This window comes from Acidimicrobiales bacterium (genome assembly GCA_035533095.1).
Classification (GTDB): domain Bacteria; phylum Actinomycetota; class Acidimicrobiia; order Acidimicrobiales; family Palsa-688; genus DATLUM01.
The window spans coordinates 1-57411 of the sequence record DATLUM010000075.1; the positions used below are offsets into that span (position 1 = coordinate 1).

General features: G+C 67.9%; 55 protein-coding genes, 1 tRNA gene and 2 rRNA genes (1 of these 58 only partly in view). 41 read left to right on the forward strand and 17 right to left on the reverse strand.

Features of this window, described 5'->3' with window-relative positions:
• Positions 1-540 (forward strand): 23S ribosomal RNA (locus tag VNF71_09680); the annotation flags it as partial.
• A gap of 68 nt (positions 541-608) precedes the next feature.
• Positions 609-725: ribosomal RNA gene (rrf, locus tag VNF71_09685) — 5S ribosomal RNA — on the forward strand.
• 67 nt (positions 726-792) lie between these two features.
• On the opposite strand, the gene VNF71_09690 is transcribed toward rrf, so the two are convergent.
• A complete protein-coding gene (locus VNF71_09690) occupies positions 793-1158 on the reverse strand; it encodes a DUF2332 family protein (GenBank protein ID HVA74820.1) in 366 nt (121 codons plus the stop codon).
• A gap of 1365 nt (positions 1159-2523) precedes the next feature.
• On the opposite strand from VNF71_09690, the gene VNF71_09695 reads away from it, so the two are divergent.
• Entirely contained in the window at positions 2524-3360 is an 837-nt protein-coding gene (locus VNF71_09695) for a tetratricopeptide repeat protein (GenBank protein ID HVA74821.1), read from the forward strand.
• Positions 3361-3539: 179 nt separating this feature from the next.
• Positions 3540-3914, forward strand: coding sequence for a hypothetical protein (locus VNF71_09700; GenBank protein HVA74822.1), 375 nt, complete (start codon positions 3540-3542; stop codon positions 3912-3914).
• On the opposite strand, the gene VNF71_09705 is transcribed toward VNF71_09700, so the two are convergent.
• Positions 3892-4764, reverse strand: coding sequence for an HAD family hydrolase (locus VNF71_09705; GenBank protein ID HVA74823.1), 873 nt, complete (start codon positions 4762-4764; stop codon positions 3892-3894). The genes VNF71_09700 and VNF71_09705 overlap by 23 nt on opposite strands.
• 40 nt (positions 4765-4804) lie before the next feature.
• Between VNF71_09705 and VNF71_09710 the strand changes: the two genes are divergently transcribed.
• The 4 genes from VNF71_09710 to egtB all read left to right on the forward strand — a co-directional run bounded on the left by VNF71_09710 (position 4805) and on the right by egtB (position 11339).
• On the forward strand, positions 4805-5854 hold the full coding sequence (locus VNF71_09710) for a class I fructose-bisphosphate aldolase (protein HVA74824.1): 1050 nt from the start codon (positions 4805-4807) through the stop codon (positions 5852-5854).
• Positions 5855-5974: 120 nt separating this feature from the next.
• Positions 5975-7858: a 2-oxoacid:acceptor oxidoreductase subunit alpha gene (locus VNF71_09715; GenBank protein ID HVA74825.1), complete on the forward strand. Its 1884-nt coding sequence runs from the start codon at positions 5975-5977 to the stop codon at positions 7856-7858.
• A 45-nt stretch (positions 7859-7903) separates the two neighbouring features.
• The gene (locus VNF71_09720; protein HVA74826.1) at positions 7904-8923 is read left to right on the forward strand and encodes a 2-oxoacid:ferredoxin oxidoreductase subunit beta; all 1020 of its coding nucleotides are present in this window, start codon (positions 7904-7906) and stop codon (positions 8921-8923) included.
• A gap of 97 nt (positions 8924-9020) precedes the next feature.
• On the forward strand, positions 9021-11339 hold the full coding sequence (gene egtB, locus VNF71_09725) for an ergothioneine biosynthesis protein EgtB (protein ID HVA74827.1): 2319 nt from the start codon (positions 9021-9023) through the stop codon (positions 11337-11339).
• A 192-nt stretch (positions 11340-11531) separates the two neighbouring features.
• On the opposite strand, the gene VNF71_09730 is transcribed toward egtB, so the two are convergent.
• Positions 11532-12770, reverse strand: a complete 1239-nt coding sequence (locus VNF71_09730) for a DUF1015 domain-containing protein (protein ID HVA74828.1) — start codon at positions 12768-12770, stop codon at positions 11532-11534.
• A gap of 26 nt (positions 12771-12796) precedes the next feature.
• On the opposite strand from VNF71_09730, the gene VNF71_09735 reads away from it, so the two are divergent.
• The 9 genes from VNF71_09735 to VNF71_09775 are packed head-to-tail and all read left to right on the forward strand — an operon-like array spanning position 12797 to position 20619.
• Positions 12797-13543: an HAD-IIA family hydrolase gene (locus tag VNF71_09735; GenBank protein ID HVA74829.1), complete on the forward strand. Its 747-nt coding sequence runs from the start codon at positions 12797-12799 to the stop codon at positions 13541-13543.
• A 20-nt stretch (positions 13544-13563) separates the two neighbouring features.
• Positions 13564-14037, forward strand: coding sequence for a hypothetical protein (locus VNF71_09740; protein HVA74830.1), 474 nt, complete (start codon positions 13564-13566; stop codon positions 14035-14037).
• A gap of 14 nt (positions 14038-14051) precedes the next feature.
• Positions 14052-14861: a TlyA family RNA methyltransferase gene (locus VNF71_09745; protein ID HVA74831.1), complete on the forward strand. Its 810-nt coding sequence runs from the start codon at positions 14052-14054 to the stop codon at positions 14859-14861.
• Positions 14861-15745: an NAD(+)/NADH kinase gene (locus VNF71_09750; GenBank protein ID HVA74832.1), complete on the forward strand. Its 885-nt coding sequence runs from the start codon at positions 14861-14863 to the stop codon at positions 15743-15745. Before VNF71_09745 ends, VNF71_09750 begins: the two co-directional genes overlap by 1 nt.
• Before the next feature lies 1 nt (position 15746).
• Positions 15747-17393 carry a DNA repair protein RecN gene (gene recN, locus VNF71_09755; GenBank protein HVA74833.1) on the forward strand — a complete coding sequence of 549 codons (1647 nt, stop codon included), beginning with the start codon at positions 15747-15749 and terminating at the stop codon, positions 17391-17393.
• Positions 17394-17413: 20 nt separating this feature from the next.
• The gene (locus VNF71_09760) at positions 17414-19132 is read left to right on the forward strand and encodes a CTP synthase (GenBank protein ID HVA74834.1); all 1719 of its coding nucleotides are present in this window, start codon (positions 17414-17416) and stop codon (positions 19130-19132) included.
• A complete protein-coding gene (locus VNF71_09765) occupies positions 19116-19676 on the forward strand; it encodes an NUDIX hydrolase (GenBank protein HVA74835.1) in 561 nt (186 codons plus the stop codon). The genes VNF71_09760 and VNF71_09765 overlap by 17 nt, the downstream gene beginning before the upstream one ends.
• A gap of 29 nt (positions 19677-19705) precedes the next feature.
• Positions 19706-20053: a TraR/DksA C4-type zinc finger protein gene (locus tag VNF71_09770; GenBank protein HVA74836.1), complete on the forward strand. Its 348-nt coding sequence runs from the start codon at positions 19706-19708 to the stop codon at positions 20051-20053.
• Positions 20014-20619: a hypothetical protein gene (locus VNF71_09775; GenBank protein HVA74837.1), complete on the forward strand. Its 606-nt coding sequence runs from the start codon at positions 20014-20016 to the stop codon at positions 20617-20619. Before VNF71_09770 ends, VNF71_09775 begins: the two co-directional genes overlap by 40 nt.
• Before the next feature lie 18 nt (positions 20620-20637).
• Here the strand turns inward: VNF71_09775 and trpS are convergent, their stop codons facing one another.
• Positions 20638-21642: a tryptophan--tRNA ligase gene (trpS, locus tag VNF71_09780; protein ID HVA74838.1), complete on the reverse strand. Its 1005-nt coding sequence runs from the start codon at positions 21640-21642 to the stop codon at positions 20638-20640.
• Between the two features lie 51 nt (positions 21643-21693).
• Here trpS and VNF71_09785 point away from each other — a divergent pair, with 51 nt between their 5' ends.
• The 7 genes from VNF71_09785 to VNF71_09815 are packed head-to-tail and all read left to right on the forward strand — an operon-like array spanning position 21694 to position 27675.
• Positions 21694-22476: a ScpA family protein gene (locus VNF71_09785; GenBank protein ID HVA74839.1), complete on the forward strand. Its 783-nt coding sequence runs from the start codon at positions 21694-21696 to the stop codon at positions 22474-22476.
• A gap of 7 nt (positions 22477-22483) precedes the next feature.
• Positions 22484-23134, forward strand: coding sequence for an SMC-Scp complex subunit ScpB (gene scpB, locus VNF71_09790; GenBank protein ID HVA74840.1), 651 nt, complete (start codon positions 22484-22486; stop codon positions 23132-23134).
• On the forward strand, positions 23097-23882 hold the full coding sequence (locus tag VNF71_09795) for a pseudouridine synthase (protein HVA74841.1): 786 nt from the start codon (positions 23097-23099) through the stop codon (positions 23880-23882). The genes scpB and VNF71_09795 overlap by 38 nt, the downstream gene beginning before the upstream one ends.
• Before the next feature lie 33 nt (positions 23883-23915).
• Positions 23916-24992, forward strand: a complete 1077-nt coding sequence (locus VNF71_09800; protein HVA74842.1) for a prephenate dehydrogenase — start codon at positions 23916-23918, stop codon at positions 24990-24992.
• A complete protein-coding gene (gene aroA / locus VNF71_09805) occupies positions 24989-26287 on the forward strand; it encodes a 3-phosphoshikimate 1-carboxyvinyltransferase (GenBank protein ID HVA74843.1) in 1299 nt (432 codons plus the stop codon). The genes VNF71_09800 and aroA overlap by 4 nt, the downstream gene beginning before the upstream one ends.
• A gap of 40 nt (positions 26288-26327) precedes the next feature.
• Positions 26328-26981 carry a (d)CMP kinase gene (cmk, locus tag VNF71_09810; GenBank protein ID HVA74844.1) on the forward strand — a complete coding sequence of 218 codons (654 nt, stop codon included), beginning with the start codon at positions 26328-26330 and terminating at the stop codon, positions 26979-26981.
• Entirely contained in the window at positions 26974-27675 is a 702-nt protein-coding gene (locus VNF71_09815) for a lysophospholipid acyltransferase family protein (GenBank protein HVA74845.1), read from the forward strand. The genes cmk and VNF71_09815 overlap by 8 nt, the downstream gene beginning before the upstream one ends.
• On the opposite strand, the gene ispH is transcribed toward VNF71_09815, so the two are convergent.
• A complete protein-coding gene (gene ispH, locus VNF71_09820) occupies positions 27672-28712 on the reverse strand; it encodes a 4-hydroxy-3-methylbut-2-enyl diphosphate reductase (GenBank protein ID HVA74846.1) in 1041 nt (346 codons plus the stop codon). The genes VNF71_09815 and ispH overlap by 4 nt on opposite strands.
• A 76-nt stretch (positions 28713-28788) precedes the next feature.
• Between ispH and VNF71_09825 the strand changes: the two genes are divergently transcribed.
• The 5 genes from VNF71_09825 (at position 28789) to VNF71_09845 (ending at position 33005) form a co-directional block, all read left to right on the forward strand.
• Positions 28789-30141 (forward strand): DUF512 domain-containing protein, encoded by a 1353-nt coding sequence (locus VNF71_09825; protein HVA74847.1) that lies wholly within the window; start codon positions 28789-28791, stop codon positions 30139-30141.
• Positions 30138-31469, forward strand: coding sequence for a ribosome biogenesis GTPase Der (gene der, locus VNF71_09830; GenBank protein ID HVA74848.1), 1332 nt, complete (start codon positions 30138-30140; stop codon positions 31467-31469). The genes VNF71_09825 and der overlap by 4 nt, the downstream gene beginning before the upstream one ends.
• 67 nt (positions 31470-31536) lie before the next feature.
• Positions 31537-32628 (forward strand): PP2C family protein-serine/threonine phosphatase, encoded by a 1092-nt coding sequence (locus VNF71_09835; GenBank protein ID HVA74849.1) that lies wholly within the window; start codon positions 31537-31539, stop codon positions 32626-32628.
• Between the two features lie 46 nt (positions 32629-32674).
• Positions 32675-32878, forward strand: a complete 204-nt coding sequence (locus tag VNF71_09840) for a hypothetical protein (protein HVA74850.1) — start codon at positions 32675-32677, stop codon at positions 32876-32878.
• A gap of 53 nt (positions 32879-32931) precedes the next feature.
• A tRNA-Pro gene (locus VNF71_09845) sits at positions 32932-33005 on the forward strand.
• A gap of 67 nt (positions 33006-33072) precedes the next feature.
• Here the strand turns inward: VNF71_09845 and VNF71_09850 are convergent.
• A complete protein-coding gene (locus VNF71_09850; GenBank protein HVA74851.1) occupies positions 33073-33390 on the reverse strand; it encodes a NifU family protein in 318 nt (105 codons plus the stop codon).
• Between the two features lie 68 nt (positions 33391-33458).
• On the opposite strand from VNF71_09850, the gene VNF71_09855 reads away from it, so the two are divergent.
• On the forward strand, positions 33459-33818 hold the full coding sequence (locus tag VNF71_09855; GenBank protein ID HVA74852.1) for a hypothetical protein: 360 nt from the start codon (positions 33459-33461) through the stop codon (positions 33816-33818).
• On the opposite strand, the gene VNF71_09860 is transcribed toward VNF71_09855, so the two are convergent.
• Positions 33798-34340: a MerR family transcriptional regulator gene (locus VNF71_09860; protein ID HVA74853.1), complete on the reverse strand. Its 543-nt coding sequence runs from the start codon at positions 34338-34340 to the stop codon at positions 33798-33800. The two genes, VNF71_09855 and VNF71_09860, sit on opposite strands and share 21 nt — an antisense overlap.
• Entirely contained in the window at positions 34337-36115 is a 1779-nt protein-coding gene (locus VNF71_09865) for an MFS transporter (protein ID HVA74854.1), read from the reverse strand. The genes VNF71_09860 and VNF71_09865 overlap by 4 nt, the downstream gene beginning before the upstream one ends.
• A gap of 119 nt (positions 36116-36234) precedes the next feature.
• Here VNF71_09865 and VNF71_09870 point away from each other — a divergent pair, with 119 nt between their 5' ends.
• From VNF71_09870 to gcvPB, 10 genes are all read left to right on the forward strand, one after another.
• Positions 36235-36867, forward strand: a complete 633-nt coding sequence (locus tag VNF71_09870; GenBank protein HVA74855.1) for a CDP-alcohol phosphatidyltransferase family protein — start codon at positions 36235-36237, stop codon at positions 36865-36867.
• Between the two features lie 11 nt (positions 36868-36878).
• Complete coding sequence (locus VNF71_09875; protein HVA74856.1) at positions 36879-39368, forward strand: sugar phosphate nucleotidyltransferase; 2490 nt, start codon at positions 36879-36881, stop codon at positions 39366-39368.
• Between the two features lie 51 nt (positions 39369-39419).
• Positions 39420-39800 carry a glycine cleavage system protein GcvH gene (gene gcvH, locus VNF71_09880; protein ID HVA74857.1) on the forward strand — a complete coding sequence of 127 codons (381 nt, stop codon included), beginning with the start codon at positions 39420-39422 and terminating at the stop codon, positions 39798-39800.
• Between the two features lie 9 nt (positions 39801-39809).
• Positions 39810-40310, forward strand: coding sequence for an FHA domain-containing protein (locus VNF71_09885; GenBank protein HVA74858.1), 501 nt, complete (start codon positions 39810-39812; stop codon positions 40308-40310).
• A gap of 3 nt (positions 40311-40313) precedes the next feature.
• Positions 40314-41228 (forward strand): MerR family transcriptional regulator, encoded by a 915-nt coding sequence (locus VNF71_09890; GenBank protein ID HVA74859.1) that lies wholly within the window; start codon positions 40314-40316, stop codon positions 41226-41228.
• 70 nt (positions 41229-41298) lie between these two features.
• Complete coding sequence (locus VNF71_09895) at positions 41299-41796, forward strand: bifunctional nuclease family protein (GenBank protein HVA74860.1); 498 nt, start codon at positions 41299-41301, stop codon at positions 41794-41796.
• A gap of 100 nt (positions 41797-41896) precedes the next feature.
• Positions 41897-42418 (forward strand): MerR family transcriptional regulator, encoded by a 522-nt coding sequence (locus tag VNF71_09900; GenBank protein ID HVA74861.1) that lies wholly within the window; start codon positions 41897-41899, stop codon positions 42416-42418.
• Positions 42419-42470: 52 nt separating this feature from the next.
• Positions 42471-43544 (forward strand): glycine cleavage system aminomethyltransferase GcvT, encoded by a 1074-nt coding sequence (gene gcvT, locus VNF71_09905; GenBank protein ID HVA74862.1) that lies wholly within the window; start codon positions 42471-42473, stop codon positions 43542-43544.
• Between the two features lie 5 nt (positions 43545-43549).
• Complete coding sequence (gene gcvPA / locus VNF71_09910) at positions 43550-44902, forward strand: aminomethyl-transferring glycine dehydrogenase subunit GcvPA (GenBank protein ID HVA74863.1); 1353 nt, start codon at positions 43550-43552, stop codon at positions 44900-44902.
• Positions 44902-46407, forward strand: a complete 1506-nt coding sequence (gene gcvPB, locus VNF71_09915) for an aminomethyl-transferring glycine dehydrogenase subunit GcvPB (protein ID HVA74864.1) — start codon at positions 44902-44904, stop codon at positions 46405-46407. Before gcvPA ends, gcvPB begins: the two co-directional genes overlap by 1 nt.
• A gap of 1 nt (position 46408) precedes the next feature.
• Here the strand turns inward: gcvPB and VNF71_09920 are convergent, their stop codons facing one another.
• Both VNF71_09920 and VNF71_09925 read right to left on the reverse strand, forming a co-directional pair.
• On the reverse strand, positions 46409-47434 hold the full coding sequence (locus tag VNF71_09920; protein ID HVA74865.1) for a tyrosine-type recombinase/integrase: 1026 nt from the start codon (positions 47432-47434) through the stop codon (positions 46409-46411).
• Between the two features lie 250 nt (positions 47435-47684).
• A complete protein-coding gene (locus VNF71_09925; protein HVA74866.1) occupies positions 47685-48365 on the reverse strand; it encodes an alpha/beta fold hydrolase in 681 nt (226 codons plus the stop codon).
• Between the two features lie 212 nt (positions 48366-48577).
• On the opposite strand from VNF71_09925, the gene VNF71_09930 reads away from it, so the two are divergent.
• On the forward strand, positions 48578-49948 hold the full coding sequence (locus VNF71_09930; GenBank protein HVA74867.1) for a hypothetical protein: 1371 nt from the start codon (positions 48578-48580) through the stop codon (positions 49946-49948).
• A 21-nt stretch (positions 49949-49969) separates the two neighbouring features.
• Here VNF71_09930 and VNF71_09935 read toward each other — a convergent pair whose 3' ends face one another.
• The 7 genes from VNF71_09935 to VNF71_09965 form a co-directional block, all read right to left on the reverse strand.
• A complete protein-coding gene (locus VNF71_09935; GenBank protein HVA74868.1) occupies positions 49970-50389 on the reverse strand; it encodes an NUDIX domain-containing protein in 420 nt (139 codons plus the stop codon).
• Positions 50382-50825, reverse strand: coding sequence for a GNAT family N-acetyltransferase (locus tag VNF71_09940; GenBank protein HVA74869.1), 444 nt, complete (start codon positions 50823-50825; stop codon positions 50382-50384). The genes VNF71_09935 and VNF71_09940 overlap by 8 nt, the downstream gene beginning before the upstream one ends.
• A gap of 51 nt (positions 50826-50876) precedes the next feature.
• Positions 50877-51506, reverse strand: coding sequence for a hypothetical protein (locus tag VNF71_09945; GenBank protein ID HVA74870.1), 630 nt, complete (start codon positions 51504-51506; stop codon positions 50877-50879).
• Positions 51507-51565: 59 nt separating this feature from the next.
• A complete protein-coding gene (locus VNF71_09950) occupies positions 51566-52036 on the reverse strand; it encodes a DUF4193 family protein (protein HVA74871.1) in 471 nt (156 codons plus the stop codon).
• A gap of 517 nt (positions 52037-52553) precedes the next feature.
• On the reverse strand, positions 52554-53351 hold the full coding sequence (locus tag VNF71_09955; GenBank protein HVA74872.1) for a transglycosylase SLT domain-containing protein: 798 nt from the start codon (positions 53349-53351) through the stop codon (positions 52554-52556).
• A 114-nt stretch (positions 53352-53465) separates the two neighbouring features.
• Entirely contained in the window at positions 53466-55178 is a 1713-nt protein-coding gene (locus VNF71_09960) for an FAD-dependent thymidylate synthase (protein HVA74873.1), read from the reverse strand.
• Positions 55179-55222: 44 nt separating this feature from the next.
• Positions 55223-57411: the 3' portion of a DEAD/DEAH box helicase gene (locus VNF71_09965; GenBank protein HVA74874.1), read on the reverse strand. It continues 475 nt past the right edge of the window; the window shows 2189 of its 2664 coding nt (coding positions 476-2664); the start codon falls outside the window, past its right edge; it ends in the stop codon at positions 55223-55225.

Sequence of the window (57411 nt, forward strand, 5' to 3'; positions counted from 1 at the left end):
AGTCGAGCAGGTGCGAAAGCAGGGCATAGTGATCCGGCGGTTGCGTGTGGAAGCGCCGTCGCTCAACGGATAAAAGGTACCCCGGGGATAACAGGCTCATCTTCCCCAAGAGTCCATATCGACGGGAAGGTTTGGCACCTCGATGTCGGCTCGTCGCATCCTGGGGCTGAAGTAGGTCCCAAGGGTTGGGCTGTTCGCCCATTAAAGCGGTACGCGAGCTGGGTTTAGAACGTCGTGAGACAGTTCGGTCCCTATCCGGTGCAGCCGTAGGAAACCTGAGGAAGGCTGTCCCTAGTACGAGAGGACCGGGACGGACGCAGCTCTCGTGTGCCAGTTGTCCTGCCAAGGGCACGGCTGGTTGGCGACCTGCGGAAGGGATAAGCGCTGAAAGCATCTAAGTGCGAAGCTCGTTCCAAGATTAGATTTCCCACTGGGTCAACCAGGTAAGGCCCGTGGTAGACGACCACGTTGATAGGCCGGAGGTGTAAGCACAGCAATGTGTTCAGCCGACCGGTACTAATCGGCCGAGGGCTTGGGAACATTTTTGTTCGTGCTCGCTATGGAACGCTCAAAGGACCGGGCCTATACGGCCCGCCATGAGCACGTTTTCCGGTGGCCATAGCGGCGGAGTCACACCCGTTCCCATCCCGAACACGGCAGTTAAGCCCGCCAGCGCCGATGGTACTTGGGGGGTTTCCCCCTGGGAGAGTAGGACGTCGCCGGAATAATCGTGAGAAGAAGCCCCGCATCGGTATCGGTGCGGGGCTTCTTCGCGTCCGGACCCCAGCCGCTCTAGCTCAACTCGGGGGTCATCGAGTGCGCCAGCCATCTCACCCACAGCCCGTGCGAGTGCATGTAGCCGAGGCAGTACGAGTCGACGTGCTCGCCATCGAAAACGGCCAGTCCCAGGACGCTCGGGATGTCGCCGCCGTCAGGAGGTGGTTCTGACGGTTGGAAGAGGTCGCTCACGCCCGGTGTGTCACAGCAGACCCACGCAACCGGACCGTCGTGGCCGGCCTCGTGCAGAACGCGCTCGAACGCCCGGCGGTCATCGGCCGCCAGATAGCTGAGCGACCAGGACGTCACCACGGCAACCGGACCCTGCCGCACGCTGTCGATGACGCGCGGCAGGTCGACGGCCATGTCGCCCTTCACCATGGGAGGCGGCCGCTCCGAAGCGAGCCGCATAGCAGCGGCTGCACGCTCGTGCCGCCCGGTTCCCGGCCAGATGCAGCGCTGAGAGAGGATGGTCGGCGCCGCCCAGCACCAGGAACTGGACGGCAGCCATGAGCATGTTGGGATCGTGGGAGTGGAGTGGTTGGCGCCGCAGGAATCCCAGCACCTGCGCCGAGCCTGATACCGCCTGTGCGAGCGCGGCATTCAGAGGGGAATACGAGCCGTAAATCTTGAGGGCATATTCACTCCAAACCCTCGCGAGTTCGTCCGGTTCGGGGGGCGCCGGGGCAGAGGTCATGTGGCCCCTTCCACGGTTGGCATGACCACCAAAATGAGGCAACTGCAAGGCCCCGTCAAGCTTGATCTGCGGTCAACGCAGCTCGCCCAGCCGGTATCCTCGAAACTCTTATGCCTGAAAGCGGTCGACCGCGACGCAGTACCGGCGGGCGCCCGACCGGCAAATCCTCCGGTGCACCTCGGGGGCGGCGTACCGGATCTCAGGGAGCACCCCACAGTGACGGGACCAGGGAGGGTCGTTCGCAGGGCGCCGGCTCCCGCAGCGCCGGCTCCCGCAGCGCCGGCTTGCCACGCACCCCTCGAGGAGGCCCGACCTCGTCGCAGGGACGCAGCGGCCAGAGCCGTGGTACCAACCCCTCCCGCGGCACCGGGCAGAGCCGCGACACCAACCCCTCCCGCGGCACCAGCCACGAACGCCGGGCGGGCGCGCCACGAGCGGGTGATTCCCAGCGCGGTGGCCCCCGGCGCACAGGCGAGTCCCGGTACGACGCCGGCCGATCGGGTGGTCGAACCAGGTCCGGCGACGAGGCGCCCCGCCCGCGCCGCCCGGCGAGGGACGGAGCCCCGAGCGACCGCCGGTCCGATTGGGATCGCGGCGACTCACCGAAGAGGACCGGGTCCCCGAGGGGCCGGCGTGAGGAAGACAGCGGCCGAAGAGAACCGGACCGACGAGAACCAGGCCGACGAGAGCAGGGATCGAGCAGCGGCGCCGGCGGATACGGCCAGCGTCGCGGAGCCGGTCGAGACTCCTGGAACGACAGCGGGGAGCGCGGCAGCGGCTCTGGCGGATACGGCCAGCATCGCGGAGCCGGTCGAGAGTCCTGGAACGACAGCGGCGACCGTCGCAGCGGCGCCGGCGCGCGGCGCGGAGCCCCGCGAGACACCGGTGACGACCGGAGGGACCGCCGGCCGGGCGCGGGCGACTCCCGCCGGCGAACCGGTCAGCCCGAACCCGCTCCGCGCTCCTGGGGCAGCGTGGCTCGCCGGGGTGCAAGAGAGCTGGGGGAGAGCGCTGGAGGCCCCAGCGCGTCCGAGGTTTGGCGTCAGGCCGTGGCCCGGGCCGAGGGAAGGGACGGAGGGGGAGACCGCCCGGTATCGACGGGACGCCAAGCAGAACCCTGGGAGCCGGAAGAGGTATGGATCTCCGAGCCCGTCGAGGAGACGCCGCACCATCAGCAGGCGCTGCGAGCGGAGCCGGGACGCCAGCGGGACCTCGCTACCGGACGCGAGGGCGTCGCTGCCCCGGGCGGCCGCCGGCGGACCGTTCCACGCCAGGTGGTCGACGAGCTCTCGTCGTCAGCGGGCCCCCTTCGCGGTGCGAAGCTCGCAACTCGCATCGCGGACGCGTCGTACGCGTTCGAGCGCGAGCGCTACCAGGAGGCTCGGCGGATCCTTAGAGCGCTCATCGAAGAGGCGCCGAACTCGCCGGCGGCGCGCGAGCTGAATGGGCTCGTCCTGTACCGAACAGGGCAGTGGTCCGCTGCGGCGAAGGAGTTCGAGCGGTACAGGGAACTGTCGGGTTCCTACGACCAGCACCCCGTCCTGGCGGACTGTTACCGCGCGATGCGGAGGTACGACGACGCGGAGGCGCTGTGGCAGGACCTCCGCGAGGCCTCACCGAGTGGCGACCTGGTGGCAGAGGGCCGGATCGTCGCCGCGGGTTGCCGCGCGGATCAGGGCGACCTCGGCGGAGGCATCGCGCTGCTGGAGAAGGCACTGCGGCGTGTGAACCACCCGCAGGAGCGCCACCTGAGGCAGTGGTACGCCCTCGCCGACCTCTACGAGCGCGCAGGCGACCTGCCGCGTGCAAGAGATCTCTTCAACAGGGTGGCATCCGCGGATCCGGAGTCGTTCGACGTAAGGGCCCGCGTGCGGGCTCTGCGCTGAGCAAGCAGCCGCCACGGCGCCGCCGGCCGGCACACCCGGATCCCGTCACACCCCACCCGTAAGATTCTCCTCGGCCCTTGTGGCTCCTATCGCGGGCGCATCGACGCCGGCCCCGACACGCGGGCCCTAACCGAGGGTCCGCTCCGAGCCGCTCGGCCCGAGCGGTCTGGAGGGTGACGATGCTGAATCTGGTGGTACTCGAAGGAGTGCTGGCGCGTCCGGCTCAAGACGTGGAGTTGCCGTCCGGCAGCCGGCTGATCTCGCTGGAGGTGACGGTCCGCCGGGACGAGGGCCCGGCTGAGCCCGTCCCGGTCGCCTGGTTCGACGCCCCCGCGTGGGCGACGTCTCTCGACGCCGGTATTCCGGTCGTCGTGGTGGGACGGGTCCGCCGGCGTTTCTTCAGGTCAGGGGGCGCGACCCAGAGCCGAACGGAGGTGGTCGCCGCCCGGGTGGTGCGCTCGACCGCCGCTGCGAAGGTCCGGGCGGCGCTGGAGGAGGCGTCCGCGGCCCTGTCGGTGGCCGGCAGGGCGATCAACCAGGTGAAGGCGGGATAGCGGCCGCCGGGTGCTGGGCGCCCCGGGCCGCCGCCACCTCTTCCAAGAGCGCGGCGACACCGTCCTCGCCGTTGTGCGGGAGCACCCGGTGCGCCACGGCGAGGACCTCCGGGATCGCATTGGCAGGTGCCATGGCGACGCCTGCCCAGGCGAGAAAGGAAAGGTCGTTGTGGTTGTCGCCGACCGCGACCACCTCGCTCAGGTGGACGTCGAGACGTTCGCACAGCCTCTCGAGCGCGTATGCCTTCGACACCCCGGGCGCACCGATGTCAACCCAGTCGAGCCCGGAGGTCGTGACGTGCCCGATCTCACCGACGCGCTCCTCGAGCAATCGGATCAAGCCCAGGGCGTCGGTGTCCGGCGCACGGGCGATGAGTTTGATGCACCCTGCCGTGACGGCCGAGCGAATGTCGGCGGTCTCCTCCATTTTCTCGTCCCAGTCGACCGGCGATGCGAAGAACCCCGGCTCGTAGGAGAAGCATTCGAGGTCGTCGCACGCGAGGACTATCCCCGGTATGCGTCCACGAATCAGGTCCACGAGGCCCATCGCGATCTCACCGGCCAGCGGCTCTACCTCGACGACAGCTCGACGGTCGATGTCCACCAGGGCAGCGCCGTTGGCGCAGATCCCGAAAGGTCCGAGACCCGCCTGCTCGGCCAGATCCCACAGGGCCTGTGGAGGCCGTCCCGTGACGGGGACAACCACGACGCCGGCCTCTCGCGCCGCCCTCACCGCTTCGCGAGCCCTTGGAGTGACCCCGCCCGATGGGCTCAGCAGGGTCCCGTCGAGGTCGGTCGCTACCAGCCGCACCGACGACAGATGGGGCAGCGGCTCCAACTCTGCTCCCACGAGAACCAGCGTACCTGCGAGGCGCGTAGGCTCGGTGTCCATGGACGTGCAGAAGCTCCTGGGTGACGAAGCCGAAAGCCTGCTCAGCTACGAGTGCAAGGGCATACAGCGGGAGGACCTGGTCCTGCCCGGGCCGGATGCCATCGACAACGTGATGAGCTGGTCGGACCGGCCAATACCGGTTCTGCGCAATCTCTCGTCGGTGTACAACCACGGTCGACTCTCCGGGACCGGCTACATCTCGATCCTCCCCGTCGACCAGGGGATCGAACACTCCGGCGCGGCGTCGTTTGCCCGCAACCCCGCCTACTTCGATCCCAAGAACCTCGTGGAGCTCGCTATCGAAGGCGGGTGCAACGCGTTCGCGACCACCCTGGGCGTCCTCGGCATCGTCGGCCGGCGCTACGCCCACAAGATCCCTTTTATCGCCAAGCTCAACCACAACGAGCTGCTGACCTACCCCAGCCAGTACGACCAGATCATGTTCGGCTCTCCAAGGGAGGCGTACGACCTCGGCGCGGTGGGGGTGGGGGCCACCGTCTACTACGGCTCAGAGCACGCCACGCGGCAGATCCAGGAGGTTTCGGAAGCGTTCCAGGAGGCGCACGAGCTAGGGATGTTCACAGTGCTCTGGTGCTACCTGCGCAACAGCGCGTTCAAAAAGGACGGCGTCGACTACTCGCTGGCTGCGGACCTCACCGGCCAGGCCAATCACCTGGGCGTCACGATCGAGGCGGACATCATCAAGCAGAAGCAGGCGGAGAACAACGGCGGCTACAACGCCATCGGGTTCGGCCGCACCGACCCGCTCGTCTACGACCAGTTGACGACGGACAACCCGATCGACCTCACCCGCTGGCAGGTCGTGAACTGCTACATGGGCCGTGTTCCGCTGATCAACAGCGGCGGCGAGTCGAAGGGCGACACCGACCTCGCCCAGGCGGTGCGCACGGCCGTCATCAACAAGAGGGCCGGGGGAGCCGGGCTCATCTCCGGTCGCAAGGCCTTCCAGCGCCCCACTCCCGACGGGGTAGCGCTGTTGCACTCCATCCAGGACGTCTACCTCGACTCCTCGATCACCGTCGCCTGACCCCGGCCGGGCTCCCGAACGCGGCCCAACCCGTTTCCCTACCCAGGGGTAACCTGAGTTCAACCGGAAGTAGGCCGTAGACTCCTTCTTGGTTTTTCACATCTCGGAGAAGGAACTCGAATGGCAGATACCGCTGCGCGTGAACGCCCGGTTGTCGACCTCGACCGGGCGGTCATCCGCTTCGCCGGGGACAGCGGCGACGGCATGCAGCTCACGGGCGACAGGTTCACCGCCTCGTCGGCAATTTTCGGCAACGACCTGTCCACGCTGCCGGACTTCCCCGCGGAGATCAGGGCCCCCGCCGGCACGCTCGCGGGTGTATCCGCGTTCCAGGTCCACATCTCCGACCACGACATCCTCACGCCGGGTGACCACCCGAGTGTTCTGGTGGCGATGAACCCGGCGGCGCTCAAGACGAATCTCGCCGACGTGACCGCCACCGGCACGATCATCGTCAACAGCGACGAGTTCAACGACCGCAACCTCGCCAAAGCGGGGTACGCCGACAATCCGCTCAGGGACGGCAGCCTGGACTCGTACACGGTGTACGAGGTTCCGATGACCGACCTGACCAAGAAGGCTGCGGAACCTTCGGGCGCCAAGCCACGCGACGCCGAGCGGTCGAAGAACTTCTTCGCGCTCGGCCTGATCAGCTGGTTGTACTCGCGACCGGTGGACTCGACGCTCCAGTGGATCCAGGACCGTTTCGGCAAGACGCCGATGGTGGCCGAGGCCAACACCCTCGCGTTCAAAGCGGGCTGGAACTTTGGTGAGACCGCGGAGCTGTTTCCCAACACCTATGAGGTCAAGCCGGCGACCCTGGATCCGGGCACCTACACGAACATCTCCGGCAACACTGCGCTGGCCTGGGGACTCATAGCAGCCGGTCAGCTGGCGAAACTGCCCCTGTTCCTTGGCAGCTACCCGATCACGCCCGCCTCGGATGTCCTTCACGAGCTGTCCAAGCACAAGAACTTCGGGATCCGGACCTTCCAGGCCGAAGACGAGATCGCTGGTGTCGGTGCAGCTCTGGGTGCTTCGTACGCGGGGTCGCTCGGTATCACCACGACGAGCGGTCCGGGCGTCGACTTGAAGGCCGAGACCATCGGGCTGGCTGTGAACCTGGAGCTGCCGCTCCTGGTGATCGACATCCAGCGAGGCGGCCCTTCCACCGGGTTGCCCACCAAGACAGAGCAGGCCGACCTGCTGCAGGCGATGTTCGGGCGTCACGGCGAAGCGCCGGTCCCCATCGTTGCCCCGGCTACGCCCGGCGAGTGCTTCCACATGGCTATCGAGGCCGCCCGCATAGCGATCAAGTACCGCACTCCCGTCTTCCTTCTCTCCGACGGGTACCTCGCCAACGGAGCCGAACCATGGCGCCTACCCGACGTCGATGCGTTGCCGGACATCAGCTCCACGTTCGCCACGCAGCCGAACCATGTAGCGGAGGACGGCACGGAGGAGTTCTGGCCCTACCTGCGCGACGCAGAGACGCTCGCTCGGCCGTGGGCGATCCCGGGAACTCCCGGACTGGTCCATCGCATCGGAGGCCTCGAGAAGGCTGACGGGTCTGGGGCCGTCTCCTACGATCCGTCCAACCATGAGCTCATGACGAAGCTGCGCGCGGCGAAGGTGGCGGGTATCGCCTCAGATATCGCGCCGGCCGAGGTCGACGACCCCGACGGCGCTGCGGAGGTGCTGGTCGTCGGTTGGGGCTCCACCTACGGGGCCATCCAGGCTGGCATCAGACGGGTACGTGCGCAGGGCCGGGGGGTCGCCCACCTGCACATCCGCCACCTGAACCCGTTCCCAGCGAATCTTGGCGAGATTCTCCGCTCGTACCCGAAGATCCTCGTACCCGAGATGAACCTCGGCCAGCTGGTGAAGCTACTGCGAGCCGACTTCCTCGTGGACGCTCGGGGCGTGAACAAGATGATGGGCAAGCCATTCAGGGCCGAAGAGATCGAGAAGGCTGTGCTCGACCTCATCCTCGACCGCAGCTAGAGGTCGGGTAAAGGTCAAGCACAGGTATAGGAGCGATTGACAGAGATGACAGACGTAGCGGTGCCGGTGACGACGAAGAAGGACTGGACCAGTGACCAGGAGGTGCGCTGGTGCCCAGGCTGCGGTGATTACTCGATCCTGACCGCGGTGCAGATGTTGATGCCGGAGCTCGGCGTGAAGCGCGAGGACACGGTTTTCGTGTCGGGGATCGGGTGCAGCTCCCGGTTCCCCTATTACATGAACACGTACGGGATCCACTCGATCCACGGCCGCGCACCTGCGATCGCCACCGGGGTCGCGGTCAGCCGCCCCGATCTCCACGTCTGGGTGATCACCGGCGACGGAGACGCCCTGTCGATCGGAGGCAATCACCTCCTGCACGCCCTGCGGCGCAACGTCAACCTGACGATCATCTTGTTCAACAACCAGATCTACGGCCTGACGAAGGGGCAGTACTCGCCGACGTCGGAGACGGGAAAGGTGACCAAGTCGACGCCTTTCGGGTCGCTCGACCACCCGTACAACCCGATCTCCCTCGCGCTGGGGGCCGAGGCGTCGTTCGTTGCCCGCACGCACGACATGGACCGCAAGCACATGATGGAAACCTTCCGTCGCGCGTACGAGCACCAAGGGGCCTCTCTGGTCGAGGTGTACCAGAACTGCAACGTCTTCAACGACGGTGCCTTCGAGCAGATCACCTCCAAGGACGCGAGGCCGAAGATGCTGATCCCGCTCCAACACGGCGAGCCTGTGCGGTTCGGCCCCGAGGGTGAGCACGGTGTCGTGATGGAGGACGGCGTCGCAAAGATCGTCGAGGTGGCCGAGGTCGGAGTGGACCGGCTCCTGGTTCACGACGAGAGGCGGGAGGACCCGAGCCTGGCGTTCGCTTTGTCGAGGCTGTCCAGCGGACCGACGATGCCCACCCCGATCGGCGTGTTCCGCGCCTTCGATCGGCCTCATTACGGCGCTCTTGTCGGCCAGCAGTTGGTCGCAGCCGCGGAGAGCAAGGGACCCGGTGACCTCACCAAGCTGCTTGCGTCGGGGTCGACCTGGACCGTGGGCTGACCTGACTGAGTATCCCGGAAAAGACCTCGCCTCTCCGGGAAGCCCCGGATGCCCGCACGTGACCAACTAGTGGTCGAGGCGAAGCTATGGTCGTCCGATGGCACCGACTCGATCGACCGGGGCCCGGCGGCTGGGGTCAGGACCACTAGTCATCGACGACGCGGCTGGGTCCGGCGGAACCGCTAGGGCGCTCGCCGATGACGTCGCTGATGGTCTGGGGAGTCGTCCGCGCCGGATACCTCCGCGCTGGTTGTACGACGAGCGGGGTTCCCACCTCTTCGAGGAGATCACGCGCATACCCGAGTACTACCCGACAGCGGCCGAACGGGAGATCCTCCTCGCGTACTCCGCTGACATCGCTGAGCGCTGCGGTGCCGAAGCCCTCGTCGAGTTGGGTCCGGGCGCGTCGGACAAGACAATCGCGCTGATCGATGCGCTGGCCGAAGCGGGAACGCTGCGCTCCTATACCGGTGTGGACGTAGCGGGAGAGGCTCTGCGCGACTCGCTGGGATCGCTTTGCGAGCGGTTTCCCGACCTCGAGGTAACCGGCGTGGTCGGCGACTTCACTTGCGATCTCGACCGGGTGCCGACCGGTGACAACCGGCTCATCGTGTTCCTCGGCGGCACCGTCGGGAATCTCGGGCCTGCGGAACGTGCATCGTTTCTGTCAATGGTGGCGAAGAAGCTCTCTCCCGGCGAAGGTCTCTTGCTGGGCGTCGACCTCGTCAAGGACCCGGCAAGACTGCTCGCCGCGTACGACGACGCGGATGGGATCACGGCCGAGTTCGAGAAGAACGTGCTGGCGGTGGTCAACCGTTCTCTGGACGCAGACTTCGACCTCGACCGTTTCGAATACCAGGCGCGGTGGGACAGCGAGCTGCTCGAAGTGCGAATGTCTTTGCGATCTGTGGGTGCCCAGACCGTTTCGTTGGGCGCATTGGATATGCGCCTCGACTTGGACGACGGCGAGGAGATCCACACCGAGAGCAGCTACAAGTTCACCCGTGACGGGATCGCAGCGGAGCTCGAGCAGGCCGGTTTCGTGACGATGGGTTTGTGGACAGATCCCTGCGCGGACTTCGCCGTGGTCTTGGCGCAACGCGCTTCATCCACCGAACCCCTTGTCGGGATGCCGCAGCACGGCGGGGCAACGAAGCAGGCCGGAACGGTCGCGCCGCCCAGCCCTGACATCCACTCCTACCACGCCGTGCGCACGGCAACCGAGGCTCTTGCAGCGCCGCTGTCGCCCGAAGACCAGACAGTTCAGACCATGCCCGACGTGAGCCCGACCAAATGGCACCGCGCCCACGTCACCTGGTTCTTCGAGCAGTTCGTTCTCATGCCTCACCGTGACGGCTACCGTCCCGTGGACGAGAGGTACCTGTACCTCTGGAACTCGTACTACGAGGGAGCCGGGCCGCGGCACCCCCGCCCGGACAGAGGGCATATAAGTCGCCCGGGGGTCGGAGAAGTGACCGCTTATCGCGACACCGTCGACGAGGCGATGCACGACCTGCTCTGCAGGGAACCTTCGCCCGCCGTACTCCGCCTGATCGAGCTCGGGCTGCACCACGAGCAGCAGCATCAGGAGTTGTTGCTGATGGATATCAAGCACGTCCTCGGCACGAACCCGCTCAAGCCGGCCTACCGCCTCACGCGCCCACCGGCGGCGGCTCCTGCCGGTTCGCTCAGCTGGACTCGGCACGAAGGTGGCGTCGAAGAGATCGGCGTGAATTCCGGTGAGCACTTCGCTTTCGACAACGAGAGCCCGCGCCATCGCGTCTATCTCGATCCGTTCGAGATCGCGGATCGCCTCGTCACCGTCGGCGAATGGCTGGAGTTCGTCGACGACGGCGGGTACCAGCGACCCGAGCTGTGGCTGTCCGACGGCTGGGCTTGGCTGTCGAGCTCGCCCGGGGCGCCCAGGCAGGCACCTCTGTACTGGTGGTGCGAGGATGGCGTTTGGTGGGCTTACACCCTCTACGGGCCCGCGCCGATCGACCCGGCGCTGCCGGTGGTGCACGTCAGCTATTACGAAGCCGACGCGTTCGCCCGCTGGGCGGGAGCTCGCCTGCCGACCGAGGAGGAGTGGGAAGCCGTCGCGTCGCGCCAGGCGGAACCGTCCGCGCCGGCGATCGCCCTGCATCCGGACACCGCCGTCGAGAGCGGCATCACCCAGCTGTACGGCTCGGCGTGGCAGTGGACTTCGAGCGCCTACCTGCCCTATCCCGGATTCGAGCCGGCCGCGGGGGCCGTAGGGGAGTACAACGGGAAGTTCATGGTCGGCCAGCACGTGCTCAGAGGCGGTGCCGCCATCACGCCGCCAGGTCACACCCGGGTCACCTATCGCAACTTCTTCCCGCCGGCCGCTCAGTGGCCGATGACGGGAGTCCGCTTGGCGCGAAACTCCGATTAGCCCCCAACTCCATTAGCCCGTGCGTGGAAGGGCCGCCGCCGCGGGAGGACGGCGGCGGCCCTTGTACCCGGGCGGGATGAGGAGGTACCCACCCGAATCCACCTGCGCGCTCGACATCGTGGACGAGCGACCCAATCTCTAGCTGAGAGATTACTGAGGATCAGCGAAGAAAGACGGTCGGGTCCCCGCGGCTCACCCCAGCAGTTCCCTGATGACCATGCCGGTGCGCGGCTTGGGCCAGAAGAACGTGGTTTTCGGAGGCATGCGCACCCCGCCTGCTGCGATCGAGGCGATCTGCTCGACGGATGCGGGCCGCAGCAGGACCGCCGCGTCCACCTGACCGGCCGCGACGGCTGCAGCACAGTTGTCCCAGCCGTGCTGGAAGGCCAGGTGGTGCCCGGGGATGCCTGCAAGCGCCACGTCGAGACGGCTGCTGTCGAGGTTGTGGGTGGCCGCGCTCGTCACGGATTCACGGGGCCTTGCCAGCCACGCCCCTGCGGGAGTGAGAACCGCCAGTGCGCCGGCGTCGTCCATCCGCATGAGGATCGTCCTGTCGACCGGAGCGGTCGGTGTCACGTCGAACCACTCTTCGAGAGCGGAGGGAAGGTCGCACCCGTCCGGCAGGTCGCTGATCAACCGGTGAATGGCCTGGACCGTCAGCTGGTCTGGTGACAGCTCCACGACGAGCGCCAGCACGGAGCCGTCGGACTCGCTCGCCATGCCGGTCGCCGCCCTTTCACGCTGGTAGTTGAGCGCCGTCTCGAATCTGTGGTGTCCGTCCGCGATGAGAATCGGCTGCGATTCGACCGCGGACCGTATGGCATCCACCCGGTCGGCGTCGGTTATCGGCCACAGCTCGTGTAGAACCCGGTCAGGGTCTGCTGCGTGGTCCGCGGGATGCTCCGGCGGTTCCATCAGCTTGCTGAGCCCGGTCGACGGGCTGAGCCCCCAGATGGGGGAGAGGTTCGCGCGAGTGGCGCGCAGCAGCTCGAGGCGGTCCGTCTTGGCCTTGGGCGTGGTCTCCTCGTGAGGGAGTATCCCGGCGCCCGGTGGTTCCAGCCCGAGCGCACCCATGACCCCGACCGTCTGGCGTCGTTCGCCTGAGGGGTCGACGAAGGTCATGCGGTACCCGTAGAAGGCCGGGAGCTGGTCGCGGTGCAGCACCCCGCCGTCCCTCCACGCGTCCAGGAGCCGCGCTGCCGTCTCGTAACGATCAGGGATCGCGCCTGGGGACCCCGATGCCTGGTCCTCCAGGTGCTCGGGCTCGTCTTGTGGGAGCTCGAGGCGCACGACGTTGGTCGGGCTCCGGCCCATCAACGCGTTCCTCTCGGACTCCGATATCACGTCGTAGGGCGGGCAGACCACGTCGTCGAGCGATCGAACGTGTGATCGCGAGTAGCGCAGTCCTGTGAAGGGCTCGAATCGGGGCACGGGCAACTGCGTAGCAGACTGTCGGGATGCTCTGGGTTCTCGACCTCGACGGAGTGGTATGGCTCGCCGGTTCCGCGATCGAGGGTTCAGCCGGCGCAGTCGAACGATTGCGCGCTGCTGGCGAGAGCGTCGCCTTTGTGACCAACAACTCCACTCCCAACCTCGCCCGCTACGTCCGCATGCTGGCCGGTGTGGGATTGGAGGTGGACGAACAAGAGCTGGTGACCTCTGCGCAAGCCGCCGCGTCGATGCTCGTCGAAGGGTCGACGGCAGTCTGCGTCGGGGGCGATGGCCTCGCAGAGGCGCTCGTGCAGCGCAAGGTGAACCTGGTGGATGCCGGATCCCGGCCCGACTCGGTCGTCGTCGGTCGGACTGTGGCACTCGACTTCGTGGAGCTCGCGGCGGCAGCGCGAGCCATCCGGGAAGGGTCCCGGTTCATCGCCACGAACACGGATGCGACCTTCCCGACCCCGCATGGCCTGGAGCCAGGAGCAGGTGCGCTCGTCGCCTACCTGGAGGTGGCGTCAGGCGTCAAAGCCGAACCCGCTGGCAAGCCGGCGGCGCCGATGGCCGACCTGCTGCTCGCGCGTTTCGGCCCGCCGGGCATCGTCGTCGGCGATCGCCCCGACACCGACGGGCGCTTCGCGCAGCGCCTCGGCGTGGACTTCGCTCTGGTCCTCACTGGCGTCACCAGCAAGGCCGATCTCCCTGTCGAACCGGAGCCTGCGCTCGTGGCCGAGGACCTCGCCGGGGTCGTGGCAGAGAAGCTGTGACCTCCAAGGTACGATACGGCATGGCACCAGATGAACGGTTCAAGAAGTACCAGGAGGCCGGGGCCGACTTCCTGGAGACGGCTAGGGTCCGCGCGGAAGAGTTTCTGCGGGAGTTGTCCAAGGCGGGTGAGAGCACGCAACGGCAGGGGCGCGACGCGCTGGACGATCTGCGGGACGGAAGTCGCAAGGGGACCGAGCAACTGATCGCGTCGATACGCAACGAGATCCGCTCGCAACTGTCGCTCCTCGGCCTCGCCACCAAGGAGGACCTGGCCGCCCTGGAACGCCGACTGGGAGGCAGCGCCGGCGCATCTAGGACGGCGTCCGCCAAGAAGACCACATCGAAGAGCGCCGCGGCGAGGAAGGCGGCGCCGCGCAAGGCGGCGACGAAGTCGTCGGGGTCGAGCGCGTCGGGGGCCACCAAGCGGGCCTCCGCCACCAAGTCTCCGGCCAAGAAGGCCTCTGCGTCCAAGAAGGCCACGGGGCGCGCCTGACAACACGGCGCCGGCTGGACGCGGAACTGGTCAGGCGCCGGCTCGCCCTCAGCCGCGCCCAGGCCGCCGAGGTCATCACCGCGGGATCGGTTCTCGTCGGCGGCTCGGTCGCGGAGAAGCCTTCGCGGCTGGTCGCCGCCGACGAAGCGATCGAGCTGGTCGGTCCGCCACCGAGGTTCGTCGGCCGGGGCGGCGAGAAGCTCGATGCCGCGCTGGAGCGGTTCGGCCTCGACGTCGCAGGTCTTCGGGCGCTCGACGCTGGCGCGTCGACGGGCGGGTTCACCGACTGCCTCTTGCAGCGGGGGGCGACCTCGGTGGTCGCGGTGGACGTCGGGCGCGGCCAGCTGCACGAGAGGCTCCGCGCCGACGCTCGGGTCGAGGTCCTCGAGCGGACCCACATCGGTGACCTCGCTCCCGATCGTTTTGGAGAGCAGCGGTTCGGACTCGTCGTGGCGGACCTGTCGTTCATCTCGCTCACCCGTGTAGCACGCGCCCTGGTTGATCTCACCGGTGACGGCGGCCATCTGGTCCTTCTCGTCAAGCCGCAGTTCGAAGCCGGCAGGCGCGAGGCGGCACGGGGGCGCGGTGTCATCCGCGACCCGGCGGTTTGGCGCCGGGTCCTCGAGGAGGTCATAACCGCGTTCCACGGGGCGGGAGCGGCCATGATGGGAGTGATGCCATCGCCCTTGCGCGGCGCCGACGGCAACGTCGAATTCCTCGTCTCGCTCATCCGCAGAGCGGGGTCCATCCCTGGTTTGGTCCCCGATGATCAGGCCGCCATCGACACTGCGGTAGCCGCGGCGATCGGCGAAGGCGTCCGCTGATGGCGAACATTGGTTTCGTCGCGCACGCCCAGAGGGAAGGGGCGCTGGCGCTCGCCAACGAGACCGTCGAGTGGCTCCGAGCCCAGGGCCACACCGCGTCCGTCATAGGTGGTGTGGGCGACGCGGGGCCCGGTCCGGTGGCTCCCGCCGACGCAGCAGACACAGGGGGCTCAGCGGCAGGTTTGGATCTGGCCGTGAGCCTCGGAGGCGACGGCACGATGTTGCGGACCGTGGACCTCGTCAGCCAGCAAGGGGTGCCGGTGCTCGGGGTGAACCTCGGCCATCTCGGCTACCTCACCGCTGTCGAGCCCGACGAGCTGCGGGACTCATTGAAGCGATTCCTCGCGGGCGATTACCAGGTCGAGGCGAGGATGACCCTCGACGTCTCGGTGAGCGACGGCGAAGCCAGTGCCCTTTCGGTTCTTCACCGCAGCGCCCTCAACGACCTCGTGCTGCAGCGAGCAGCGGGGGGCCACACAGTCAACGCCGAGGTGGCGGTCAACGGCTCGCCGTTTCTCACCTTCGCGGCCGACTCGATCATCCTCGCGACGCCCACCGGCTCCACGGCGTACAACCTGTCGGCTCGCGGGCCCATCGTGTCGCCCAGGGCGCGTGTGCAGATCCTGACACCGGTGGCACCGCACATGCTCTTCGACAGGTCCCTGATCCTCGACGAGGAGGACGAGGTGTCCGTCAAGCTGCGAGGGGACCACCCTGCCGACCTGGTTGTGGACGGGTGGAAGGCCGCAACGTTGCGCCCCGGTCAGACCCTGCACTCGCGCCGGGGCGACCGCGACGCCCTGCTCGTCCGCTTCGCGGAGCGCGACTTCCACGACATCCTCAAGCGCAAGTTCAACCTCGGCGGCCCCAACCTGAGCTCCTGACATGCTTGTCGAGCTTCGAGTGTCGAACCTGGGGGTCATCGAGGACCTGACGCTTCATCTCGGTCCGGGCATGACCACCCTCACCGGCGAGACAGGTGCCGGCAAGACCCTCATCGTCGACGCGATAGGCCTTCTGCTCGGAGCAGCCGCCGATCCGGTGATGGTCAGGCCGGGGGCGGCCGAGGCCGTCGTCGAAGGCCGCTTCCTCTCCGACGACGGCGAAGAAAGGATCCTCACCCGGGTCGTGCCGGCATCGGGGCGTTCCCGCGCATACGTCGACTCCCGGATGGCGGGCGCAGCACAGCTCGCGGAGATCGGCGCGGCTCTGGTCGACATGCACGGCCAGCACGGGCACCAGTCCTTGTTACGGCCCGCGGTGCAAAGGGCGATGCTCGACACCTTCGCCGGAATCGGCACGGCCGAGGTCGACGCCCTTCGCGCCGAGCTGCGCAGGATCGCCCAGGCTCAGGCGGACATCGGCGGCGATTCCCGCAACCGGGCCCGGGAGACCGATCTTCTCCGCTTCCAACTGGCAGAACTCGACGGTGCCGGGATCGAGTCGCCCGGCGAGGACGACGCCCTTCGTTGCGAGGAGGAGAGGCTCGCCGATGCGACCTCCCTGCGGGACGCGGCGACCAGGGCTCATGAGCTGCTCGGCGGCGACGACAGCCTCTCGGACCGCGTCGGCGAGCTAGTGGCATTGCTCTCCGGGAAGCAGCCGCTGGCGGGGCTGCGGGATCGCCTGGTCGCTATCGGGGACGAGATAGCAGACATTGCCCGCGACGCCCGCTCGGCCGCGGAAGGCTTCGAGGACGACCCGCAGCGCCTCGGAGAGGTCGGAGCCCGCCGGCAGGTGCTGACCGAGCTTCGTCGCAAATACGGCGACACCCTGGCCGACGTGATCGCGTACCGGGAGGAGGCGCGCTCCCGGCTCGAGCTGCTCGAATCGTACGACTCCAGGGCGGCGGCCCTGGAGGAGGACCACAAGAGGCTGTGCGCCGAGTTGGCAGACGCGGAACTGCGACTCTTCGAGTCCAGGCGCGCCGCTGCGCCGGCGCTCGGCTCATCGGTGGAGCAGAGGCTCCGCTCGCTTGCCATGCCGCATGCGACCTTCGAGGTGGAGGTCGACAGCGTCCCACCGGGTGACGCCGTCACGTGGAAGCTCGGCGCCAACCCGGGTGAGGCCGTCCTGCCCCTGGCGAAGGTGGCCTCGGGAGGTGAGCTCGCGCGGGCGATGCTCGCCGCAAGGTTGGTGACGGGGCCGGCGTTCCCGTCGAGGGTCGACGGCGGCGATGACCCCTCGCCCGAGGGTCCTTCGACGCTGGTGTTCGACGAGGTCGACGCAGGTATAGGCGGCGAGGCGGCGGCCGCAGTCGGACGGGCGCTGTCCGATCTGGGTCACGACTACCAGGTTCTGGTGGTCACCCATCTCCCCCAGGTGGCCGCGTTCGCGGATGCTCACCTCGTCGTCCAGAAGAGGTCGGAGGGCGGCCGAACAGTCGCCGCGGTCGCCGCCGCCCAGGGAGAGGAACGCGTGATCGAGATGTCACGGATGCTTTCGGGCAGCCCGGACAGCGAGACGGCGCGACGCCACGCGGAGGAGCTCCTGGTGCAGGCCGGCGAGACCCCGGAGAGAGTCCAACAGTGACGTCCTTCGCCTGAGATACGATGGCGTGGCCGACCGGTGGGTCCACCGCGAGCCACGAACATCGACTCGAGTGGAGGAGCATTTTGGCGAAGCACATCTTCGTCACGGGCGGCGTGGCGAGCTCCCTGGGCAAGGGACTCACGGCCTCGTCGTTGGGGCGGTTGCTCAAGAGCCGGGGCCTTCGGGTCACCATGCAGAAGCTGGACCCGTACATCAACGTGGACCCGGGAACCATGAATCCCTTCGAGCACGGCGAGGTGTTCGTCACCGACGACGGCGGCGAGACCGATCTCGATCTCGGGCACTACGAGCGCTTCATCGACGAGAACCTGCACCGCGACTCGAACGCGACGACAGGATCGATCTACCAATCGGTCATCGCCAAGGAACGGCGGGGGGACTTCCTCGGCAAGACCGTCCAGGTGATCCCCCACATCACGGACGAGATCAAGGACCGCATCAAGCGGCTCGCCACCGAACCGGTGGACGTGGTGATCACCGAGATCGGCGGCACCGTCGGAGACATCGAGATCCTTCCGTTCCTCGAGGCGATACGGCAGTTCCGCAAGGACGTCGGGCGGGACAACGTCTGCTACGTGCATGTCACCCTCGTGCCGTACCTCGGGCCTTCCGGCGAGCAGAAGACCAAGCCGACCCAGCACTCCGTGACCGAGCTTCGCAGCCGCGGCATCCAACCGGACGTGATCATCTGCCGGAGTGACCGCAGCATCTCCGCTGGGCTCAAGCGCAAGATCTCGCTGCTGTGCGACGTTCCGGTCGAGGCGGTCGTCTCCTGCATGGACGCCCCGAACCTCTACGAGATACCTCTCGCCCTCCATGACGAGGGGCTCGACGACTACGTGTGCCGCCTTCTCGGGATCGGCCAGGAACCCGGCCAGGAGCTCGACCTGAGCGAGTGGGAGGCCCTGGTGGACCGCGTCGAAGCGGCGACCAGGCCAGTGCGGATCGGGCTGATCGGCAAGTACGTAAACCTCGCCGACGCCTACCTGTCCGTGGTGGAAGCATTGCGCCACGGCGGTTACGCCCACGGCGCCCGCATAGACCTGCAGTGGATCCAGGCGGAGGAGGTCGAGGGCCTGCTCACCGCCGGGAGGCTCAAGGATCTCGACGGGATCGTCATACCCGGCGGTTTCGGAGAACGCGGCGTCGAAGGCAAGATCGCAGCGGCGACCTACGCCCGCGAGAACGCGATCCCGTGCCTCGGCCTGTGTCTCGGCCTGCAGGTCATGGTGATCGAGTACGCCCGCAACGTCGCCGGTCTGCCGAACGCGAATTCCCGTGAATTCGACGCCACCTCGCCCTATCTCGTGATCGACTTGATGGACGAGCAGTGGGAAGTGGTCGAGATGGGCGGGACGATGCGCCTCGGCCTGTGGCCGGCGAAGCTGCTGCCCGGCTCGGTGGTAGCCAGCGCCTACGGTTCGGAACTGGTCTACGAGCGGCACCGTCACCGATTCGAGGTGAGCCCCCGGTACCGTGCGAGGCTCGAAGCGGCCGGGCTGGTGTGCTCCGGCATGTCCCCCGACGACAGGCTGGTCGAGTTCATCGAGCTGCCAGGGCACCCGTTCTGGGTCGGAACGCAGGCACACCCTGAGTTCAAGAGCCGTCCCGACAACCCGCACCCGCTGTTCTCGAGCCTCGTCGCAGCGGCGCTCGACCGGGCGGACGGGCGCTCGCCGCGGCTGATAGGCATGGAGGGACTTGCCGCCGTTCCGTAAGGTCGGGGAGAGCGAGATCTTCGCCGGAGCCTTGATCAAGGTGGCCACCGCTACCTTCGAAGGGCCGTCCGGGCGCTTCGAGCGCGACATCGTGCACCACCCCGGAGCGGTAGTCGTGGTCCCGCTCACCGACACGGGCTCGGTGATCATGGTCAGGCAGTTCCGCTCGGCGATCGGAACGGATCTTCTGGAGATCCCCGCCGGCAAACGGGATGTCACCGGGGAGCCACCTGAGGAGACAGCCCGCCGGGAGCTGGCCGAGGAGGTGGGGCGCGGGGCCTCCAACCTGGAGCTGCTGGCCCGCTTCTACAACTCGCCCGGGTTCACCGACGAGCTGAGCTGGCTCTACCTCGCCACGGGGCTGTCGGACGTGCCCCACGACCGCCAGGGGCACGAGGAGCAGCTGATGTCCGTGGAGGAGGTGCCCTTGCGGGATACCGAGGCGATGATCGCCGATGGGCGGATCGTCGACGCCAAGTCCATCATCGGGCTGACGCTCACGGCTCTGCGGTCGGCGCGAGGAGGGACCCCCCGCCCGACCTGAGGAGGCAGACGGGCACTAGAATCGGGTGGATGGCAGCTGAAGCGACCACCGAAGAACTACGCGAGGCCCTCGTGGAGGAGCGCGACTCGCTGCGGCGCCAGCTCGCCGAGCTAGGTCACGGTACGAAAGGGTTGGATTACGACCCGAACTTCGCCGACTCGAGCCAGGTGACCGCCGAGCGGGGGGAGAACGAAGCGCTGGTCACGAAGCTCGTCGAGGCTCTCAACGAGGTCGAGCACGCTCTCGGCAAGTTCGACGACGGCAGCTACGGGGTCTGCGAGGCGTGCGGCAAGGAGATCGCCCTGGCGCGCCTCGAGGCCCGCCCAGAGGCGCGCCTGTGCATCGACTGCGCGGCGAAGGCCGCCAGCCGGCGCTGAGCGGTTTCAAGAGGTTCGCGCGAACCTCCTTCGGCACCCCCGGACACCTAGCCGGCCGGTTCTTCGCGTCCCTGCGGCCCGGCGGACCCGAGCCGGCGGGCGAAGCCTGGGCGCGCAACTGGCTGACGCAGGCGGAGACGGAGATCTGGGCGGGCATGAGCGGACCCGACCGCCGCCATGCTGTCGAGGTGGCCCGGCGCGTGGCGACGGCCTCGGGCAACGGCGACGGTGCCGGCGTTGCGCGAAACCTGCTGGCCGCAGCCCTCCTGCACGACGCAGGCAAGCAGCGCTCCGCCTTGGGCGTGTTCGGTCGCACCGCCACGACCGTCGCCGCGATCCTGGTGGGAAGGGACAGGATCGCCTCTTGGGCCAAGGGTCGCTCTGGATGGCCGGCGAGGGCAGGACGGTACGTGACCCACGACGAGCTGGGCGAGGAAATGCTCAGGAAGGCGGGAAGCGATCCCCTCGTCTTCGGATGGGCTTCGGACCATCACCGCCCGGTCGCGTCCTGGACGGTCGACCCCGGCTTCGGACAGATCCTGAAAGCGGCCGACGACGACCAGTAGACGCCTGGGCGGCGTCTTTTACCCGGGAGCTACCAGACCTATGGCATCGAAGGCACGCGCCAGCGTCTTGCGTGCCACGTCGTCGGCCTTGGCCGCTCCCTCGCGCAGCACTTCGGTCACGGCCGCCGGATCGGACGCCCAGCGGCGGTACGCGTCCTGGATCGGGGCGAGCAACCCGGTCACGGCGCCGGCTACGTCGGCTTTGAGGTCGCCGTAGCGCGTGTAGTCCGACGCCACATCGGACGGTGAACGTCCCTGGATCGTGGCGAGCAACTCGAGCAGGTTGGACACACCCGGTTTGGCGGCGGGGTCGTAGCGGACAGCGCCCGGCCCGTCGTCGGCGTCGGTCACGGCTCTTTTGACCTTGCGCTCGACGGCCTTCGGGTCGTCGAACAGCGCGATCGTCCCCTGGGGGCTTCCCTCCGACTTGGACATCTTCCTCGTCGGATCCTGGAGGTCCATGATCCGCGCTCCGCGGCCGGTGGGCGGCACGGATGCCTCTGGGACGACGAATGTCTCGCCGTAGCGGGCGTTCCAACGCTGAGCGAGATCCCTGGTCAGCTCGAGATGCTGGCGCTGGTCGTCGCCGACGGGGACCCTGTTGGCGTCGTAGAGGAGGATGTCCGCCGCCATCAGCACGGGATAGGTGAACAGCCCGGCTCGCGCCGATTCCTCCCCGCTGCGCACCGACTTGTCCTTGAACTGGGTCATCCGCCGGAGCTCCCCGACGCTCGCCGTGCATTCGAGCAGCCAGGCGAGCTGGGTGTGGGCGGGAACGTGGCTCTGCACGAACAGCGTGCACGCCTCGGGGTCGAGGCCCGCAGCGAGAAGCAGCGTTGCCATCGTCGTGGTCGCCCGACGGATCTCCGCCGGCTCACCGGGCACCGTCAGGGCATGCAGATCGACCACGCAGTAGAAGGACTCGCCTTGGCGCTGGTCCTCGACCCACCACCGCACCGCGCCGAGCAGATTCCCGAGATGGGGCTCGCCGGTCGGTTGGATACCTGAGAACACACGTGCCATCACGCCATGGTATGCCCGGTCGGCGGACCCGCCCCCGGTATTGTTGCACCCGTGCCCTACACGGTGAGCACGCCCGTCTTCGAGGGCCCATTCGACCTCCTGCTCCACCTGATCACGCGCGAGCAGGTGGACCTGTGGGAGGTGTCCATCTCCGACATCGTCGACGGGTACGTGTCGACACTCGAACAGTTGCGTGCCGGCTTGGATCTCGAGACGGCGACCGAGTTCCTCCTCATCGCCGCAGTTCTGCTCGAACTGAAGGCCCGGCGCCTGCTACCGGGACGTGACGATGTCGAGCTGGAGGATGAGCTCGCGCTCTGGGAGGAACGCGACCTGCTGATCGCCCGCCTTCTCGAGTGCAAGACCTTCAAGGACGCCGCCGCCTCGATGAACCGGCTAATGGATCACGCGAGCCTCTCCTGGCCGCGCACCGCCGGACTCGACGAGCGGTATGTCGACCTTGCGCCGGACCTGCTCGCCGGTGTCACGGCGGAGAGGTTGAAGGAGGCGATGGACCAGCTTCTCGCGCCGCGCGCGCAGGCGAGAGTGATCCTCGATCACGTGGCGCCGGTGCGGGCGAGCGTGCGCGACGCTGTCGAGGAGCTGCTGGACGAGCTCCCTCGTTGCGGCAGGATCACCTTCGCCCGGCTCACGGGCGGCCTCGTCGAGAGGTTGGAGGTCATCGTCCGGTTCCTCGCAGTGCTCGAGATGTACAAGCAGGGCCTCGTCGACCTCGATCAGGCCACGTCGTTCGCGGAGCTCACGGTTTGCTGGATCGGGGAAGGCGAATCCGACCCCGTGGTCGTTGACCTGGTCGAGGAATACCAGGGCTGAACTGGACATGGCATCCGAATCAAAGCGGGCGATCGAGGCAATTGTCATGGTCGCCGACGAGCCGGTGGAGCCGCACCTGCTCGCACAGCTCCTCGAGGTGTCCCCAGCACGGATCGAGGAGATCTGCGACGAGATCGCATCCGAGTACGAGGCGGAGGACCGCGGCTTTCAGCTGGTCCGTGTGGCCGGCGGCTACCGGTTCCAGAGCCACCCCGACCTCTCCCCGTACGTCGAGCGCTTCGTGCTCGAGGGCCAGAGCGCGCGCCTGTCGGCAGCCGCTTTGGAGACCCTGGCGATCGTCGCTTACAAGCAGCCGGTCTCTCGGGCACAGATCGGCGCGATACGAGGGGTCAACGCCGACGGCGTCATCCGGACACTGCTCAGCCGCGGCTACATCGCCGAAGTCGGCAGGGACCCGGGTCCGGGTCAGGCGGTGCTTTACGGGACGACGACCCTCTTCCTGGAGAGGCTCGGGCTCGACCGCGTCGATGAGCTCCCCGCTCTGGCCCAGTTCGTCCCCGGAGCCGAGATCATGGAGGCCCTGGAGAGCAGCCTGCGTGCGGACCGAGCGGCGGCCATTGAAGCGGCCGGAGAGGCCATGACGGGCGGAGAAGAATCTGATGGGCAGGAAGGACCCGGGCTCGAGGCCGGCGACTGACGCGCCGGGGGAGCGGGTCCAGAAAGTCCTCGCGCAGGCCGGTGTGGGCAGCAGACGCACCTGCGAGCAGCTGGTCGCCTCGGGGCGGGTCCAGGTCAACGGCGAGCCGGCTGTGCTCGGTCGCCGTGTCGATCCTGAAATTGACCGGATCCAGGTGGACGGTGTGGCGATCGGGGTTCGCCCGGGGCTCGTCTACTACCTGCTCAACAAGCCTGCAGGCGTGGTCAGCACCGTCTCGGATCCGGAGGGTCGGCCGACCGTCACGGAGCTGGTGCCGCCCAGCCCGCCGGTGCACCCGGTAGGCCGCCTCGACGCTGCGAGCGAAGGCCTGCTGATCCTGACCAACGACGGGGATCTCACCTACCGGCTCACTCACCCGAGCTTCGGGGTGGAAAAGGAGTACCTCGTGTCGGTCGCCGGAACCCTGACCGCGGGCGCTCTGCGGACCCTGCGTGAAGGGGTTCAGCTCGACGACGGTCCTACCGCGCCCGCGAGGGTGTCGCAGCCCGAGCCGTCGTTGCTCCGGATCACGATCCACGAGGGGCGCAAACGGCAGGTTCGCAGGATGTGCGAAGCGGTCGGGCATCCGGTCACGAGGCTGGTCCGCACCCGGATCGGGCCGCTTCGGGATCCCAGGTTGCGGCCCGGGGAATGGCGGGAGCTCACGACCGCAGATGTTCGAGAGCTCGAGAGATCCGCCAGTCCGCCCCCGATCCGCCGAGCGAAGCCCGGGCGCCGCGCCGTTTAGGCTTGTCCCTCGTGCCGGACACGAGGCCCCGTGGTGCAGTTCGAACCTGAGCGCAAGCGCGCCCGTGTGATCGGCGTCGGCCTCATCGGAGGGTCGATTGGAGCAGGTCTGCGCCGCCGCGGCTGGCACGTCACCGGCTTCGACATCGATCCCACCCGGGCGGCGAGGGCGCTCGAGATCGGCGTGGTCGATGCGATCGGCGACGATCCCGACGCTCTCGTCACCTTCGTGGCCACACCCGCAGGCGCCGTGGCCGAAGCCGCTCGCAAGGCCCTCGGACGGGGGGCCATAGTCACGGACGTCGCGGGTATCAAGGGACCGATCCTCGAGCAGATCACCGATCCCCGCTTCGTGGGGGGTCACCCGATGGCCGGCTCCGAGCAGGCCGGGGTCGACGGAGCCGACCCGGATATGTTCGAGGGCGCCACCTGGGTGCTCACGCCTACAACCCACACCGATCCCGGCGCGTACGCAACGGTACGGTCCGTCGCCGGCGCCCTCGGTGCCAACGTCGTCGAGTTGCCCGCCGCACGCCACGACGACCTGGTTGCGATGGTTTCCCACGTGCCTCACCTGACGGCGGCGACCCTCATGAACCTCGTGTCCGACACAGCGCTGGAGCACGCGACCCTTCTCCGGCTCGCAGCCGGAGGCTTCCGTGACATGACCAGGATCGCGGCCGGCGAACCGCGGATCTGGCCGGATCTGGTGGTCGAGAACCGGCAGGGCATCCTCGAAGTCCTGGACCGGCTGATCGCCGCGCTCGGCGACGTACGGGATGTGGTGGCGTCGCGGGACCGGGACTTGATGCTGAAGTTCCTCGAGCGCGCGCGAGAAGCACGCGTCAACCTTCCAGCCAAGGTTGCAGCCGTCGGCGGCGAGACGTCGGAGATCAGGGTTCCCGTTCCCGACCGGCCGGGCGTCATCGCCGAGGTGACGACGCTCCTCGGCGAGATGGGGGTCAACATCTACGACTTGGAGATCGCCCACAGCGCCGAGGGCGAACGGGGCGTTCTCGTGCTCATCGTCGACACCAACGCGACGGAACGGGTGCGTTCGGCGCTCCACCTCCGTGACTACCGCTGCTCGATACGTCCGGTGGGGCCATGAACGTCTTCACCGCCACGCCTTCGGCGAACGGGGTTCGGGGGACACCTCTGGTTCCGGGGGACAAGTCCATCTCCCACAGGTGCGTGTTGCTCGCCGCCAGGGCCGAAGGCACGTCCACGATCCGCGGACTTTCGTCTGGAGACGACGTGGCACGGACCCTCCGCGCGGCCGAGTTCTTCGGAGCAGGTGTGCGCGCGATCGTGCCTGCGGCAACGGGAGCTCCGTCGGTGGAGATAGACGGTGGGACCGGCCGCCTGCACGAGCCGGTCGCCGTGGTCGACGTGGGCAACTCCGGGACCTGTATCCGCTTGATCGCAGGGTGGGCGAGCGGCGTCGACGGGCTGACCGTCCTCGCCGGCGACGAATCGATCGCTGGACGCCCGATGGGAAGGGTCGTGGAACCGCTGAGGGAGATGGGCGCCCGGATCGACGGGCGGTCGGGCGGGTCGCTACCACCGCTCGTGATACGGGGAGGCTCACTTCATGGCATCGACTACCGGCTGCCGGTGCCGAGTGCCCAGGTCAAAGGAGCGCTCCTGCTCGCCGGTATCTCCGCTGAGGGGGCGACGACCGTGAGGGAGGAGGTCGGCACCAGGACCCACACCGAGGAACTGCTCGCGCTGGCCGGAGCCGACCTCGACGTCACACCTGGCGCGGTGACCGTCCGCCGCTCCAAGCTCACCCCTTTCGAGGTCACCGTTCCGGCAGACCCTTCACAGGCCGCCTTCTGGGTAGTGGCCGCGTGTGTGACTCCCGGAAGCGACGTGACCCTCCCCAACGTCTACGTTGGCCCGGCCCGCGCCGGCTTCCTGGACGTCTTGCGCCGGATGGGGGCCGACATCGAGCTCGCCGAGGAGGACCCGACCGCGTCGACGGCGACGATCAGGGCGCGCCACAGCGCTCTGCGGGCGACCGAGGTGGGCGGCGACGAGGTGCCGGCCCTCATCGACGAGATCCCGGTGCTGGCCGTCGCCGCCGCGTACGCGGAGGGCACCACCACGTTCTCCGGGGCTGCGGAACTGCGGGTGAAGGAAACGGACAGGGTAGAAACGATGGTCGCGGCGCTGCGGGCCATCGGTGCGAACGTCGAGCCGCTGCCCGACGGGCTCGTCGTCGACGGTCGCGGTGGCAACCCTCTCGACGGCGGACGGGTGCAGTCGGCTGGCGACCACAGGGTTGCGATGTCGTTGGCCGTCGCAGCTCTGGCATCCAAGGATCCGGTCATCGTCGACGGGTGGAACGCGGTAGCCACCAGCTACCCGGGTTTCGAGGACGAGTACCAGCGGTGCACCTGAGAAACTGTCGCAAGACTCCTGTGAGGAGAAGGACGTCGTCTTGCGCCAGATCCTGATCGCCATCGACGGGCCGGCAGGTTCGGGCAAGTCGACCGTCGCGCGTGCGGTCGCCTCGAGGCTGCGGCTCGACTATCTCGACACCGGCGCCATGTACCGGGCGGTCGCGTTCGCGGCCATCACGCGAGACATCGACCCCGCCGACTCGGAGGCCGTCGCGCGCCTGGCCAAGGAGATCGACCTTCAGGTGGACGGCGCTGTACGGGTGGACGGAGTCGACGCCACCGTCGAGATACGCGGGCCGGAGGTGACCAGGACCGTCAGCACCGTCGCCGCCAACCCCGCTGTTCGCCAGGAGATGGTTGCACGCCAGCGGGCGTGGGCTGATGCGCACGGCGGCGGCGTTGTCGAGGGTCGTGACATCGGCACGGTGGTGTTCCCGGACGCGAATTTGAAGATCTACCTGACCGCCGCGGACAGCGAGAGAGCGCACCGCCGCAGCAAGGAGTTGCTCGAGTTGCACTACGACCAGGTGGCCGCCGACATGGCGCGGCGCGATCGCGTCGACTCCACGAGAAGGGCCTCGCCTCTGGCGGTAGCGGACGACGCGGTCGTGCTCGACACCACCGGAGTCGACGTCGACGAAGTCATAGCCAAGGTCCTGGAGCTCGCCTCGAGGAGCGGGGCGGATGCCTGAGGCCCACACCGGGGAGAAGAGCCCGGCTGCCCAGACACGGATTTCGAGGGTGTCGCTTGCGTGGTACGCGTTCGCGAGAGGCGTCGTCGAGCTCGTATGCCGCCTCTACTGGCGTGTAGAGATACGGGGTCGGGAGAACGTGCCGCGGTCGGGGCCGTTCGTGATCGCTCCCGTGCACCGTTCGAACATCGACACCCTGCTCGCAGGCTGCCTCACGCGGCGCCGGATTCGCTTTATGGGCAAGGACAGCCTGTGGAAGTACCGCTGGTCGGGGACCCTTTTCAGCTCGCTCGGGGCCTTCCCGGTGCACAGGGGCACTCCGGACCGTGAGGCTCTTCGCAGGAGCGAGGAGGCACTGCGCGGGGGAGAGCCGGTCGTGCTCTTTCCCGAAGGCACCCGGCAGTCCGGACCGAAGATCCAGCCCCTGTTCGAAGGAGCTTCCTTCGTCGCCGCTCGCACCGGCGTGCCGATAATTCCGGTGGGTATTGGCGGCAGCGAATGGGCGATGCCCAAGGGCAGCAAGCGGATCCTTCCCGTGAAGGTCGTGATGGTCGTCGGCGCACCTATCCAGGCACCCGAGCGCCAACAAGGGGGGCGTGTGTCGCGCAGGTCGGTGAGCGAGGTGTCTGAGAAGCTGTACTCCACCCTGCAGGACCTCTTCGACGAGGCCCTACAGGCGGCCGGCCGGAGTTAGCTCCGCAACGCGACCGACGCAGACATCTCGCGGTCGTCGGGCAGGGGAGCCCCGCCGGCGGTGGGGTCCGCCCCGGGCGCGAGGCCGGCGACAGCGGCGGCAGCCGAGAGGTTCCTGACCGCGTCGCGCAGTTCCCTGGGCAACGGGAAGTACTCGTCCTCGTCGACTGCCCGCACCTGCTCGGTCCCATCGCGGGGCGCAAGCCGGCCAACGACAGCTTCGACGACTTCCTCCGGAGCGGACGCGCCGGCGATGACGCCGACGGTTCCCGACAGGTCATCGGGAAGTTCGGCGGGGCCGTTGACGCGCAGGACCCGCGGGCATCCGGCGGCCGAGGCCGTCCTCTCGAGAGCCCGCGTGTTGGAGGAGTTCTCCGAGCCGATGACGATGACGGCGTTGCACCTGGAGGCGATCGCCTTGAGGGCCGTCTGGCGGTTCGTGGTGGCGAAGCACAGGTCGGACGTGCCGGGCACCCACAGGTCCGGCCAACGACTGCGCGCCGCGTCCAGCAGCGCCTTCCACTCGTCGACGGCGAGGGTGGTCTGGGCGAGGAAGGCGACCGGACCCTCGGGGTCGGGGAGGGCTTCCAGCTCCTCGAGGGTCTCGAGACGATGCACCGCGTCAGGAGCCACGGCCGCCGTCCCGATCGCCTCCTGGTGGCCCTCGTGGCCCACGTAGACGATGGAGTATCCCTTGCCGGCTCGCACCTTGACCTCGTGGTGCACCTTCTTGACGAGGGGGCACACCGCGTTCACGACGGCCCCGCCGCGTTCCTTCGCCGCCGCGACTACCTCAGGGGGCGACCCGTGAGCGGAAAGCATCAGTGGTGCACCTTCCGGCACCTCCGAAACGTCGTCCACGAAGACGACCCCCATCTCCTTGAAGCGGTCCACGACGACCTTGTTGTGGACGATCTCGTGGTAGCAGTACACGGGCGGCTCGAAGACCCGGGTCATCCACGCCAGCGACTTGATGGCCATCTCCACGCCGGCGCAGAAGCCCCTCGGGGAGGCCAGCAGAACCTTGTCGACATCCACTCCGAGCAGGCTACCGGCACGGCTGGTGGAGGGCCGAGCGCCTATCGGCGGGCGTGGCGCCTATCCTTGAACGGCCATGTCCATGCCCCGTGTGGTGGCGGTGACCCCCGGGTCTCCTGCCGCCCGGGCTGGCCTCCAAGCCGGTGACGAGATCGCGGCGATGGACGGCCAGCTCCCCCGCGACATCATCGAGTACCAGCTGATCGCCGATCAGGCGCGCCTGGACCTCGATATCCGCAGAGGGGGTCTGGAGCTCTCCCTGACCTTGGAGCGCGAGACGGCCGAACCGCTCGGGATCGAGGTGGACGCAGCCCTGTTCGACCGGGTGCGCACCTGCGACAACCACTGCGAGTTCTGCTTCATCCACCAGCTCCCCAAGGGAATGCGCAAGAGCCTGTACACCCGCGACGACGACTACCGCTTGTCGTTTTTGTACGGAAATTTCACGACCCTCACGCGGTTCACCGAGTCCGATCTCGAAAGGGTGGTCACGGAGGGTTTGTCGCCGTTGTGGGTGAGCATCCACGCGACCGACCCCGGGGTCCGCGCCCGGATGTTGCGCAACCCGCGCGGTGCGATGAGCCTGAGGTGGCTCAGGGCGCTGCTCGACAACGGCATCGAAGTCCACGGCCAGGTCGTGGTCTGCCCGGGAATCAACGACGCCGCCATCCTCGACGACACCCTCGCCGGCGTCCTCGACCGCTTTCCCGAGATCGCGAGCGTGGCCTGCGTACCGCTCGGGGTCAGCCGTTTCAACTCGGAAGCAGCGATGCGACCGCATACCGAGAGTGAGGCTGCGGTGGTCGTCGATCTCGTCGAGGCCTGGCAGGACACCTTTCTGATCGCACTCGGGCGCCGGCTCGTCTACGCCGCAGACGAGTACTACCTGCTGGCCGGCCGGCCCTTTCCCGCCCTCGAGACGTACGGGGAGGTGGCACAACACGAGAACGGCGTCGGGATGGCCGCCGCTTTCGAGGCGCGCTATCGCGGTCGAAGCGGCGCCCCGGCTGGCGGCCCGGGCGGGTTCTTCCAGTCGGTGGACGGTGCGCCTGCGGCGGGATACCGGGCGCCCCGGGCCGGAACGGTCACCGTCAGGCCTCGCCGGGACGCTCCGGTCACCGTGATCACCGGAACGTACGGCGAGAGGGTGCTGCGCCCGCTTCTGCAAGGCGGCGTGCAAGTCATGGCGGTCGAGAACCGCTTCTTCGGCGGTAACACGGCGGTCGCCGGCCTGCTGACGGGAGCCGACGTGACCGCCGCCCTGGCGGGGGCCTCCCCCCTCAGGCGCTACCTGCTGCCCGACGTCTGCCTGTCCGGCGGGCGCTTCCTCGACGGCTTCGCAGTCGAAGACCTTCCGCTGCCGGTGGAGGTCATCCCCGCGGACGGCGCAGCTCTGCGCCAAGCGTTGCTCGTCCCGGCACCGTCATGAGAAAAGACGCGGCCGTCGCGCCGGAACGCCGGTCGCGGCCCCTCGTCGCAGTGGTGGGCCGCCCGAACGTCGGCAAGAGCACCCTCGTCAATCGCATCGTCGGCCGGCGCGAAGCGATCGTCGAGGAAAGGCCGGGGGTCACCAGAGACCGCAAGTTCCTGGAGGCGGAGTGGGCCGGCCGCGAGTTCACGATCGTGGACACCGGCGGATGGCTGGATTCGAAAGACACCCTCGAAGGCCAGGTGAGCGCACAGTCGGAACGAGCGATACGTGCAGCCGACGTGGTCGTGATGGTGGCCGACGCGACGGTGGGCATCACCGAGGACGACGCCAAGGTGGCCGCAATGCTGCGACGGTCCGGGCGCCCGCTGGTGTTGGTTGCGAACAAGGTCGACGGCGACAGCAGGGATGCCGACGCGTGGATGTTCGCACGTCTGGGACTCGGTGACCCTTTCCCGGTCAGCGCGCTCCACGGTCGCGGGACCGGCGAGCTTCTCGACGCAATCGTGGAGAGGTTCCCGGCCGACCTGGATGCCGCCGAGGAAGTCGGGGAAGCGAGCACGCAGCCGTCGGTAGCGATCGTGGGGCGGCCCAACGTCGGCAAGTCGACGTTGTTCAACCGGCTGATAGGTGACGAGCGTTCGGTTGTCCACGACGAGCCGGGGACCACACGCGACAGCGTCGATACGGTTGTGTCGACACCGTCGGGCGCGATCCGCTTCGTCGACACCGCAGGAATGCGCCGGCGTGGCAAGGAGGCTTCCGGAGCCGAGTACTACTCGCTTGTACGCGCCCTCCAGGCTCTCGATCGGGCCCAGTCCGCTCTTCTGGTCATCGACGCGACCGACGGGGTGACAAAACAGGACCAGCGCCTGGCTGAGCGCGTCGACGCCTCGGGGAGCTCGGTCGTCGTGTTGCTCAACAAGTGGGAGATGCTCGACGCCGAAGCCCGCAGCCGCGTCCTCGCCGAGGTCGAGGACCGCCTCGGTTTCCTCGCCTACGCACCCGTGCTCAAGGTGAGCGCGCGTACGGGTCTAGGTGTGCACAAACTGCTGCCGGCGCTCGAGGCAGCCATCGACGCTTCCGGCAAGCGAGTCGCGACGGGAGAGCTGAACCGACTCATCACCCTGGCGCAAGCAGAACACCGTTCACCTGGGGGGAGGATCCTCTACGCGACGCAGGGCGCCACGGACCCTCCCACGTTCACCCTCTTCGCCACGCGGCCGCTTCCCGCCCCTTACCTGCGCTACATCGAGAGGCGGCTTCGTGAGCATTTCGGCTTCGGGCCGACACCTCTCGTGTTCCGGGTACGCCGAAGGGCCGGCTGACCTGCTGCGACGCGAACCTCTTTAGGCGCCTATCGGGAGATACCGGTCGTCGAGTAGCGTTTCGCCTATGTTCACCCAGCCGTGGCTGGCCGCCGCGGCAGTGTTCTGCGCCATCGCCGCAATCTTGTGGGGTAGGGCAGCAGCCCGTCTGGCGCGCGCTGCACGCCGCATCGAAGCCGAGACCGCGTCCTCGTCGCACGGGCGGGATGCCACCGAATTGGCACGCTCGGCATTCGACAAGGACCTGCACACCGCCATCCTCTACGGCATCCTCGCCGTGGCCCTCGCGGTCGCTTCGCTGTCGAGGGACATCTGGTACGAGGTACCGCTCCTCGCCGTGAGCATCCCGGTGGTGGTGTCGATCCGGTTTGCACCGCGCTTCTTCGACGAGGCGAGGCTCGCGGAGAACCGGGCCATGCTGGAACGGCGCGCGGAGGAGGTCCTCGCGCAGGACCAGCTCGCCCCGCGCAGGTGGGCCGACCGGCTCGCCCCCGAGAGCCTGCCTCATATCGAGGGATTCGATCTCGGGCGGGTGTACGAGCCCGGTACCGGCATGATGGCCGGCGACTTCTACGACGTGCTCGCGACCGGGCCGAGCCGGATGGCGGTCCTGATCGGCGACGTCGCGGGCCACGGGATCGAGCCGTCCATCACCGCCTTCCAGGTCAAGTACCTGCTGAGAACCTTCCTGCGCCAGTACCGCGACCCCGCTCAAGCCCTCGAAGAGCTCAACAAGCTGATGTCCACGGGAAGCAGACCCGAGGACCTGGTGTCTGTCTGCGTGGTCGTCTTCGACGTCGAGGCGGGGACCCTCCGCCACGCGTCGGCCGGACACCCCCCCGCATGGCTGTGGCACGACTCGGAGATGCGCTCGCTCCCCGCGACCGGTCCTCTGCTCACCCTCGATCCGCAGGCCGCGTACTTCTCGCGTGAGCTGAACCTGATGAGCGGCGATCTTCTGGTGCTGTACACGGACGGCCTCACGGAGGCCCGCTCGGGCGGCCAGATATTCGGTGAGGATCGAATAGCGGGGCTTGTGCGGCGCGACCCGGGCCAGGACACGACCATCTTGTGCAAGACCCTGCTCGAGGCCGCCCGAGATTTCTCCTCAGAGCCGTTGAGCGACGACGTAGCGATCCTGGCCGTCCGCAAGGTCTGACCCACGCGGCCAGCCCGGACGGGCCCGGCGGTACCGTGGGGTACCGGTGCCCTGGTGCGACGACTGCAGCAAGTTCTGGGACGACCGGAGCGTCGTGGACGCATCGGGGAGTTGCCCTACCTGCGGACGCGTTCTCGCGCCTGCGCGCAAAGGTGTGCCATGGCATTTCAAGCTGATGCTCGTCGCTCTGGCCGTGTACATGGTGTACCGGATCTACTGGCTGGTGGAGTGGCTACCCAAGCACATCTGAGGCTCCTACCCGCGGCGTACGTAGCGGCGGAGTACTAGGGTCGTATTCCCAACCGGGCGGTGGCGCAGTTTGGTAGCGCACCAGACTGGGGGTCTGGGGGCCGCGGGTTCAAGTCCCGCCCGCCCGACGCAAGAGGGCCCCGGGGTTCCCCCGGGGCCCATGTCTCTCACGCCCGCATGGGGCGGCTAAGTCTGCTACCAGGCGGGGCGGTACGCGCCGCGACCCATGGCCGAGCTGGTCTCGTAGTCGATCTCGTCGTCGATGCTGCCGAAGACCTCGGTCACCCAGTCGAGCCGCTCCTTGAGTATGCGCTCGACACCCGCCTGAAGAGTCGTCGAGCTGATGGCGCACGACGAGCACGAACCTTGCAACTGGACCTCGATGACACCAGAGTCGACGTCGGCGCTGACCAGAACCAGATCGCCGCCGTCCGCCTGGACCGCGGGGCGGATCAAGTCGATCAGCTCGTTGAGGTCGGCCAGTCTCTGTGCTCGTTCGTCGTCAGTCAGCATTCGCTCATTACCTCCATACCCATTCTGGCAGGAAGGCCGCCGGAACCGGCAGCCGGTACCCTGCGCCGGTGACCGAGGCCCCAGTTGCGACCGTGACGCGTCGCAAGCGGGCCCGCTGGGTCCCGGGCCTGATCGCGTTGGCTGCGTTGCTCGCGATCGGAATCGTGTTCGGCGCCGGCGGTGACCTCTCCCACCCGCCGCCGAAAACGCTTTCCGGTAGCGACGTCGCCGCACAACTGGCGACAGGGCTGCAGGCGCTCCGCTCGACCTCGTCGCCGCCAAGCGTCGTCTGCCCCGAGCACGAGCCCGTGAGAACAGGTCTCAGGTTCCAATGCCACTTCGACCAGGGCAAGCCGATCGACGTCGTAGAGATCGACGACCGAGGTCACCTGCGGTGGTCGCTGCCCTCACCGAGTCCCACCGCCTGAGCCGGCCCGTCCCCGGCCGCCGGCGCGACGCCGTTGCACTTTACCTGGGCTGCCGCGCTTGGCCGTTGTCCCCTCCATCACGGCCCGGACCCTGTCCATCGACGCCGACAGGTCGGCCCTGAAACACTGGAGCGCCGCGATCTTGGAGTCGACCGTCTCGGTGAGATCCTCCCGCACCTTCAGCGCCTGACGCAGCAGCAGCGCCCGGCGGGCGGACCCCTCCGACGCTGCGTCGTATTCCGCCCTGATCGCGGCCAACCGGTCGTCGCTTGCGAGCACGGCGCGGATCTCGTCGAGGTTGAAGCCGAGCAACGCCTGCAGTTCCCGGATGCGCCGCACGCGCGTCAGGTCGCCTTCGGAGTACCGCCGGAGCCCTCCTGGGGTGGAAGCTGTAGGCGTCAGAAGACCGATCTGCTGGTAGTAGCGCAGCGCTCTCTCGGAAACGCCGCATTGGGCGGCCGCCTTGGCTATACCGACGAGCTTCCCCTCCGGCTGCGGCCGCGACGTGGAAGACCTTTTCACGGCGCCCCACCACCCGCCCTCACCTCGACCCCGGTCACCTCGGCGACCGCAGCCATGCCTTCGGCGACTTCGTCGGCCAGAGGCTCTCGCTCGTGGAAGTAGACGCCTCCTCGTAGCAGCGATGCGATAGCCGCAAGGATGGTGATGCCCGCCGCGAAGAAGAGAGCCAGATGCAATCCGGTGGCAAACGGTGACGAGATGAGTCGAGGGAAGAACTCGCGGCCGGTCAGGTAAGCGGCCTTGGAGTGGGGGAGAGAGGCGAGCACGCCCGAATGCCCGAGCTCGATCTGGATGGCGTTGTAGCCGAGGAACGCGGCGAAGAGAGTGCCGATGGGCGGCAACCCTGCGACCGCCCGGGCAGCTCCGCTCGGGACGCCCTGAGCGACGAGTCCGCTGTATAGATGTCCCGGCAGGGTCGCTGCGAGACCGAGGGTGATCACGGTGAAGAACGCGCCCATCGACAGCACCTGAGCCGAGTTCTGGAAGGTGGTGAGCATGCCGGCTCCGGCACCCCTCTGCTCGGGAGGAAGGCTGTTCATCACGCCTGCCTGGTTCGGGGAGAAGAACATGCCGGCACCGAGCGCCCACACCAGGATGAGCGCGGCGAACGCCGGGTACGCGAAGTCGATGGGCAAGGTGTTCATCAACAGAAACGCCCCGGCGCTGATCGCCAGACCCGCCGTCGCGAACGGCCTGGCTCCGAAACGGTCCGAGAGGATCCCCGAGATAGGCCCGGAGACGAGGAAGCCGACCGTCATCGGGATCATATAGATGCCCGCCCACAACGGCGTCTCGGCGAAGCTGTAGCCGTGGAGGGGCAGCCAGATCCCCTGTAGCCAGATGATGAGAACGAACTGGAGGCCACCTCGGCCCGTAGCCCCCAGCGCGCCGGCGATGTTGCCGGCGGTGAAGGCCCGTATACGGAACAGCCTCGGCCGGAACATCGGGTCCGCCACCCTGAACTCCACCCAGACGAACACGGCGAGCAGCACCAACCCGGCGACGATCGTCGCGATGACGAACGGGTTGGTCCAACCCATCGTGTGATGGCCGTACGGCTGGATCGAGTACACGATGCCCACCAGAAGCGAGATCAGGCCGAGAGCGAAGGTGATGTTGCCCGCCCAGTCGATGCGCGATGGCGTCCGTACCCCGTTGTCGTGGAGCTTGAGATATGCCCAGATGGTCGCGAAGAGACCAACTGGCACCGAAACGAGGAATACGAGGCGCCACTCGATGGGGGCGAGGACACCGCCGAGTATCAACCCGATGAACGATCCGCTGACAGCCGCGATCCCGTTGATGCCCATTGCCATGCCCCGCTCGTGGGGTGGGAACGCGTCAGTCAGGATCGCGTTCGAGTTGGCGAAGAGAAGGGAAGCACCGACGCCCTGGAAGACCCGCATGACGATCAGCCATATGGCAGCCGCCGTCCCGGTCATCCACGTGACGGACAGCAGCACGGAGAACACGGTGAACACGGCGAACCCGAGGTTGTACATGCGAACCCGGCCGTACATGTCGCCGACCCGACCGAAGCTCACGACCAGTACGGCGGTGACGAGCATGAAGCCCATCAGCAGCCAAAGGAGAAACGACGTGTTCGCGGGGTTGAGGGGATCGAGGTGGATGCCTCGGAAGATGTTCGGCAGCGAGATCAAGAGGATCGATTGGTTGATCGTCGCCATGAGCACGCCAAGCGTCGTGTTCGAGAGCGCGACCCACTTGTAGCGAGGTCCGGGAACCCGGTCGCCGCCATCGCCTCGCTGGATCATGACGGAACAACTCTAACGTCAACGTCAGAGTCTGCTGGCATGGCCGGGGCGTTCCGCTCGCTCCGACGGAGAAGGGCTCAGGCCGATCCGGGCCCGCCGGGCGCCGTAGAATCCGCCATATGACCGAGGAAGCGGCGAATGGTGAAGACCGCATCCTCACCGTTCCGAATCTCATAACCCTGGTCAGGCTCTTGTGCATCCCGGTGTTCGTGCTGCTGCTACTGCGGCCTCACCACGCCGGCTGGTATCCCGCCGCTCTGCTCCTCGGAGGACTGGGTGTCAGCGACGGTGTGGACGGTTACGTGGCTCGTCACTTCAACCAGATCTCCACCCTCGGAAAGGTTCTCGATCCCGTCGCCGACAGGCTCCTGCTCGGAGTCGGGGCAGTGTCGATCATCGCCGTCGGTGCCGTACCCGTGTGGGTGGCCGTCGTGGCCCTGGCGCGGGAGGCTCTTGTCGCCGGCGGATTCCTCTACGTGGCCGCGGCGGGAGGGCGCCGCATGGACGTGCAATGGGCCGGCAAGGCGGGGACGTTCGCTCTCATGTGCGCCTTGCCTCTGTTCCTTGGCGGCCACGCCAACGACGACTGGCATTCGATAGCCGAGGCTCTCGCCTGGGTGTCCACCGTCCCGGCCCTGGTTTTCGGCTGGTACGCGGCGTTCACCTACGTACCAAAGGCCCGCGAGGCCATCGCCGAGAGCCGGCACGAGCGCGCAGCCCAACTCGAAGGTGCCGCGGAGTCCCTGCGGTGAAGGCGGTCATCATGGCCGGTGGCGAAGGGACACGGCTCAGACCCCTCACGTCGAACCAGCCCAAACCCATGATGGCGGTGGCGAACCGGCCGATGATGGAGCACGTCGTGGAGCTCCTGAAGAAGCACGGTTTCCATGACATCGTCGTGACGGTCGCGTTCCAGGCCAACGCCATCCGGACCTACTTCGGGGACGGTTCGGAGTTCGGGGTCCGGATGGTCTACGCCACCGAGGAGAACCCGCTCGGGACGGCGGGTTCGGTCCGCAACGCCATGGAGGAGCTGACGGAGACATTCCTCGTCATCTCCGGCGACGTCGTCACCGACATCGACCTGCGAGCGATCGTGAAGTTTCACGCGGAGAAGAAGGCGCTCGCGACCATCGGCTTGAAGGCGATGGACAACCCCCTCGAGTTCGGCATCGTCATCACCCGGGAAGACGGCTCCATAGAGCGCTTCCTGGAGAAACCGACGTGGGGGCAGGTCTTCTCCGACACGATCAACACCGGCATATACGTGCTTCAGCCGGAGATCTTCGACTACATCGAACCGGACAAACCGGTTGATTTCTCCTCTGAGGTCTTCCCGAGGCTGCTGGACGACGGCATGCCGGTGTTCGGTTACGTAGCCGAGGGCTACTGGGAGGACGTGGGGACCCTCGACGCCTACATCAAGGTTCACCAGGACGTGCTCGACGCCCAGGTCGCGCTCGACATCCCGGGGTTCCGGATGGGGGAGGGCATCTGGCTCGGAGAGGGGTCGGAGGTCGACCCGGCGGCTGTCGTCGACGGCCCCGCCATCATCGGGGACTACTGCCGGGTGGAGGCCGGCGCACGCCTCGCTGAGTACAGCGTGCTCGGATCCAACGTGCGCGTCGGAGCGGATGCGTTCGTGGAGCGCTCCGTCGTGCACGACAACGTTTACCTGGGACCGGGAGTGCGCCTGCGCGGAGCGGTCGTCGGCAGGTCGAGCGACCTGAGGCGCGGCGCCCGGCTCGAAGAAGGGGTGGTCCTGGGCGAAGAATGCTTCGTGGGCGACCACGCGGTCATCAACCCAGGCGTGAAGGTCTACCCGTTCAAAACAGTCGAGCACGGTGCGATCGTCAACTCGTCGATCGTCTGGGAGTCCCGGGGCGCCCGGAACCTGTTCGGGAGGCTCGGCGTGGCCGGCCTCGCGAACGTCGACATCTCCCCGGAGCTGGCCGTCCGTCTCGCGATGGCGTACGGGACGACGATGAAGAAGGGCTCCACGGTCGTGGCGTCCCGTGACACGAGCCGAGCGGCCCGAGTCCTGAAGCGAGCGATGATGGTCGGCCTCAACGCTTCGGGGGTGGACGTGGCGGACCTCGAAGTGGCCACCATCCCGGTCACTCGTTTCGGCGTGCGCATCGAAGGGGGAACGGGCGGTTTCACCGTCCGTCTCGCACCCGACGACCCGCAGTCAGTGGTCATACGCTTCTTCGACGCGGGCGGCATCGACATCTCGGAGACGGCCCAGAAGAAGATCGAACGGCTCTTCTACCGCGAGGACTACCGGCGGTCCCTGGCAGGCGAGATCGGCGACCTTCGGTTCCCTGTCAGAACGGCTGAGTTCTACACGGCGGTCCTGATGGAGAACATCGATGTCGATGCCGTCAGGGCCGCCCGTTTCAAGGTCGTGCTCGATTACGCGTACGGAGCCGCGAGTTTCGTGATGCCCAACGTCTTGTCGAAGCTCGGAGCCGAGGTGCTGTCGGTCAACCCTTACGCGTCGACCCGGCAGTCCCTCAGCTTCGACCGGTGGGAGCACGCCGCGAAGGTGTCCGAGTTGGTGCGAGCATCCGGGGCGCATCTCGGCGCCGTCATCGACACCGACGGCGAGCACATCACCTTCGTGGACGACAACGGACACGTCCTCACCGACGACCAGGGGTTGATGGCGCTGCTCCGCCTGGTCCTCGACGACGCCGACCGCAGGGGAGGTACGCCGCCGTCTGTCGCGCTGCCGGTATCGGTGGGCCGGGCCGTCGAGGCGATGTGCGAGGAGGCCAACGCGACCTTGCTGTGGGCCAAGCTGTCGACCCCGCATCTCATGGAGCTGGCCTCCGCGCCGGGGGTGCGTTTCGCGGCGAGCCAGGAAGGCGGCTACATCTTCCCCGGATTCCTCCCCGCCTACGACGCCGTGGCAGCGCTCGTCGAGACCCTGACCCTCCTGGCGTCGTGCGGCCGGCGAATGTCCGAGATCGTGGCGAGGCTCCCGGTGGTGAGGGTCGCCCACGAGGCCGTGGTGACGCCCTGGGACAAGAAGGGCCTCGTCATGCGGATGGTCATGGAGTGGGCGAAGGACCGCGACGTGACACTCGTCGATGGGGTGAAGGTGCTCCACAACGACGGCTGGGCGCTCGTCTTCCCCGACACCGAAGAACCCTTGACTCACGTGTGGGCAGAGGCGTCCACCGACTCCGACGCCAGGGCGCGTGCGCAGGAGTACGCCCGCCGCATACGGAATCTCCTCCGCTCGTGAAGGGGATGCTCCGGGCGACGAGCCGTTGGCGCGTCGGATAAGTTCCGTTGCATGAATGTCCCCGACGAGCTCCGCTACACCGCGGATCATGAATGGGCGCGTCTCGAGGGAGACGTGATCAGGATAGGGATCACCGACTACGCGCAGGACGCCCTGGGTGACGTGGTGTTCGTGCAGCTGCCGGAGCCGGGCGCCGCCGTGTCGGGATCCGAATCCGTCGCGGAGGTGGAGTCGACGAAGTCGGTGTCCGACATATACGCCCCTGTCGCCGGCACGGTCGTCGAGGTCAACGCCGAGCTCGGCGACTCACCTCAACGGCTCAACGAGGACCCCTACGGTGAAGGTTGGATCTGCGTCATACGACCCACCGATCCGGCCGCGCTCCAGGACCTCCTGGACGCCGAGGGCTATCGAAAGCTGATCGAGAGCTGATAATCACGGGTGACGTCGATCTTCTGTAACCGCTGCGGTCACCGCAACCCCGAGGGGTCGAACTTCTGCTCCTCTTGCGGCGCGGTGCTCGAGCATCCCGAGGGTGGCGACTCGACCGTTTCGACGATCACGCTCTCGCCCGTCGAGGCCACCGGCGAAGTCGGCGAAGAGGAGGTCACCGTCGCAGTGGACGACCTGCCGCCCGAAATGGGCATGCTCGTGGTCAAGCGGGGCCCGAACGCCGGATCGCGCTTCATCCTCGGTCCCGGCACCACCACCGTCGGGCGTCATCCCGACAGCGACATCTTCCTCGACGACGTGACGGTATCCCGCCGGCACGCGGAGTTCGTCCACGAAGGGCGGGAGTTCTCCGTGGACGACGTCGGCTCGCTCAACGGGACCTACCTGAACCGGGAACGCATCGACCAGAAGAGCCTGATCCACAGCGGCGACGAGGTCCAGATCGGCAAGTTCAAACTCGTCTTCCTGTTCGAGGTCCGGGGCCGATAACCCGTGGCGGAGCGGTCGCACCTCTCGATCGGCGAGGTTCTCTCCCTGCTTCGCGAGGAGTTCCCCGACGTCACCATCTCGAAGATCCGCTTCTTGGAGAGCCAGGGGCTCGTCGATCCTGAGCGCACACCGTCCGGTTACCGCAAGTTCTACGACCAGGACGTCGAGAGGCTCAGGTGGATCCTGCGCCAGCAGCGGGAGCACTTCCTGCCCCTCAAGGTGATCCGCGGCCGGCTCAGCGAGCACCCCGACGAACCCGCCGCCAACGGCGCAACGCCGGAGGAAGGCGCCGATGAGCCTGGCTCCGGCAGCGAGGCACCGACCTCCAGCTCCTCGCCGGCACATCCGGCGGCCACCACTGCGACCACCCCGACAAGCCGGCCGGCGCCGTCGGCCCGGGTGCCCGCACGTGAGGGACGCCGCGCCGGGCGCAGCGAGGAGCCGGCCACCTTGCCGGGGCTCGGCGCCGAGACCGGGGAGGCGGCCCCCGCTCCGGCCGAGGCGCCAAGCCCACACCAGACGGCCGCCGCCGGCGTGGAGGCCGACAGCTACACGGCCGAGGAACTGGCCGTTGCAGCGGGAACGACGCCGGGCCTGGTCAACGAGCTGAAACAGTACGGGCTCATCTCCATCCACGCGGTGGTGGCCGGAACCGCCTATTTCGACCGGAGCTCGCTCGATGTCACGAAAGCTGCCGCGGGATTCGCGCTGCACGGGGTCGAAGCGCGGCACCTCCGGGCTTGGCGGAACTCGGCGGACCGCGAAGCGGCGCTGTTCGAGCAACTCGTAATGCCGCTGCTGCGCCAGCGCAACCCCCAGGCCCGCCGCCAGGCGGCCGAGATGGTCTCCGACCTCTCGCGACTGGGGGGCGAGCTGCGCGCGGCTTTGCTCGAACGGGCTTTGCGCGAGATCCGCTGACCGGCAGGCGTCGCCCCCGACGTTCGAAGTGTCGGGTTGGAACGGCTGCGGCGGCGGTAACGTTCTGTCCATGGTGGAGATGCACCTGAGCGCAGTACGGGTGGAGCTTCCTAGCAACACGCCGATCCTGTTATTGCAGGAGGTCCAGGGCTCCCACCGGACGCTGCCGATATACATCGGCCCGGCGGAGGCTCAGGCGATCGCGTTCGCGCAGCAGGGCGTCGAGACCCCGCGGCCGATGACCCACGACCTGATGAAGGACCTTCTCGACGAACTGGGCGCTCACATAGACCGTGTGGTCATCACCGAGCTTCGGGACCGGACGTTCTTCGCGGATATACATCTGCTCTCCGCTGGTCAGCGCCACGTGATCTCGGCGCGGCCTTCGGACGCGGTGGCTCTGGCCCTCCGGGCCGACACCGCTATCTACGCGGAGGAGGCGCTCCTCGACGCCGAGGGAGTCCTGCTCCCCGTTGACGATGAAGCCGAGCCCCCCGAAGCGGACGAGCTCGTTTCCGAGTTCCGCCAGTTCATCGAAGGGATCCGCCCCGAGGACTTCGAGTCCTGATACCGCACTGGAAGACACCCCCCGAACAAGCGGTTGCAATCCCGGTCCTGGTGCAGCACACTGTCGTAACTACTCGTCTGTGATCCCTGGAGGGGCGGACATGGCAGCAGCTGACCAGCACGGCGATACCGGCTACCGCGGCCCCCAGGTGTGCTCGATCGTCGGGATCACGTACCGCCAGCTCGACTACTGGGCCCGAACCGGGCTGCTGCACCCGTCGATCACCGAGGCCAGGGGGAGCGGCTCGCAGAGGCTGTACTCCTATACCGACCTGGTGCAGTTGAAGGTGATCAAGCGCCTGCTGGACGCCGGCCTCTCGCTGCGGGCGGCACGAAAGGCTATCGAATGTCTTCGCTCGACCGGGGATGACCTGGCCTCGGCCAACCTGGTCATCGACGGCAAGAGCTCGGTGCTCGCCCATTCGGGCGAGGAGGTCATCGACCTCCTCAAGGGGGGCCAGACCGTCCTCAACATCGTGCCGCTCGGGGGGGTCGTCTCCGAACTGCAGTCAGCGATCACCGAACTGGGGCTCGATGTGCCGGCGCCGGTGGAAGCCCGCATGGCGGCTCCCCGAGATGGCCGCGGCGTTGCCGCGCGACCGGCGCGCAGAACCGGCGCCTGATCCCGCCGCCACCACCGCAGGGTGACCCGGCTGACGCTCTAGGCTGGCTCGGGTGACCGACGCCGGACCGACGCTTCGACATTCTCCGCTCGACTCGGTCCATCGGGCACTGGGCGCCAAGATGGTCCCGTTCGGCGGCTGGGAGATGCCCCTTGCCTATAGCGGCGGGACCATCGCCGAGCACACCGCCTGCCGTACGGACGCGGTCGCCTTCGACGTGAGCCACCTCGGCACGGTGAGGGTCGCCGGTCCGGACTCCAGGGATCTCCTTCAGTCGACGCTCACCAACGACCTCGCGAAGGTGGGTCCCGGCCGCGCCCAGTACACCCACCTGCTCGACGACGCGGACGGTTCTGTGCTCGACGACATCATCGTGTGGTGGCTCGACGAGCAGACCTTCGACGTGATGCCCAACGCCTCCAACACCGCCAGGGTCCGATCGGCGATCGGAGGTGTCGACGTGACAGCCGAACGGGCGGTGATCGCCGTCCAAGGCCCGAACGCCCGCCGGCGGCTCTCGACCGTCACACCAGAAGCCGCGGCGGTGGGGCGTTTCCGTGTGGCCCCTTTCTCCTGGAACGGCGCGGAGTGCGTCGCCGCGGGCACCGGCTACACCGGTGAGGACGGGGTCGAATGCCGGATCCCCGCGGCAGTTGCGCCATCCTTCTGGGAGACCCTCCTGGCGACCGGGGTGCTCCCCGCCGGCCTCGGAGCCAGGGACACGCTCCGGCTGGAGGCGGCCCTCCCGCTCCACGGCCACGAGCTCGGGCCCGGGATCACCCCTCTCGAGGCGGGGCTGGAATGGGTGGTGTCCTGGACCAAGCCAGAAGGGTTCCGTGGCAAGGACGCCCTCGAACGCCAGAAGAAGGCCGGGCTGACCAGGAAGCTCGGTGGGCTCGCAACCGAGGGACGGCAACCCCCGAGGACCGGGGCGGCCGTCCTTCACGACGGCCGCCAGATCGGCGAGGTCACCAGCGGCAACTTCTCGCCCGTTCTCGGGCACGGCATAGCGCTGGCGTTCCTCCCGCCAGACCTCGAGCCCGGCGGCACAGTCGAAATCGACCTTCGCGGCAAGCACGTTCCGGCGACGGTCGTACCACTCCCGTTCGTAGAGAAGAAGGGTTAGCGCAGTTGGGTGACTTCGTCCCGCACACGGAGGCCGAGATCGCGCAGATGCTCGCGGATATCGGTCTCGAATCCTTGGACCAGTTGTTCGAAGTGGTGCCCGAGGCGCTCCGCCTCGCCGGCGGCCTCGCGGTAGCGCCCGGGATGCCGGAGGCCGACGTCCTGGCCGAAATGGGCAGGCTCGCCTCTAAGAACAAGGTCGGCTCCGACCTGATCTGCTTCGCCGGCGGCGGGGCGTACGACCACGACATCGCGTCGGCGACGACCCGGCTCGCCTTCCGGTCGGAGTTCGTCACCGCCTACACGCCCTACCAGCCCGAGGTGGCTCAAGGGGTGCTCCAGGCTCTCTTCGAGTACCAGACCCTCGTGTCGCGCCTGGCCGGTCTTCCTATCGCCAACGCCTCCCTCTACGACGGCGCCAGCGCAGCGGTCGAAGCCGTCAACCTCGCCGCAGCCGCGACACGACGCCAGACCATCTGGGTCAGCGGCGGGCTGCATCCACACTGGCGCTCCGTGCTGCAGACGTTCGCCGTCGGCACGGGCCACCACCTGGTCGATGTTCCTCTGCGAAGCGGCTTGACGGACTGGTCCGCGCCACCCGAGGGGGGGGAGGAGCCCGCCGCGTTGCTGGTGGCCTCGCCCAACTACCTGGGCGCGATCGAGGACGTCCGCGCAGCGCGTGCAGCCGCCGACCGGCACGGAGCTCTCCTGCTCGCGGCGATCGACCCGGTGTCCGCCGGCCTGCTGCGAAGCGCGGGCGAGGACGGCGCCGACGTGGTCGTGGGGGAGGGGCAGCCCTTCGGGACCCCGCTCTCGTTCGGCGGCCCCTACCTCGGTCTGTTCGCTTGCGGGATGGACCAGGTGCGGCGCCTTCCCGGGCGGCTCGTCGGCCAGACGCTCGACACCGAGGGCCGGCGCGCGTACGTGACGACACTCCGGGCGAGGGAGCAGGACATCCGCCGCGAGAAGGCGTCGTCGAACGTCTGCACCAACCAGACCCTCATCGCCGTGGCGTGCATGATCCAGATGTCCTGGCTCGGCACCGCCGGCCTCAGGGAGCTCGCCCTTCGCTGCGCACGGGGCACCCGCTACGCCCGCGAGGCCGTGACCGCCATCCCGGGGGTGGAGCTGCTCGCGACCGCTCCCACGATGCGCGAGTTCGCGGTGTCGCTGCCGGTTCCGGCCCCGACAGTGGTGGGGCGCATGGCAGAGGAAGGGTTCCTCGCCGGAGTGCCTGTCGGTATCGAAGGAGGCATCGTGCAAGACGGCGGCGACGCGTTGCTGATAGCGGTCACCGAGAAGCGAACCAAGGAGGAGATCGACTCGTTTGTGTCCGCTCTCGAAAAGGCGGTGAGGTGATGTCGCCCGCGCCCGGCGGTAAGGCGTCGAGCGCGCCGGTCGTAGGCCGCGACCACGAGCCGACGATCTTCGAGTACTCCAGTCCGGGCCGGCGGTCCGCGTCGTTCCGGACCACCGGCGTCCCCGAGTGGGACGCGGACGAACTCGTCCCGGCGCAGCACCTCCGGGCCGAACCGATCGGCCTGACCGAGGTGTCCGAGCGGGATCTCGTGGCGCACGTGACCCGTCTCACCCACCGGCAGTACTCGGTGGATCTGGGTGCCTACCCGCTCGGGTCCTGCACCATGAAGTACAACCCCAAGCTCTGCGACGATGCCGCGTCGCTGCCCGGTCTTGCCGCGGCGCACCCCGCAACACCCGAGCATCTCGTGCAGGGGTGGTTGGAGCTGTTGTGGTCGCTCGCCGACACGCTCTGCCGTATCACCGGCATGGCGGCCGCCACCCTCCAACCACCGGCGGGCGCGGCCGGGGAGCTCACCGGCCTTCTGCTCATGCGCGCTTACCACGCGTCCAAAGGCGAGACCCGCCACAAGGTGATAATCCCCGACTCGGCGCACGGCACCAACCCGGCGTCGGTCACCCTCGGGGGGTACGAGACGGTCACCGTCCCGTCGGACCGCAGAGGCCTCGTGGATCTGGACGAGTTGCGCTCGCGTCTCGACGACGATGTTGCAGGCATCATGCTCACCAACCCGAACACGCTCGGCCTGTTCGAAGAGGACATCGCACAGATCGCCGGCGCGGTCCACGAGGTGGGCGGCCTTCTCTACTACGACGGCGCCAACCTCAACGCCATCCTCGGTGTCACCAGGCCCGGCGACATGGGTTTCGACATAGTGCACATGAACCTGCACAAGACCTTCGCGGTGCCCCACGGCGGGGGAGGCCCGGGCGCAGGGCCGGTGGCGGTGTCCCCGCGCCTGAGCGACTTCCTGCCCGGCCCTCTTGCGATCCGGCGCGACGACGGCACCTTCGGCTGGGACACGCCGGCCAGATCCATCGGACGCATCCACAGCTGGCATGGCAACGCGCTCGCGCTCGCGCGCGCCTGGTCGTACATCCTCGCCAATGGCGGCGACGGTCTGCGGCGCGTAGCGGAGGGCGCTGTCCTCAACGCCAACTGGCTCAGGCACCGGTTGCGCGGCGTGTACGACCTGCCCTACGACCGGCCCAACATGCACGAGTTCGTCGCTTCGACGACGTCGCTCAAGAAGCAGAAGGGTCTACGCGCCCTCGATGTGGGCAAACGGCTGCTGGAGGAAGGCTTCCACGCTCCGACCGTCTACTTCCCGCTCATCGTCGAAGAAGCACTGATGATCGAGCCGACAGAGACGGAGTCGCCTCAGACCCTCGAGGCCCTCGCCGATGCTCTCATCCGCATCGCGGCGGACCCGCCGGGGGAGGGCGCTGCGGCTCCGCGCACCACGCCTGTGGGCCGTGTCGACGAAGCACGGGCGGCGCGGACGCTGCTGCCGACCTGGGACGCCGTAGTGGAGGCCGGCTGAGTCAGCCGAGCGACTCGCGCAGGGCCTCCTGCGCCGGGTGTGCCTGGATGACGTGCCGCAACCCCTGCGCAGTCGCCGAGAGGTAGCGCCGGGTCGTCTCGAGGCTGGCGTGGCCGAGCAGCTCCTGCAGTTCGACGACGTCGGCGCCGGCTTCGAGCGCCGAGGTCGCGAAGGTGTGACGCAACGCGTGGACGAGAGCGCCGGCGGGCACCTGGGCTCGCACACCGGCGCGCACGTAGAGCTTCTCGACGAGGTAGCGGATCTGGTCGACGCTCAACCGCCGTCCGCGTACGTCGACGAACAGCGGGGCCGAGGGATGGTCGAGATCCTCTTTGGGGAAAAGAGCGGCCCGCTCGCGCAGGTACGCCTCCAGCACCCCGTCGAGCGTCGCGGTGACCGGGATGGGCCGCGCCTTACCGCCCTTGCCCTTCACTTCCATCCGCCGCGCGCCGACCTCGCCCACCAACGACCCCACGTTCAGCCCGCAAGCCTCCGCCTCGCGTATCCCCGTCACGCAGAAGGTCGCGATCACTGCCAGGTCTCGCGCGGGCCACGGGTTGCGCGAACGAGGATCGGGTTCTGCGGCGGTCCGGATCAACCGCGTTATCGCGCCCGGGGCACGGATCGAGCGGGGCAGTACGGTCGGGGTCTTGGGTTTCGGAATCGCCGCCATCGGGTTACCCTCCAGGACCCCCTCCGCCACGAGGAAGTCGAAGAAGCTCGACCAGGCAGAATGCGCCCGGCGCACCGATGCCGCGGCGTGGTCCGACGCCCATGAAGCGAACGCCGCGCGCAGCGCCGACCGCTCCAAGTGGGGGAGTTGCAAGTCGCCGTACTCGCCGATGCCCTCGAGGATCGCGAGCCTCCCGGCCACGCCCTGCACGTCGCGCCGGTAGGCCGTGAGCGTTGCCGGTGACGGCTTGGCCGCGCCCATGTGCACCAGCCACGCGTCGACGGCGTCGGTCACGTCCGACGATGCGTTGAGACGCCTTCGTGCGACGATCGGATTGGCGGGGGAGGGAGCCACTGCCCGACCCAGGCTAAGACCCCGGCCCGGCGGGACGGTGGACCGGGCTCCCGGCTCGGTCTTTTCCTATAGTCCGGATAATCACAGTTATCCGTAACTTTGCGAGGACGTCTTGGCGACTCCTAGGCCTCGGGCTTGCGGGCTTCGGCCTTCGCCTTGCGGACCCGAGCGTCGCGCTGCTTCTTGCGGCGAATCCGGTCGTGCTTCCAGCGGACGGTCGATCTAGCTCCTCGGCCCATGGCGGCGCACCCTAGTCGCGCAGGAAGTCCATCGCCGCCTCGATGAAGCGGAAATCCTTAGGCGTCCCGAAGTGATCGGCGCCGGCGAGGGCGGCCAGGCGCGCGTCGGGCAGCGCCGCCATCAGCTTGTCCGCCGGCCCGGCGAAGTCGCGATCGCCCAGTACCACGAGGACCGGTACCGACACTCCGGCGAGGTCGTCTGGCACCAGAGGCTCGCGCGGGCGGCGGAGGCAGGCTGCGAGCGCTGCCGGGTCGTTGCCGGGGGCTTTGGCGAAGACGGCGAAGGCTTGCGCAACACCCGGGTCTCCATCTGACACCGAGCCCGTCTCGATGGCCCGGGCTGCGGCTTCGGGGTCGTCGTGGCGGAAGATGTTGTCGCCGACTCCCCCGACGACGATCTTGCGGAACCTGCCAGGCTGGTCCGCCGCAACCCTGAGCAGCAGCTGGCCGCCCAGGCTGAAGCCGATCGCGTCGACCTGACCGTCGCCTGGCAAAGCCGCCGCGACCGCCGCCTCCATCCCGATGTAGGCCTCGGGGTCGTGGGGCTTGTCCGCGCTGCCGTGACCGGGAAGGTCGAACCCGATCACCTCGCGGCCCTCGTCGGCGAGGATGTCCACCCAGCCCGGTTCCCGCCAGTTGCGCTCGTACGACGACGCAAACCCGTGGACGAGCAACACCGGTGGAAGAGCCATCGGCCAAACGTACATGAGCCCGGACGGGGCCCCATCGCCCCGCCATCCGTGTTCTACGGGACATCCCCGTTTTGTGGGACGGAGCCGTCGTCTGACGACGTGGGTGTCCCGCAAAACGGATTGGTCCCGCAAAAAATCGTTGAGGCTGCAGGAGAGTGTCCCGTTCCTGCTTTCCTCTGATGACCATGGCCGCTCTCCGGTAGCGTTGATGCGTGCCCCGCCGGATCGAGATCGAGCTGACAAGCACGCGCCCCGAGGGCACGTGGACCTGGCGCGCGGCGGGGGCCAAGGAGCCCAAGGGCGTAGTCGACGGATCGCTTCTCTACGACGGCGCCAAGGTCGGTGACGTTCTAAAGGCTGAAGCCGACTTCGAGATCGATGGCATAACGATCGTCTCCGTCGCCGCCCCCAAGGTCGACGCCCGCCGCGATCCGGAGCGACTCGAGATCATCGGTCCGTCCCGACCCGACACGCCGGGAGTCACCACGCAGCTGACCGGCAGATCGGAACGCAGAGGCCCCGGACGCCGCCGCGAGGGCGACCAACGACCCCGCCGCGAGGGCGACCAACGAGGGGCACGAGACGCCGGGCGCGGCCCGGACCGCCGCCAGCGCCCACGCCCCTCCGCCGACGAGGAACCTTCGAAGCCGGCCGGCGACGCCGCCCCGCGCGAAGGATCGCGGCATGCCGCCCATCGACCCTCACGATCCGGGTCTGCAAAGCCCAGCGGTCGTGAAGGTTCTAATCGATCGGATCGTTCCGATCTCAGGGAGAAGCGCCTCAACCCCGGTCACGCCCACCGCCACGCGATCCTCGAATCGCTCGCGCCCGAGCAGCGGCCCGTCGCGGAGCAGGTGCTGCGCGGCGGCATCCCCGCAGTGCGGACCGCGCTGCACCTCGAGCGCGAGAAGGCCGCGGCCGAAGGACGGCCTGCCCCCAACACCGATCAGCTGATCGCGATGGCGGAGGACCTCCTCCCCCGTTTGAAGGCCGCCGAATGGCGGGATCGGGCGGAAGCCGCCGTGAAGTCGTCCGACGAGATCTCCATACGAGACCTGCGGTCCGTCGTCGCGGGGGCCGATGTCGCTCGCGACGACGAGACTCGCTCTCTAGCCGTCACCCTGCGCGAGGCCCTCGACCGCCGTATAGCCGGGCTGCGAACCGAGTGGTCGGAGGAGATCACCAAGCAACTGGACGGCGGGCGCGTGGTCAGGGCCCTGCGTCTCTCCGCCCGGCCCCCCGAGCCAGCCGCCCGTCTCGACGACGAGTTGGCGAAGCGCCTGAGCGATGCCGCGGGAGAGGCCATGTCGAGCGGCACCCCGCCTGACCTGTGGATAGCGTTGCTCGAAGCAGCTGTGGCTTCCCCGGTACGACGGACGATTTCCCCATCCGGGCTTCCCTCCGAGGGCACGCAGGACGTACGCCAAGCTGCGCTTCAGCAGTCGGGTCGCATCCCCGCGCTCGCAGCCATGCTCGGCGTCTCCATCCCGCCGCCACCGGCGCGCAAGCCACCTGCCGAGCGGCCACCCGCCTCGAAGGAAACGAGTAGCGGCCCTGCGAGCGAGCCCCGCAAGGATTCTTGACGAGGTTCGCGCCGAGCCCCCTTAGCTGAACGTGGCGAGGATGCCCCGGTCGTGGAGGAACTCCGCCAGGCCTTCCGTCAGCTTCAGATCGGTTACCTGCGACAGAGGCACCCACAAGACCTCTGCCGCGTCGTCACCGGCCACCGGTTCCGAACTGTCGATGATCGTGACATGGAAGTCGAGGATCACATAGTGGTAGCCGTCCCCGACCCGTTCCACCCATCCGGCCAGAGCGTCGCAGACACCTGTCAGGCCGGTCTCCTCGGCGAGTTCCCTGACCACTGCCTCGGCCAGGGTCTCACCAGCCTCGACGCGACCGCCGGGCACGGACCATTCGCCTTGCGCGGGCCCTCTGCCCCGCCGGACCAGCAGGATCTGATCTTCGTCGACGGCGATCGCGCCCACGCACAGCTCAGGGCGGCCCGTCTCGCCACTAGCCATCCGAGCCTTCCTCCAAGCTCTCGAGCGGATGATGCATCACGAGTAGGCGTGCGGTAAAGCCGTTGTCCTCGAAAAATGCCTTCGCCGAACGGCTCCCCGGCAAGGCCGGCGCGTCGACCCCGACGCACCCCCGCTCGGCCGCCCAGCGCATCACGCAACCGACCATCGCTTCGGCCACGCCGACCTGCCGGGCGTCGGGTTGGACGTAGATGACCTCGATCTCCGCAACCGGCTCGGCCCGCTCGCGGTCACAGACCGCCGATGCGAACCCCACACCGACCTCGTCGAACATGCCGAGGACGATCAGGTGGTCCGGATCTGACTGAGACCGCTCGAGTTCCGAGAGCAGATCCGGCCTGGTGAGGCTGCCTGCGAGCAGGGACCCTCCCCGCTGGCCGTCGAGCTCGGCTACCGCCTCCGACCAGAGGCCGGCCACGAATTCCAGCTCGGTGGCAGCCGCCTGCCGGGCGCGCTCCACCGGGCTGGGTCAGCCCTTGAGCTGTCCGACCCTGGTGAGGATCGTGCGGCGCCCCCGGTGAGCAGCCTCGTACTCTCCGACGGCGGCCAGTTCGTCCTGTGACAGGCCCGCCAGGCGCTGAACGACTTGCGATGCCGACAGCGAGTCGTAGCCGGGAATGGCGAGTCCCTCGGCGGGCAAGGCGGATCGGGAGCTCCTCCCGAAGTCGACGTCTATCACAGAGCCATTCCCTGCCGCGCCACTCGCTTTCGCGCCTTCCGCGGGGGAGGGCTCGGCATCGGGCTCGCCGGCGGCTTCGGGGGCCTCAGGGTGGCCTGAGAGACGCTCGTAGGAGCCGCTGCCACCCGTGGCCGTGTCGTGGGCGGCCGAGGGCGGCGCGGCGGCTGGCTGGCTGGGGGATGTCCTGTTGGGGGCAGCGGTCGGGGGCGCTGCTCCGCCGAGGCGCTTTTCGATCTCCTTGCGGCCTTGGGCCACAGCGAACTGCCCGACCATTCGGGCGATCGTCATCTGACCCTGCACCTGGGCACGGCCCTTGGCAGCCAGTTTCGGGAGCTCCTCCGCCGCGGTAAGGGCCAGGCCCACCGGGGCGTAGACGAGGAGATCCAGCGCGCTTTCGAGCGGGGACCGCTGATCTGTCACCTGGCGATCCTGCCCTGTTTGCGCCCGTTGCGCCAAGTCGCGATCCTCGACATCATCCGCTAGACACAGTCCCGGCAGAGCATCCGCTTGGGGTCGGCGAGCTGCCCGGGGTGCTTCACCAAGAAGCAGGATTGGCAGACGAACTCACCCGGCTGCTTCGGCAGGACCCGCAGGGGCGTATCACCGCGATCTTCGCCGTCGACGAGCTCGTCCTCGTCGTCGTCCTCCTCGTCGTCGACCACGACGAGGCGCTCCTTCAAGATCACGTCGAGGCTTGCCTCCACGTCGTCGGAGTCCTCGTCCTCGTCCTCGTCGTAGTCCTCGTCGTCCTCGCGGGCCTTGGTGACGACCTCGGCGCCACTGTCCTCGTCTGCGTCCTCCTCGTCGTCGACCAGCGCGTCGTCGTCATCGTCGTCGATAACGTCGTCGGGTTCCTCGTCGTCGAGGTCCTCGAGGTCCTCCTCGTCGAGGTCATCGGGCAGGTCGTCGGATTCTTGTAGCAGCTCGTCGTCGATCTCGTCTTTGGGCATCGTGTGAAAGAAACGTTCCTTATGAGCGCCGCCGTTGGTACGCCGCTCATCTAGTCGTGTGTCGGCGGCGGATACTAGAACCTACCGGGAGCGGACCGGGCCCAGGGACGAACAGCACGCCAGGCCCCCGTATTCCCCGATCGATCCTCGTGCCACGGCTGTCGGTCAATCCGGCCCGGCGAAGAGATCCTCACCAGGGCGGCGCGCGGCCGGGCGGCCGGAGATCCGTTGGTGCCGTTCGGTGCTCGCCGCCCTGCGCAATCAACCCAGGCGTGTCGCCCACCGACCGTTATCTACTTGGACCTCAGGCCACCCTTGCCCGCACGAGCTGAGCCCGCCCCCTAGGCGAGTACGACAGGTGCGCTACACATCATTGCCGACATGCCCCCACTCCCGTCAAGGGGCATTCCACCCCCGTAACCAGGGTCTTTGCGCGTAGCCGCAGGTCACACTGACGAGAAAATATTTCGGACGAATCGGACCCACCGCGAAGGGGATGACGGAGGCTGTGCAAGCGCTATTCGAAGCGCGGGATGAGCGCCTCCACGCTCGCAACGTAGGCCTGGGTATCGGGGAAGATGCCGTAGGTGCCGAGGTTCAGCGGGCCCTCGTAGTACGCGGCGATGGTGGCACAGCGGTTGTTCCCCTCCACGCCGGCGAGGTAGGCGAGGAAGGCAGCCGACATCCGGATGTTGTCGTTGACCGAGTTGATGTTCATCGGCATCCCGATCAACGTGCCGCTGATGAAGCTCGCGGTGCCCGGCATGATCTGGCCGGCACCGATCGCACCCGTCGACGACACGACGCCCTGCTGCCACCCCGATTCCTGCCAGGCGATCGCCTCGAGGAGCGGCAGGGAGACGTTGTAGTGGCGGGACCACTTGATGAACAGCGGCTGGAGAGCCAGCCGATCAGGTGACTGCCGGAGCAGGTCCGGTAGGACCCCCCACGTCCCGGGAGCGCCCGAGGAGGACATCGTGGCGCAAAACGACCACGGGTTCTCAGTCGTAGCGGAGGCGGTGGTAACCGCCGGAGTGGATCCGGCCGTCGAACCCGTCGTGGGAATCTGCAGCTGGCGACCGATGAGGAGCAGGTCGCTCGCCCTCATGTTGTTCGCCGCGGCCAGCTGGTTGACGGTTATCCCGTTGGCTCGGGCGATCGCCCACAGCGAATCGCCGGCCTTGACCACGTAGGAATGCCCGCTGCCGTAGGCGGCGGCGCCGGCCGCCAAGAGCACCCCGAGGGTCAGCAGCGACGCCCCCTTGCGCAAGAAACCTAAAGCCCGGGACGGCCCGATCAAGAATTTGGACGGCATGGATCAAGGAAGGTCCAATCCCTCCGCCCGCGGCCGTTGAACTTACAACATCAACAGCAGCCTCATCAACCCCTCGTTTAACAAACTCGGCCGCTCGCAGCCTCGACTTGAGCGTCAGATCCCGGCTCTCTCCTGGCGGCGCTGGGCTGCCCTGCGCTCCCCTTGCAGCCTCTCGAGGCCCTCGTCCTCGTAGTCGGCGAGGTCCACATGGGTCATCATCTCTGCGATCACCCGGTGCCCGGCTTTCTCCGCGATCAACCGGTGCATCTGCTGGCACACTTTCCGGTACTCCGGGTGTCCCTGGGGGGTGGTGCGCAACTCGAGGACGTGCATCGCCTCGCGGGCATTGAACTGCATCGCGTAGCGGATCCGGAAAGCCAGGGCCACCGCGTACGCCGCCTGAGTGGCCCCGAAACGACCGGCGAGCGCTGCGTGCAGCCCGGCCGATCGCTCCATCGCACCCGCGAACGTCCCCGACGCGCCTGCGTCCACGACCGATTGCGGCATGGTGTAGCCGTTGGCGGGGGTCAGGTCCTGCCACTCCACGGTTAGCAGGCGGTGCCTCTGCAGGTCCCGGAAGGCGCCATAGTCCGATACCACGTCGAAGCGGTACCCGGTTCGCTCCAACGCCCTGCCCGGACGGTGGCGGCGATTGGCCCGCTCCCCCACGTACGAGCGGACCACCCGCGCCCGATCCTCGTTGCTCATGGAGGCGACGCGCTCCTCCACCTTGTGCTCTGGAAGGCTCGTGTAGGGATAGAGCATCGCCGCGACGAGCTTCACCTCGGCTTCGGGATCCCAGTCGACGAGAGAAACCTCGGGGTCTCCGCCTAGCACCGGGTCCGCGTTGGTTCCCGCCTCACCGAAGAGACTCGAGACCACATCCGCCATCGCTGCCGATGTCGACTCGAGATAGTCGGAGTGTGCGACACCGCGATCGTCGACGTCGACCCTCTTCACCCAGGACGGGATCACCTTTCTCAGCTCCGTCAGTATGAGGTCGGCGTACGACCTGGCCTCGGGCAGTGGATGCGCCCTCATGCGGATCAGAAGCGACTCGTACGCCTGGCCACTCGCGTAGATCCCGAGGTTGGACGTGGCGCCGGCAGGTAGGACCCCCCGCAGCGCGTCGAAGGCCTTGGCCCGGACTGATTGTCTCCACGCAAAGTCCGAGTCGTCGGGCGTCTTCGGGTGTCGATCGGCGAACCAACCCTGCATGACGGGTAGCAGCTCGGCGTAGGTGTCGAACAGGCGGTCCATGTCGCCGATGTACCTGGCGCCGAGGGGCGATTCGAGGATCCCGGGGTCTCGGTAGTAGCGGTACCGGCCGTTCGGGAGCCGGCTGTCGTAGGCTACGTAGCGGGTCGACTTCTCCATGTAGGACATGAGCCGGCCCCACTCGAGCACCTTCGTGAGCACGTTCGACGCCTGCTCGCACGCCAGGTGCACCCCGCCGAGCTGCGCCACCGAGTCGTCTCCGTACTCGAAGAACACCCGGTCGTAGAGCTGTTCCGCCCTGGCTAGCCCGACCGTCGCGTCGACGCCCTGGTCGCCGGTGATGTCGAGGTCGCCGACGAACTCGTCGAGAAAGAGCCGGCGGAGGCTTTTCGCTGAGCGGGAGTACCTGGCGAAGAGGGCGCCCTTGACGACCTCGGGCAGGTTGACCAGGGCGAATACCGGTCCGTCGAGGTTCGTGAAGTACCGGCGGAGGATCTCCGCTTCGTCGTCCGTCCACGCCTCGACGGCGTATATGCCGGTGTCCAGGTACCCCATCGCGGTGGCCCAGCCTACGGGTGGCGCGCCCGGCGCGTGTTGGATGGTGGTCACCGGGCCCGGCTCGGGTCCCGACCCCGGCCCGGCCGCGCGACCGCTCAGGTCGTGACGACCGACGAAGCCGCCACCACGCCCCGCAGAAGCCGGTCCGCGGCGGTGCGGGCGGAACGGGCGGTCGAGCGGTCGGGGGCGACGTCGCCGATCTGGCGGAGCAGGTCGATGAGCTGCTTCACGTTGCGCACGAAGTCCCCGCCGGACATCTCCTCGTCCTCGATCACCTCCGCCAGATCCTCCCCCGCTGCCCAGGCCGAGGCCAACCCGACGAACCCTGGTTCGGGGCGCCTGGTGAGGGGCAGCCCGGCGTCGTCCTCGGCTGCGTTGAGCTCGGCGCCAAGTTGGTCGATCTCCGACCACCGGCGTCTCACCCGCGGGTTGGGGAACCAGGGTGCCGTTTCGCCCTGGCCCCGGGCCTCGAAGGTGAATACGGACACGACGCCTGCGAGCTCGTCGGGCTCCAAACCGTCGAGCAGTCCCTGGCCGAGGCTCTCGCAGATGAGGAGATCCTCCTCGTGGTAGATGCGGGCCAGCCGCTCCCCCGCTTCGGTCAGCGACCATCCGTCGACGTAACCCCACGCCTCCAGCACCCGGAGCACCCGGTCGAACTGGCGGGCCAGGGATTCCACCCTCCCCTTCACACGACGCTGGAGACGCTCGATGTCACGTGTGAGCCGGTCGACCCGATCCAGCGCACGCACGTGCGCGGCTGCCTGAGGGCACGACGCGACGGGATGCTGCGCCACCCCTGTCGCGGCTGCCATGGCCACGTCGCCCCGCCAGTCGCGGTCCCGGCGCGAATAGCCCGGCGTGCCCCCATCACCACGGTCGGTGCTGGCATTGGCGGCTGAGACCGCCGCGTTGAGCGCGGAGGCCACGCGGCGTTGGAAGCTGCTGTTGTTCGGCGTGTACGGCGTGGGGAGCTCGACCTGCGCTACCGACTCCGGCGGGTTGGCGAAATCCTTCGGCCCGAGCGACACGAGTCTCCCGTCGGCGCTGATCCCTCTGATCCTCACGTCACCGCCGCGCCGGCGGGCCGTCGACAGCACCGCGACACGGCCGCGCGTCCGCGCACCCGGAACGATGAGAACATCGCCCGGCCTGAGCTTGTCCAGAGCCGCCAGCACCTCGGCGGCGTTGGAGGGTCGCTCGTGCGCCGCCTGCTCGCTCGCACGAAGAAGGCGCCGGTAGTCGCCCGTGTCCCCGCGCTCGCAGGTTGCAGCGGCCCTGGCCTCCTCGAGCGCCGCGCCTGTGCGGTCGATCTGCGTCTCGAGACGGACAACGTCGCTGTCGGTGCGGTACTGAGCAAAGGAGAGGTTGAGGAGGTGGTGCGCCACATCAGGCGCGTACCGGCGGACCAGGTTGGCAGCCATGTTGTAGGTGGGCCTGAAGCTGCTGGATAGGGCGTAGGTGCGCGCGCCGGCCAGGCTGGCCACTTGGTCGAACGGAACGAAAGGCGACCACAGGACAACCGCATAACCGATGTCGTCGATGCCGCGACGGCCGGCGCGCCCGGTCAGCTGTGTGTACTCCCCCGGGGTGAGGAACTCGTGCCGCTCCCCGGTGAACTTGGTGAGCTTCTCGATGACGACCGACCGGGCTGGCATGTTGATGCCGAGCGAGAGCGTCTCGGTCGCGAACACGGCCTTGACGAGACCGGCGGCAAAGCAGGCTTCTACAGCTTCCTTGAAGGGCGGGACCATGCCTGCGTGGTGCGCGGCGTAGCCCGACTCGAGCCCGTTGATCCAGGCGGCGTAGTCGAGGACGCGCAGATCGTCGTCGCTGAGCACTTCGACGTGCTGTTCGGCAATGGCCCTTATCTGGCGGCGCTCGTCGACTGTGGTGAGGCGCGATCCTTCCCGCACGCATTGCGCGACAGCGTCGTCGCAGGCTGCGCGGGAGAAGATGAAGTAGATCGCGGGGAGCATGCCGTGCTCCTCGAGTAGTTCGATCACCTCGATTCTCCGAGGGGTGAAAAGACGGCCCCTGGGCCGCCCTCGCATCCCCGGATGACGCAAGGTTTTCGAGTCGAGCGCGGCTGCCTCTGCGTTGGGCCGGCCCTCAACGAGTGTCGGCATGAGGAGCAGCCGGTCGGAGCTCTTGTCGCCAAGCAGGTAGAGGTCGTGAAGCTCGACCGGTCGCCGGTCCTCAATGACCGCCGTCGTCTCGCCGCGAACGGTGCCGATCCAGTCCGCGAGCTCCTCGGCGTTCGAGACCGTTGCCGAAAGGCATA

What these genes read in the sequence shown, in the direction of transcription:
- VNF71_09795 (HVA74841.1), top strand. Translation starts at nt 23,097, where the DNA reads ATGGGCAGGAAGGACCCGGGCTCGAGGCCGGCGACTGACGCGCCGGGG.
- recN (HVA74833.1), top strand. Translation starts at nt 15,747, where the DNA reads ATGCTTGTCGAGCTTCGAGTGTCGAACCTGGGGGTCATCGAGGACCTG.
- trpS (HVA74838.1), bottom strand. Translation starts at nt 21,642, where the DNA reads ATGGCACGTGTGTTCTCAGGTATCCAACCGACCGGCGAGCCCCATCTC.
- VNF71_09955 (HVA74872.1), bottom strand. Translation starts at nt 53,351, where the DNA reads ATGCCGTCCAAATTCTTGATCGGGCCGTCCCGGGCTTTAGGTTTCTTG.
- VNF71_09850 (HVA74851.1), bottom strand. Translation starts at nt 33,390, where the DNA reads ATGCTGACTGACGACGAACGAGCACAGAGACTGGCCGACCTCAACGAG.
- der (HVA74848.1), top strand. Translation starts at nt 30,138, where the DNA reads ATGAGAAAAGACGCGGCCGTCGCGCCGGAACGCCGGTCGCGGCCCCTC.
- VNF71_09935 (HVA74868.1), bottom strand. Translation starts at nt 50,389, where the DNA reads ATGGCTAGTGGCGAGACGGGCCGCCCTGAGCTGTGCGTGGGCGCGATC.
- VNF71_09690 (HVA74820.1), bottom strand. Translation starts at nt 1,158, where the DNA reads ATGGTGAAGGGCGACATGGCCGTCGACCTGCCGCGCGTCATCGACAGC.
- VNF71_09700 (HVA74822.1), top strand. Translation starts at nt 3,540, where the DNA reads ATGCTGAATCTGGTGGTACTCGAAGGAGTGCTGGCGCGTCCGGCTCAA.
- VNF71_09875 (HVA74856.1), top strand. Translation starts at nt 36,879, where the DNA reads ATGGCCGGTGGCGAAGGGACACGGCTCAGACCCCTCACGTCGAACCAG.
- VNF71_09720 (HVA74826.1), top strand. Translation starts at nt 7,904, where the DNA reads ATGACAGACGTAGCGGTGCCGGTGACGACGAAGAAGGACTGGACCAGT.
- egtB (HVA74827.1), top strand. Translation starts at nt 9,021, where the DNA reads ATGGCACCGACTCGATCGACCGGGGCCCGGCGGCTGGGGTCAGGACCA.
- VNF71_09740 (HVA74830.1), top strand. Translation starts at nt 13,564, where the DNA reads ATGGCACCAGATGAACGGTTCAAGAAGTACCAGGAGGCCGGGGCCGAC.
- VNF71_09835 (HVA74849.1), top strand. Translation starts at nt 31,537, where the DNA reads ATGTTCACCCAGCCGTGGCTGGCCGCCGCGGCAGTGTTCTGCGCCATC.
- VNF71_09750 (HVA74832.1), top strand. Translation starts at nt 14,861, where the DNA reads ATGGCGAACATTGGTTTCGTCGCGCACGCCCAGAGGGAAGGGGCGCTG.
- gcvH (HVA74857.1), top strand. Translation starts at nt 39,420, where the DNA reads ATGAATGTCCCCGACGAGCTCCGCTACACCGCGGATCATGAATGGGCG.
- VNF71_09925 (HVA74866.1), bottom strand. Translation starts at nt 48,365, where the DNA reads ATGGCTCTTCCACCGGTGTTGCTCGTCCACGGGTTTGCGTCGTCGTAC.
- VNF71_09900 (HVA74861.1), top strand. Translation starts at nt 41,897, where the DNA reads ATGGCAGCAGCTGACCAGCACGGCGATACCGGCTACCGCGGCCCCCAG.
- VNF71_09770 (HVA74836.1), top strand. Translation starts at nt 19,706, where the DNA reads ATGGCAGCTGAAGCGACCACCGAAGAACTACGCGAGGCCCTCGTGGAG.
- VNF71_09760 (HVA74834.1), top strand. Translation starts at nt 17,414, where the DNA reads ATGGCGTGGCCGACCGGTGGGTCCACCGCGAGCCACGAACATCGACTC.
- VNF71_09735 (HVA74829.1), top strand. Translation starts at nt 12,797, where the DNA reads ATGCTCTGGGTTCTCGACCTCGACGGAGTGGTATGGCTCGCCGGTTCC.
- VNF71_09825 (HVA74847.1), top strand. Translation starts at nt 28,789, where the DNA reads ATGTCCATGCCCCGTGTGGTGGCGGTGACCCCCGGGTCTCCTGCCGCC.
- VNF71_09870 (HVA74855.1), top strand. Translation starts at nt 36,235, where the DNA reads ATGACCGAGGAAGCGGCGAATGGTGAAGACCGCATCCTCACCGTTCCG.
- VNF71_09715 (HVA74825.1), top strand. Translation starts at nt 5,975, where the DNA reads ATGGCAGATACCGCTGCGCGTGAACGCCCGGTTGTCGACCTCGACCGG.
- scpB (HVA74840.1), top strand. Translation starts at nt 22,484, where the DNA reads ATGGCATCCGAATCAAAGCGGGCGATCGAGGCAATTGTCATGGTCGCC.
- VNF71_09815 (HVA74845.1), top strand. Translation starts at nt 26,974, where the DNA reads ATGCCTGAGGCCCACACCGGGGAGAAGAGCCCGGCTGCCCAGACACGG.
- VNF71_09950 (HVA74871.1), bottom strand. Translation starts at nt 52,036, where the DNA reads ATGCCCAAAGACGAGATCGACGACGAGCTGCTACAAGAATCCGACGAC.
- VNF71_09865 (HVA74854.1), bottom strand. Translation starts at nt 36,115, where the DNA reads ATGATCCAGCGAGGCGATGGCGGCGACCGGGTTCCCGGACCTCGCTAC.
- VNF71_09710 (HVA74824.1), top strand. Translation starts at nt 4,805, where the DNA reads ATGGACGTGCAGAAGCTCCTGGGTGACGAAGCCGAAAGCCTGCTCAGC.
- VNF71_09895 (HVA74860.1), top strand. Translation starts at nt 41,299, where the DNA reads ATGGTGGAGATGCACCTGAGCGCAGTACGGGTGGAGCTTCCTAGCAAC.
- gcvPB (HVA74864.1), top strand. Translation starts at nt 44,902, where the DNA reads ATGTCGCCCGCGCCCGGCGGTAAGGCGTCGAGCGCGCCGGTCGTAGGC.
- aroA (HVA74843.1), top strand. Translation starts at nt 24,989, where the DNA reads ATGAACGTCTTCACCGCCACGCCTTCGGCGAACGGGGTTCGGGGGACA.